Source organism: Nostoc sp. T09, assembly GCF_002154695.1.
Lineage (GTDB): Bacteria > Cyanobacteriota > Cyanobacteriia > Cyanobacteriales > Nostocaceae > Aulosira.
This window is the reverse complement of the sequence record NZ_MTAV01000018.1, coordinates 1-57,671: the sequence shown is the minus strand read 5'-3', so window position 1 is coordinate 57,671 and position 57,671 is coordinate 1. Positions and strand designations below refer to the sequence as shown.

The window sequence follows — 57,671 nt, the reverse complement described above, 5'->3', positions numbered from 1 at the left end:
AACATGAACGGTGGGACCTTGCCGCCCTAGAGTTATACCTGAACCCAAAGCGATAATGGCGCTGATTAACTTTACAGCTGCCACACGCCAAGATAGAGTCATCGGCACATTAGCCAACGTGGCTTTAACTTGAGGGATACCGCTACCTGACGCCTCCGGAGCAAACCGTTGCACTAGCCAGCCTGCGAGAAACCCAAAACTCATACCAACTAAAGGTAACGCCAGCCATGCTGGTAAAATGCTGGCACTATGGACTCGCCATGTCCCCAACCATCCCGACCCCACTTTGAGAAATACCGCTGATAGGGCAGCAACAAGACCGATCACAGAAGCTTCTGCGATCGCTAAACCTCTTCTTGGCTGCCACAGACTGCGAAAGCGCTGAGTCAGAACAGGAAGCGACATACAAGTTTACATATTAAATTATTGATAAGTAAAATCATATTTTAGATTTGGTAATCTTTCTTACCGATATCTATAAAAGATTTTAATAAGTAGTCATTTGTCATTGGTAATTTGTCATTTGTTATGTTTCAGCCTCTCTCTGTTCCCGTTTCCCCTTATCTGTTACGAATCTGACCTTGCCAATTAATGTTTTGCTTTGCCGAACGTCCTCCTAATGAGCGAGTTGCTACTACTTCTATATCAACTTTTACCCCAGGATTGAGGGCGGTAGGTGGAACTGGTAGCTTGCCTAAAGCGATAATAAAACGGTTATAGTCGCGGGTCACAAGTTCAGCCGGAATATCACCTTCATATACAGTTCGATAATTAGACAAGCCGGAAGAATTATCTTGTGCCCGAAATTTGATGCGAAACTGAGTCTGAATGGCCTGAGATTTTGCTGCCAAATCTACTATTTTTAAGTTGAGATTTTGTTCTGCACCAGCAAATTCTGCCACGGCTAACCGCGTTACATCTTTTTTAGGAATTGCATTATTCACAGTAAAAGTCGTCAAGTTGGCTTCAGTTTTGCTGCCACCTTCAATCCATAAATCTTCAGGAAAAGTAATTTCGACTTCTTTGTTGTCATTAAGATTCAGCTTTGCAACTTGATTACCAAAACTCGTTATAGGTTGCCTCTCCTGCCAAACCAGTTGAAAAGCCCCTTCTAACCGTTGCTCATACTCTCGGTATTCATCTGCGATCGCAGAACCAGGAGCAAGTAAAGAAGCTGCTCCCCTGCGTAGATTCCACTTGTTTTTTGAGAGGTTGAATTGTTTTTCTGTAAGTTCCGAAATAGCTGTTTGTAAAGTTGGAATATCATCCGCCAAGGATTCTTTACCTTGAACAATACTCAATGTTCCTAAGCTACCTCGGCTACCATTACTACCATCAGTGCCATATCGCCCATCACTGCCATCGTGGCATCTATAAGTCTTTTCTGTACATTTATAATCTGGACTACCAGGAGTTCCTGTACAAGTTTTTACTTCCCATCTGCGTCTGCGACAATTACAACCCACTCCACCGTTAGCACCGCGTCCACTACGTCCGGCTTCGCCTCCAATAGCACGAACTGAAATTTTCCGCAAGTCTGCCAAATTACTGTAATAGACGGTGAGGGAACCGCCATTCCCCCCATCTCCCCCTTTACCACCATCACCACCAGCACCACCATCAGGTGCGTGTATGTCGTGGGTTACATTATCTGGTTGATGACCGCAGTCAGGCCGATAACCACGTTGTCCATCTTCACCATCCTCACCATTCTGACCTGACAGATCGAGATTAACTGGCGAACCATCAACAAAAATAGTTTGATTTTCGCCGTTACGACCACTTCTACCGGGTCGCCCATCCGTGCCTTTGCTGCCATCTGTGCCATAATTCCTACCTGTTCTACCGTATTCTTCATGGGCAAATGCAGGACACAGAACTGATCCAGAGGCAGGTAAAAAGCTACTAAATAAGCAGAATGTCAGTACTAGAGGCAGCTTCCTCGAAAAATCCTTGTGCATCTGTGGAGAATTAAATATTTGTAACTATTACTCTCTTTAACGTTGATTTTCAGGATTTTGCTCCCGATTATCAAATGGTGCTACTAATTTCTTTAATCTGTGACGGATGCGATCGCATCCGTAGATAAGTAATTAATATTACAACCTGGTAGTAATTCGGGAATACTTTTATAGAAGTGACCAGGAAGGCGAAAGGATTGAGAATTGCCATAATATTTCAAATTAATTACTGAATAGGTGTGAATCCACGAACAGTAATTTTTTTGCCCGCCAAGCCAATTAATGTGCAATATTCCCCTAGAAATTGAGTGCGCCAGTAATCAAAATATAACCACCGTTGTTCAGGCTTTAATCGAAATTCAAGTTGATTTGGATATCCATATTTAGCATCATAAATTGCATCTATACGTACTGGTCCATCGCAGGCGCATCCATTGGGGCCGCATTCTTCGCGATTGCTCGCAGATTCTATTTGAGTGAACAAGTCTGTCACAGTTTGCGGAGGTATTGTTGAGCAAGTATTTTGTTTAACTGCAATTACCTTTTGCTCTTTAATTTCCACCTCTTGCTGGCAATTATGCTGGGAATAATTAAGAGTTAAACGATAATGTGTAACATTCTGTGCTTCCCATTTTTTCTTGGCTGCTGTTAATTGTTTTATGGATGTATTGCTGAATAATGTATAGTTAGTAAAAATTGCAATTCCACTAGTTAAAAGTATGGTAATAATAAGTGCCCATCGCAGCGCGGGTTTATTCATAACAGCCATATTTTTTATATATAGTGAACTCTGGAATATTTTCGGATATTTTAAAACACAAGATTTTCCGCTCACATTCCGGAGGTGAATTGGAAAATCTAGTTATAAGTGCGATGTCTTCGACAACCCCTACCCTTCGGGAACGACTTCGTCGAACGGGGAACGCCACCTCAGGAAATCGCAGTGCATTATCAGAAGATAGCGACTGACACACGCAGCGCAACAAAAAAGTGGCTCTGCGATCACACAGAACCACTAAAAATTAAGTAAAACCGTTATCAATTAACGAGCCATACCTTGAGCAGAAGCAGCATCAATCGGTTTCATTAGGTATAGTCGTAGCATCTGCCAACCAATGGAGGTCAAAATTGGTAACTTCTGGAAGAATTGCAAGAATTTAGGTGTTTTCGAGTTAGCGATCGCGTTCAATTTTGCCATCTTTTCCACACAATCATCTAACCGCTGATAAAACTCTGGATTCTCTACATCCAGCATTAACGGGAAAACTCTTCCTGCGGTTTCATTAGTCTTTTTGATCACATAGATGTCGTATTCTCGTGCATCCAAACCAATGGACGCGTAAAAGTCTTTGCGCTGGATGTCATTGAGATACATTGTCACAAATACTGACAACAGGAAGAACCGACTCCATAGCCTTGCCTTCCAATCATTCAACATTTGCGGTTGGGATTTCATTATTGCATCGAAGAAATCACCATGACGGTTTTCATCCTGACACCAGTTCTCAAAGAACCGGAAAATCGGATAAATCCGGTTTTCAGGATGTGCTTCCAAATGACGATAAATGGTGATATACCGCCAGTAACCAATTTTTTCTGAAAGGTAAGTGGCGTAAAAGATAAATTTCGGCTTAAAGAAGGTATAGTCCCGACTCTTTGTCAAAAACCCTAAATCTAGGGAGAGATTAAAGTCTGACATCGCTTTATTCAAAAAGCCTGCATGACGTGCTTCATCCCGTGACATCAAGTTGAAGCATTCTGCCAAAACCGGACTTTTGTCCTTCAAGCGGCGTCCGAGTTCTTTATATAGCAAAAACCCAGAAAACTCGGCTGTACAAGAACGTTCTAGAAATTCAACGAACAAACGGCGAGTTTCCCCATCAATATGATCCCAGGATTTTTCAAACTCGGCATCCCGAACAAAATGATGGCGGTTATAGTCTGCACGAAACTCTTCGAGAATGGCTCTTAACTCGTCTTCGTTGACGGATATATCCATCCGCGCCATTTCATCAAAATCGGTGGTGTAAAACCGGGGTGTTAACAGTGTTTCTTTGGCCGGGATCTTGATCCCTGGACGCAATTCTTCAAAGCCTGGTTTTTTTAGGGAATCTACCATGTCTTAATTGCTCTTTTGTCTTTATTATCTTGAGTACACCAGAAAGCCAAGTCAGTCTTTCACAAGGCGCAACTAGATGACAATAAACCATTTGTATAAAATTCAGTCTACCAAGGTGCTGGATCAAAACAGGTAGAAGAAACGTTAAGAGTTGCAACAATACTTCAATGTTGGTGGAACCCAGAATCGGCGATCGCTAGTCTATTGATGGGAAACCCCAGATCGGCCCCTCGTGCATTTGCACAAGCCAACACTGTCGAAATTGTAAAATTTTTGTAAAACAACCATAGTAGCAAAGCTATCAATGAGTAATTATTCGGATAAGGTGCGCATAGGCTGGGAGCGACTCCAAAAAGCTGGCAACGACCCGGAATTACTGGGTTATGCTTTGGTTAGTTTTCACGGTGCTTTAGAAGACTATTTTCGGGACTGGCTGGCGGCAAATGATGCTCTTGAGGCGGAAACGCGTTACAAAGTCCTAGACCGACAAGCAACCCACTGGCAAGAGTTAATCGATTTGATGCAACAGTATGGCAATCTAAACTACGAGGCGTTTAGCCGTATCCTCAACAGCAACAGGTTGTGTCAGGAGGTTGCTCACGGTGATCGATTTCAAGGAACACGCACCGATGTAGAAGACTACGGCAAATTTGTTCAAAAACTGATTGCCAATCCTTACGCAACAGCTCCTACTTCACCAAATAGGAACGCTACCAGCTATCAGCCTACGAATGCATTACAGGTAAATAATTTATCTGAGGTATTGAGAAACGAAATTAGTCGTAGCAACAACAATCCAGTTATTACTTCTTATTTATTGTGTGCAGTTGGTTTTGTAGGTATAGGAGGACTGCACCGTTTATACAATGGCAAAATATTAACGGGTTTTTTATGGCTGTTTAGCGGTGGTTTATTTGGCGTAGGACAGTTCGTAGATTTGTTCCTCATTCCTCATATGGTAGAAGAATACGAGCAAAACCTCAGAGCAAAAGCAGGAGTATCTCCCTTTGGTGTGCCGCTACACCAGCCAGTAGTTGCGACCTCGACTTACCGACCTACTGGTAACCAACTCATTGTTCAACTGATCGAAGCAGCAGAACGCAATGGTGGGACTCTCACTGTTACCCAAGGTGTAAAAGCAACTGGGGTCAGTTTTGCTGAAGTAGAAAAGAGCCTTAAGGAAATGTTCAAATCAGGTTATGTAAGAATAGATAACGACCCCATTACTGGAGCCGTCACCTACCATTTCCACGAACTTTAATTGTCCTTGACTCAAATCATTGACTCTTGACTCTTGACTAATTTCTACCTAGCCACTTTTGACCATTCAAGCGCTGCACTAAACCAAATACCAGCAAGTCAAGAGAGACTTTACGTTCATCAATTAAAAATGACTCAAGAGTGCTAGGTTTTTTACCTTCATTACAAGAAAATCCTTTTTTCCCCTGAATATCTTCCTCAGGAAAATAAAGGTTAAACTGGCGCAAACCATTTTGCCAACTTCCTATAAGTTGCCACCATTCCTCAGATGATTCAAAGCCAGTGATGGGAACCTTCTGTTTCGCAAAAGACAGCTGTAAATCTGACACACCTTGCTGAGCAATTGCCTTTTGCACAGCTGGCAAGTAATCTTGCTGCATGAACTCTACAAATGGCTTATCTTCTAACGCTGGGGCTTTTTCCTTTTTTGCTGCTGCTTTAGCGGCTGGTTTATCTTCTGCATCAGCTTTAGCTGCGGGTTTTGCTCCTGGTGCTTTAGCGGCTGCGGGTTTATCTCGCTTGGGGGGTGCAGTGGTGGTTTGAGCAGCATTCGGGTTAGTTTCTGGGTTTGCTGCGTTGGGATCTGGCGCATTAGCAGTAGGAAGATCTGTCGCTACTGGTTCATCAGTGCTAGGAGCGTGTTCTTCAGCGATACTGGGGGCCTGTTTGTCAACAGTGCTGGGAGCTACCTCTCCCGCTTCATTATGATTGGTTGGGTCTGCCATAACTCAGGTCAATCCTTTATCTAGCTTTCAGAGCGATCGCTCACCTTAAAAGTATTAGTTACTTTCATTTTGGCATAGGAGAGCTTGGCTATAGCTAGCAAACACAAATTCCTCGCTATATATAGCCAGTATTCATTCTCCAACAGCAATTAATCTTCTAAAAAGGAACTACAGATGACGATCTTGTGTGCATCTGTGATTCTATCCTGGCACTGAATTTTTACTATAAAATTTTTCGATACTCACTATAGCAATCCTATCTGAGCCAGAAAAATTATTTTTTAACTCGCTGCCAAGTGCGCTAAGTTACGCCAAAGGGGAGTGGGAAGACAGGGAGACATAGCTGTGGGAGGGTTTTTCAACCCAAGCGACTGCGAACTTTAAGGGAGAATAACGAGTAATCAATGACCAATAACAAAAATAATTTTTATCGCTCTACACATTTGAGCGAAATATTACTTAAATTGCATTTTTTATATCATTGACCAATTCATCGATTCTCGATTGGGTTGTGTTCCAAGAAGACATAAAACGGACTCCTCCCACACCAATAAATGTATAAAACTGCCAGCCTTTTTCTTTTAAAATTTGAATGGCATGTTCAGGTAGTTTGGCAAAAACAGCGTTGGCTTCTCTAGGAAACATCATTTCAACGCCATCTATGCTTAATAATTTATTCTCTAGATATTCAGCACATTGATTGGCATGTCGCGCATTTTTCAGCCACGCGCCAGTTTCTAATAAACCCAACCAAGGAGCAGAAATAAATCGCATTTTTGAAGCTAATTGCCCTGCTTGTTTGCAGCGATAGTCAAAATCTTCGGCTAAATCTTTGTTAAAGAAAATTATAGCTTCACCTAACGCCATTCCATTTTTCGTACCACAAAAACACAGCACATCTACACCACTCTTCCAAGAGATTTCAGCAGGAGTTTTATTCATGGCGGCGATTGCATTCGCAAAGCGCGCACCATCCATATGAATTTTTAAGTTATACTTGCGAGCAATTTCTTTAATACTTAAAAGTTCGTCAATCGAATACAAAGTTCCTACTTCAGTAGATTGGGTAATGCTAATAACTTTTGGTTTGGGATAATGAATATCAATGCGTTTAGTTACTAGTGATTCTATAGCTTCTGCTGTTAACTTGCCATTTTCGCCTTGAGCTAGTAGTAATTTAGAACCATTAGAAGCAAACTCCGGTGCGCCACATTCATCCGTTTCAATGTGAGATGTTTCATGGCAAATTACGCTGTGATATGACTGACAAAGTGCAGCTAAAGATAGCGAATTTGCTGCTGTACCATTAAAGGCAAAAAATACTTCGCAATCAATTTCAAAGAGTTCACGAAAATAATCGGTTGCTTTTTGCGTCCATTCATCATTACCATAAGCAGGAGCACTACCTTGATTAGCTTTAAGCATGTATTCTAGTGCTTCAGGACAAATCCCAGAGTTATTATCGCTAGCAAATTGTTCTAATTGATTATTCATATATTTTGTTCTAAATTTAATCTATTCGCTAGATCCACTGCTAGCGCTTTTGAATTGGTAAAACTTGATTGGCTGGTTTAGCTATAATTTCATTCCAACCTCAAGTCTTGGTAAATTCTTACAAGATTTTGCTTATTCGCAGTTTACTCACTTAATTCTCCAAACAACTCTGCCAAAACTACATTAGAAAATAAAAACCCTTGGGGATCACTTAATCGCAACCTGTCTCCAAAAATTTCTACCCAACCTTTCGCTAAATACGGCTGTAAAAACTTGTGAATTTCCTCTACCTTCTTCTGTCCAAACTGCACCGCCAACGTTGGTAAACTCACACCTTCAGCCAGACGCAATCCCAACATTAAGGTTTCTAGCAAAATCTCATTTGACGGTGTGGCTTCACAATCAATTACAGCCCCAGCTTTCACCCATTGGTAATACTCTTTAGTCTTACGCGGACGAGTGAACCGCTTTCCCTCAACATAACTAGCCGCACCCATGCCAAAACCATAATAAGGGCGATTTTCCCAATAAACCCGATTATGCTGACATTGATGGCCAGGCTGGGCATAATTAGAAATTTCATAATGCTCATAGCCTGCACCAGTCAAAACTTGCTGTGCCATCTGGTACATTTTGACAGTGGTTTCATCTGTAGGTAAAGGGCGATCGCCTGGTTGGTAATAACGATTAAAAGCTGTACCTGGCTCAATAGTAAGGTCATAGATAGAGATGTGCGTTGGAGATATTGCCACCGCTTTTGCTAGTGAATCCCGCCACCACTCTAAAGACTGATGTGGTAAACCAGAAATCAAGTCTATGCTAAATTTGGGAATCTCGACTTTGCGGACTAATTCCACTGCTGCAAAAATATCTGCAATCGAGTGCGATCGCCCAGCAACTTTTAGTAACTCTGCTTGAAAAGCCTGTACACCCAAACTTACGCGATTCACCCCTAGACTACGGTAACCTGCTATATGTGCTAAATCAAACGTGCCGGGGTCCATTTCCATTGAAATTTCAGCCCCTGGTACAATACCAAAACGCTTTTCTAACGCTGATAGTATTTGCTGTAACTGGTCTACCGAGAGTAAAGAAGGAGTACCACCGCCAAAAAAAATCGTCTTTAAGGGTTGACCAAATGTCGGTGTAATGCTGATTTCTTGAGATAGCAGTTCCACATATTGGCAGATAGTACCAGATGTTTCACCACGCAAGCGATCGCCCACAACAGATATGGGAAAATCACAATAAAAGCATCTGCGTCTGCAAAATGGAATATGCACATAAGCAGAATTAGGAATGCTATAAAAATTAACTTTTTGATCCATTGTGAGAAAGAATAAAATTAATCATACTGAGAATTACAAACGATAAAAATTAGTAGTTTATTTACAGGATTTATCGTTTTACAACAAAAAGATGAAGAATATTAAGTTAAAACTATTTCGTTATAATATTTGCAGATATTGCCTGCTTAAACCCCTAGAGTTAAGTAAACATTTATCAATCTGTTTTGCCGATGAAATAAAAAATACTTACACTCTCTCGGTTAATACCAGTTGCAGGAAAACAACAAAACCATGCTGGATGCAATTATTATTCTCTCATTTATCCTAGCAGCAGCGGGAATAGGGTTCTATAGCATTGAACTTCTACCCAATGGTTCGCTAGAACGGGTGACAAACTTAGAAGCTTTACGCTTCGTTGTTGCCGTCTTTGCCGCTATTATTGGCGGTGCAGTTGGGCTGAGTTTCCAAACGACATATCGTCGCTTAGAAGCACAAGTCAAAGAAATGCCTCTGGAAATGATCTTAACGCGGGCGATCGGTTTAGTGATTGGACTATTGCTAGCCAACTTGATGCTAGCCCCGCTATTTTTGCTACCTATTCCCCCTGATTTTAGTTTTATTAAGCCATTAGTGGCAGTTGTTGGCAGTATTATACTGGCCGTAACTGGCATGAATTTGGCTGATACCCACGGGCGAGGTTTATTGCGATTCATTAATCCCAACACCGTAGAAACGATGGTAGCGGAAGGGACTCTCAAACCGGCCAATACTAAGGTTTTAGACACTAGCTGTATTATTGATGGTCGCATTGAAACACTTTTAGAAACAGGCTTTCTAGAAGGGCAAATTATCGTGCCGCAATTTGTCTTGCAAGAATTGCAACAAGTAGCCGATGCTAGCAAAGACCAAAAGCGGGTGCGAGGAAGGCGAGGGCTAGAAATTCTCAACCGCATTAAAGAAGCTTATCCCGATCGCATTCTTATTAACCCAGCAGACTACGAAGATATTCCCACCGTAGATGCGAAGTTAGTGCGATTCGCACAAGAAATCAACGGTACGCTGCTAACTAACGACTACAATCTATCGAAAGTTGCTAGCGTGCAGAAAGTACCAGTATTGAATGTCAATGATTTAGTTAACGCTGTGCGTCCCACCTATTTACCTGGTGATAACCTTGATTTGAAGATTCTCAAGGAAGGCAAAGAACCCAGCCAGGGAATTGGTTACCTAGACGATGGGACAATGGTTGTCGTTGAGGAAGGTAGTAGTTATGTAGGTGGAGAACTGCGAGTAGTAGTTACCAGTGCTTTGCAAACTACAGCAGGACGCATGATTTTTGCTAAACCACAGGCTTCAGCATTGGCATAAGACAATAGAATGTTTAATTCAAGTGAATTTAGCGATCGGTGCAGGTTAACTGCACCGATTGTTTATTGTAGTCATGAGATTAAGGTAATCAAAAAAAGTGAAACTTATGGATGTATTTAATCAGACTTTATTGGTTCTCTTTGGGTGCTAATTCTGCTTGTAAATGCTGTAACTGCTCAGCTGATAACCCCGTAACGCTTGCTACTTGCTCTAACGCCATCCCAGTATTTATTAGATTACTTGCCACTTCCAGTAAAGCCTCAGCCTTACCTTCGGCTTTACCTTCAACTTTACCAGCTTCTAGAATATCTTGATAAATCACTGATTCACGCATAATATCTGACCTCAAAACTCGTTTGATGACCTCTTTATCTAATACTAAACCAGCTAAAACTGCTGTAGCAGCAGCAATATTACTTTGAGTTTTTAATTCCGTTATGCTGTTAATTTGCTGTGCCACATCATTAATAACTACCTCTGGTTCAATTGTACTACTTAAGGCTGCAAAAGGTAAAAGTCCAGGCGTTCTCAGAAACACTTCAGTCGGCTGTTCCCAAAGTCTGATAACTGTAAATTCATGGCGCGTCTTAGGAATTGAAAATGTATTTTGTTGCACCAAATCTGAATTCGTCTGTTTCAGGTAAATTACGACTTGATGCATTGCTTTTTTTGGGAAGCGACGATAAACGCGAACTCGATAATCTAGCATCCGAAAAGGAATCTCAGCATCGACTTGGGTTTGAAATTCTAGATGCAAGATATTTTGTGCTGACTGTAGCAAAATCAGCGCATCAGCACGAATGGGTTCAAGAGATAATTCTTGAGGGCTAAGTTCAGTTAAAGTGATAGGTTCTCCTAACAACCAGGTGGCGAAGTCGGAGGAGAAGTTTTCAGCGAGGAATTTGCAAATGTTGTCAAACATCTTGCAATTTTACCAAGTAGTGTATCAATGCTGTATTTGGATAAGTAAAATGCGATTTAAATTGTGCGATCGCTGTAGTCAATCTGCACCAATTTTGTACAGGGTGAAATATGAAGAAAGCGGACAATGGATATTTGTTTGCCCTGACTGTTGGCCTTCAGTAAGTGACAACAACCCATTTTATCTTTACGGAGGAACGTGGAAAGCTCAGAAAAATAGAAAGTAAGAAAAAGATACTTTAATGCTCATAAATCTCTAATGGTAAGTTATCAGGGTCTTTAAAGAAAGTAAATTTCTTGCCTGTAATTTCATCAATTCTAATATCTTCTACTTCTATACCTTGCGATTGTAGTTCAATAACGGTTTGCTCAATATTATCAACTGCAAATGCCAAATGCCTTAAACCACAAGCTTCCGGTGTACTAGGTCTTTGGGGAGGATTGGGAAAAGAAAATAGCTCAATTTGGGTATTTTCGCCAACTCGTAAATCTAATTTGTAAGAATTTCTGCGATCGCGAAAAGTTTCTTGGATAATCGGAAAGCCCAAAACTTCTACATAAAATTTTTTTGAGCGTTCGTAGTCAGAACAAATGATGGCTATGTGATGAATACCATTGATTTTCATAAATTACGAATTATGAGGGCAGGCGATCGCCCACCCCACCCTATAAATTACTCTTGTAAAATCGTCTTTGATACAATCCTAGTTTTTTTGCGGTCTGCTTCCGACAGTTCTTCACCAGCTTGCAGGCGGGTGGCAGAAGTTTGCAATACTGTGGCTGCACCTGTATCTCCTATTTGTAGGGCGGTTTTAGCGGCTGTTTGCAGCATGGTTGCTGCACCGATGAGATCGCCCTGTTGCAATTTCGCTTCTGCTAACTGAGTTTGGCGATACTTGGCTAATGTCAAAATCGACTGTTGTACTTGGGGATTGGCATTTGGTTGATACAGGCGAACCACATCTGCATACACAGGTGCGATCGCAGAAAGTAAGCCTTGTTTATCTACCGCCGGATCGTCGTAGCGGATTTGGATATGGCCGATCTCTTGTCTGCCTTCTGGTAAATTGCCTAGATAAATATTGGCTAAAACTACCCGTTCGACATCTTGCATCAAGTCTCCCAAGCGCACAACAAAGCGTCCATCGGCTTCTTGTTGCACTGGTAACTCAATAGTATCTGGGGCAACTTGGGCAATCGGTTTGAGTTCGGCTAGCCGGACATTTGGCATCAAGGACAATAACAAGTAAGCATTAGTCAGCCCTACAGACTGAATGCGTCTAAATAAACGGCTAAATTCATCTACTGCTTGTTCAGGATGCTCAATATAAGCTAGAGTTCCACCACCAGCATCGGCAATTTTTTCTAGTAAATCCTGATTCCAATTAGTCCCAAACCCCAAGGTATTGAGAGTTAAATTGAATTTAGTTGCTTTATTAGCAAGTTCCAGACAACGTTTGTTGTCATCCGGGCCTAACTCCCACTTCCAAATTCGCAAGCTGCTTTCACCATGTCCATCTGTCAGTAAGAAGGCCTGAGAAACAGATCCTTTTGTACCTTTCATTAGTTCTGTAATTCCCAGTGCCAAACCCTCGGCAATTACCGTACCACCGCTAGCGTTAAGTTTATTTTTAATTTGTGATTTAATGTTTGCCAGGTCTTGAACTACTTGGTTGGGGACAATAACTTCAGCAGAACCAGCAAAAGCTACAATCGAAATTCGATCGCCCGGTTTTAACTGATCTAATAATCCCTCAACTGCTTGAATGACAGTATTGATTGGTTGCCCATGCATGGAACCACTCTTATCGAGAATCAAGCATAAGTTGAGGGGCAAATTGCTGTCAAATTCTCCAGCGATCGCAGAAATCGAAATTCCGATTTGACGCTGACTATTCGCTTGCCCTACATCAACATTACTATCATTCAGCACCGACAGTAATTTAACTTTCATTGGCGAGGAGTGTCCTGCAAAACTGTTTTTGAGACAATTCTAGTTTTCTTGCGATCGCTTTCAGATAACTCTTCACCAGCTTGTAGGCGCGTGGCGGAAGTTTGCAACACTGTCGCTGCGCCTGTATCACCCATTTGCAAGGCAGTTTTAGCAGCAGTTTGTAGCATTGTCGCCGCCCCAGCGCGATCGCCTTGTTGCAATTTCGCCTCTGCTAACTGGGTTTGGCGATACTTCGCTAATGCCAGGATAGAATGTTGCACTTCTGGATTAGCAGAGGGTTGGTAAACTCTAGCCACATTTACATAAACTGGGATGTTAGGAGTGAATAACCCTGTCTTGTTGTTAGCGGGGTCATCGTAGCGGACTTGCAGATTCGCGATCGCTTGTTTACCTTCGGGCAACTGTCCCAAATAAATATTAGCTAAAATCACTCGTTCCACATCTTTCATTAAGTCTCCCAACCGCACCGCAAACCGTCCATCGCCTTCTGGTTGTACTGGTAACTCAATCGTATCTGGAGAAACTTGGGCAATCGGTTTAAGTTCCGCTAGTCGGACATTTGGCATTAGGGAGAATAACAGATAAGCATTAGTTAAGCCAATTGTTTGAATTCGGTTAAACAGGCGGCTAAATTCCTCTACTACCTGATCGGGCTTTTGAATGTAAGACAGCGTACCTAGTCCAGCATCAGCAATTTTTTCTAAAATATCCTGATTCCAGTTGTCACCAAATCCTAAGGTGTTTAAAGTCAAGTTATAGTTAGCAGCCAAGTGGGCAAATTTTAAACAGCGATCGTTATCACCATGTTCATTTTCGCCATCAGTTAATAAAAAGGCTTGAGAAACAGTGTCTTTTTTCCCCTTTGCCAACTCCTCAATGCCTAAACGCAAACCTTCATCAATTGCCGTCCCACCATCAGCACTCAAGCGGTTAATTTGCTTTTTGATGTGTTCTCGGTCTTCGATAACTTGATTGGGTACTAAAACTTTGGCACGGTGATCGAAAACCACAACACTCAAGCGATCCCCAGGATTGAGTTTGTCAACCAAACGAACTGCCGCTTGCTTGACAGTTTCTAGGGGCCGCCCATTCATCGAACCACTATGATCGAGAATTAGACATAAATTAACTGGGACATTGCGATCCAAAATTTCGCCGATCGCAGAAATCGAAAGGGATAACTGACGCTGACTGCTCGGTTGATTTGCGTCTAAATTACTATCATTCAGGACAGGCTGCAAGTTAACTTTCATAACGCAAAGTTCCTATTGAGGATATACATTTTTATAAATAACTTCAAAGCGCAACATCAAAACTACGGAAAATAAATACATTAATAAGCTGTAAGTCTTGAAACGTCAAAAGCCCAGAATCCAGAGAAACTCTGAACCCTTGGCAGAGATGCTATTAATCGCGTCTCTACTGTTGAGGGTCCATCATAGGCGATCGCCCACAACTAAGCATCAAAAAGGAATATTCCCTACACCCCTGTACTTCTACACCCTTACACCCTTTTTCAAGACAGCCTTAACGAAAAAATATGCAACTTAAAATCGCAGTAGCTTATATTCAAGAATATCTTAGAAGCTAAGGATTGGCAGATGTTCAGCCCCCTGACTCATTAGCCAGAAATCCGCACCTTTAAGATAGCTAGCATCGCGCTAGTATGTATTACAGTTAACGGCATAATTTCAGGCGCTCAGTTGCTATGGACATTTCCCCCATCAAGGCTGTTCAAGCCCCCTATTACGGCGATAACTCTTACCGGACACCGCCGCCAGATTTACCCTCCCTGTTGTTGAAGGAGCGAATTGTCTATCTTGGGATGCCTCTGGTGCCTGCTGTCACGGAGTTGATCGTCGCTCAACTACTGTATTTACAGTCCGACGACCCCGAGAAGCCGATTAAAATCTATATCAACTCAACCGGCACATCCGGTTATAGTGGCGATCCGATTGGTTTTGAAACCGAAGCTTTCGCTATCTATGACACAATGAAATACATCAAGCCACCCATCCATACTATCTGCATTGGTTCAGCAATGGGTATGGCAGCGATGCTACTTGGTGCCGGTACTAAAGGTTGCCGCGCTAGTTTACCCAACGCCAATATTATCCTGCATCAGCCTAAGAGCTACGCCCAAGGTCAAGCAACGGATATTCAAATTCGCGCGCGAGAAGTTCTGGTAAACAAGGCATCAATGGTTGATATCCTAGCTCACACCACTGGGCAAGCTCCAGAAAAAATTTCCAAAGACATGGATCGCCTCTTCTACATGACTCCTTATCAAGCTAGGGACTACGGTTTGATTGATAGAGTGTTTGAAAAAGAAGAACTTGCCAATCCACCTTTACCTGCTAGCATCCTTTGATTTCTCATTTGTTATTTGTCCTTTCTATGAGGCAAATGACTAATGACTATTGACTAGTGACTAATTACAAACGGAGTAGCGAAAATGCCTATAGGTGTTCCTAAAGTTCCTTACCGGATGCCCGGGGGGCAATTTACAGATTGGATTAGCATTTACGATCGCCTCTACCGAGAAAGAATTATTTTCTTGGGGCGAGATATTGATGACGAAATTGCCAATCAAATTATCGCTGTTATGCTATACCTGGACTCGGAAGATCCAGGCAAGGACATTTATTTGTACATTAATTCTCCTGGTGGTATGGTTACCTCAGGCTTGGCAATTTTTGACACCATGCAACACATCAAATCAGATGTGGTAACAATATGTGTGGGTTTAGCTGCCTCAATGGGGTCTTTCCTGTTGGCTGCTGGCACTAAAGGCAAACGTATGGCATTGCCTCACTCACGGATTATGATTCACCAACCTTCTGGTGGCACCCGTGGACAAGCAACTGATATCGAAATTGAAGCTAGAGAGATTCTGCGGATTCGTAACCAGCTCAATCAGATTTATGCCAACAACACTAATCAGACCATAGCCAAAATTGAAAAAGACATGGATCGTGACTTTTTCATGTCGGCCCAGGAAGCTAAAGAGTACGGTTTAATTGACCGTGTAATTGAAGAACGCCCGTAATCGCAGCAGGGGAGATGGGGGAGTGTGGGGAGAGAGGGGAGAAACGAACCACACTTTCTTTCTTAGCTCTCCCACACTTCCTACACTCCTTGTTTGCCCCATACCCAAAATAAATTGTCAATACTGAACTTTCAATTAGAATATAACTCTTTATTATTAATTACTTCAGACTTTAAGTTAAAAGCTTGAAGCTGAATATTGGATAGCCGATAGCTCAAGATGGATCTTGGAGATTGCTACCGTGTATTAGGTTTAAGATCGGGGGCCTCTTTTGCTGACATCAAAGCGTCTTACAGACGATTGGCGCAGCAATATCATCCCGATATCAACCCGGATGACCACAAAGCTAAAGATAAATTTATTGCCTTGACAGAGGCTTACAAGCTGCTGTTGACGGTAGTCATACCAGAGGATACGGTTGGCACACAGTCGAGTCAATCGCCAGTAGCTGCGCGTGAGGAAACAAAGGCAACACCTCAGGAGGAAGCACCAGCAGCTTCGGTAAAAACCCAACAGGCGACGACACCAAAACCACCAAGTGTCACAGCAATAGAACAGCGTCTCAAGTGGAAGACTTACGAGCAGTTGCAACGGTTTTTAAAAGAAAAACGTTTTCCCCAAGCGATCGCCCTAGTAGAAGCTTTGGCAGATCGCTTACCAGATGATGCAGAAGTTCGTCAGTGGCAAGCTATTGCTTATCAAGTTTGGGGACGGGTGCTAATTAATAGCCATCAGGTGCTCAAAGCCCGAATTTATCTCAAAAAAGCCCTTAAGACTGACCCCAACAATAAAGCTCTGTGGAATGAAGTGCAAAGGGATTTCCAACGCTTGGATCAAATTTTTTAAGATATTACATAAAATTTATTAGAGTTTATCTTTGGGCGTGCACATAGTCTACAAAGTAAAATTTAGGACTAAGCCAGAATTTTAGCCAAGTGTAAACGCTTAGGCTAAGTAGTGCTGTAATTACCAGAGGTAAACCCAGCTTAATTCGCAATGCATCAGGAAGAATGGCAACTCCTGAGACTACTGTGACAAAGTATGCCAAAAATAACACTTGTAAAAGCTGGATATTTTTCAGCGCACCACGACAGCTACTACAGTGTTGGGTATGTTGTTTGTAGCGATCGAGCATAACCGAGCGATCGCTGTTAATAGTTGGGCTTTCTGGAACTTTAATTCCAACTTCGCTCCAAGGTAGTTGTCCGTGGCAATACTTATCAAACCAATTCCGAAATTCAATTACCAAGCGATCGGCGTTCGTAGGTAGTTTGTAAGCAGTTTTCCAACCTTCAAATGCTGTTCTTTGTTGAAGAAAGTACTCTTGTTGTTGCAAAAGTACCATATCGCCATCAAGAACCGAATTTCGAGTTTTGATATGAGTCCACCAACGAGGTATTAAACGATGAGCTGTTGTGGCAAAATTGCGGGGAAATTGCGCTACAATTCTTGATTTACCTGGAGACACAGGAATGCAGTAGGTAACAAGTCCCAACTGTTTGCCAGAGTTACCAACACCAATGGCATACTCCAAGTGACAAGGTGGTTCAAAAGTGATTGTTGTTTTGTAGTTTCTGTCGATATATACTTCAATCAAATTTGGTGTTGATTGTGCAACTTTTAGAGGAATGGGTCTTCCTTGTTGGCGATCGCCTTGAACTCCATGATGGGCAAAAGGAACATGGCTAGGATCTGCTACATTTTCTACAAGGGTTTGCCAATCGTATTCTAAGTCACGTACAAAAGAATCCCAAACAAAACCTTTACTAGCATCTACTAAAGGTGATAAAGGTAACGGTGTGGTAGCAGCATTTTCAGTTGATTTAGCATCCGGCCAGACCCAAAGTAAATCATTTTCCTGGCGGACTGGCAGTGAAACTGCGCACAAATTTTGTTGATTCTTGGTAATAAGTTGTGGATCTTCGGCTTGGGGAATATCGGTACAGATTCCTTGCGAATCAAATTGCCAGCCGTGATAGCTACACATTAAATTGCCTGTTTGCTCGTCAACACGTCCCTCACTCAAGGGAGCTAACCGATGGGGACATTGATCTAGAAATACACGGTAAGTTTCAGATGATTTAGGTTTCCAAATAACTAACTGAAGCCCCAAAAGAGTTACGGGTGTTGGTTGCTTGGGATCGAGATCTTCAATTGGTGAGAGAGGATACCAGTGCTGAAAAAAGTTGAATTCAGATTGCATTTTGCTTTTAATACCTTTAATAATTCAATTAATTAGATTTGAGAACAAACGCATCTAAAACATCATTTAATGGCATATTTCATCACTATTTATCATGTTGTCAAAGTAATACTGATGTGACATCTGTGATTGCAGATGCCTTATTTAAGTTTACTAACTAGTTTTTGGCATTTTCTCTATTAGAAGGCTTAATCATTGTATATAATAGAAAATCTCTATGATTCCACTTTTAATTATTTTGGTGAAGCAACTATTTGACTCTCTTAAAAATGGGATAATGAAAAAAATGTAACTTGACGATCTCGAAAGTAGTATTATAAGTCCTAGAGAATTAAATGTTTCAAAATTAAGTCTAAAGCATAAGAATATTACCTTGTATAGGTGAAAACCTATCAGAGACACTGCAATCTGGAAACTAAAAATCCCCGGATTTACGACCGGGGAATACTAAAGTTTATGTCTAATTCTACAATTACTATAACCGTCAAGTTATTTGCTGCTTACCAAGAAGCCTATAAGGCCTCAGAACTGGTACTAGAATTTTCCAATGGTACGCCAGTTAGAGCCGTATGCGATCGCTTGATTGCCGAACATCCAGAACTTAGCAAATTGCGAGATATTACCCGTTTTGGAATTAATCTAATATTTGTTGAACCAGATACTCCTCTGCAAGATGGGGATGAAGTGGTGTTAATTCCCCCAGTCAGTGGTGGTTAATTAAGATAAGCGATCGCTCGTAATGAAATCTGATGACTAAACCAATAGTTTGGGTACATGGAGACTGTCTCAGTCCCCACAATCCCGCACTCCAAAAATATCCCGATGTCCCAGCCATCTGGGTTTGGGATGATGCTTTGATAGCAGAATGGCAACTGAGTCTAAAACGCCTCACGTTTATTTACGAATGCTTACTAGAATTACCAGTTGTCATCCGTCGTGGTAATGTAGCACAAGAAATTTTAGCCTTTGCCCAAGAGCATCATGCCGACTTAGTTGTGACTACCGCAAGTCCTAGCCCTCGCTTTGCTAATATCTCCAAGGAAATGGAATCTTCTCTAGCTGTAGAAGTGCTACCCGTGGAACCGTTTTTTGATTACGACGGGTATATCGACCTGAAGCGGTTCTCGCGCTATTGGAAAGTTGCCCAGAAGTATGTTTGGGAATAGGCGATTAAATTCTTTAGACTAGTAATTGAGTAGCAGATATTGCTCGAATATTTGCACAATAAATTGCAGTTTGTCATGGTTACTACCTAGAAATGCCCACTAAACTAGCTGATACACAAAATTTGCTTTCTGATTTAATCGCCCGCTACTCATCTCATGTAGATTATTTGATGATTCGCCTCGAAGAAGCAGAAGGTACTGATATCTTGTTGCGTGGTGACAAGGTAGAAACCCTGAGCGAAGGTATCTCAATGGGTGGACATATTCGCGCTTGTTATAAAGGCGGTTGGGGTCTAAGCTGCTTTAATCGGCTTTCGACAATTACAGAACGGATCGAAGAAGCGATCGCAGCTGCACGCATGGTTGGTGATGAAGAGACTGTACTGGCCCCGATTGACCCAGTGCAAGCAGTATGTCAGTTACCCCTCACAGGAACCGATCCGCGCAAAATTTCTTTGAGTCAGAAAAAAGAATTATGCGATCGCTATTCTGATTTACTCAAAAACGTTGATCCTCGAATTACCACGACTTCAGTCCGCTACGGTGATAGTGCCCAAAAAATTATTCTCGCCACCTCAGATGGTACATTAATTGAGCAATCTTGGGTGGACATGGAAATGCGCTTCGCCGCTACTGCTAGAAACGGCGAAACTGTCCAAACCGGGAGAGAAACTACCGGTTCTCGCAAAGCCTACGAAGATTTAACAAATTTAGATCAACAAGTTAAGAGTGCTGCGCAAAGAGCGATCGCAGCTTTATCTCTACCATCAGTCAAAGGTAATACTTATACCGTAGTTATTGACCCCATACTCACTGGTTTATTTGTTCACGAAGCCTTTGGACATCTGTCTGAGGCTGATATGGCTTACGAAAACCCTGATATTTTGGAAGTCATGACCATTGGACGGCGATTTGGCCCAGAAGAACTGCAAATTTTTGATGGTGCTGCGCCCGAAGGACATCGCGGTAGTTATTTTTACGATGACGAGGGCACACCTGCCACGACAACCCAACTAATTAAAGATGGAATTTTGGTAGGACGTTTGCATTCCCGTGAAACCGCAGGCAAATTAGATGAAGCACCCACAGGAAATGCCCGTTGTCTTAATTATCACTTTACTCCCATTGTTCGGATGACAAATACCTGGATTGAAAGGGGTAAAACACCAGTTGCAGACTTATTTAGCCACATCAATGAAGGAGTATATGCCCGTAATTGGCTGGGTGGGATGACCAATGGGGAAATGTTTACCTTTAGCGCCGGGGAAGCATGGATGATTAGAAACGGTAAAATCGCTGAACCTGTAAGGGATGTGACACTTTCTGGCAACGTTTTCCAAACTCTTGCAGATATTGAAGCAATTGGTGATGACTTTTACTGGGATGAATCTGGTGGTTGTGGTAAAGGTGGACAAAATGGCTTACCTGTAGGTTGTGGTGGTCCCAGCCTGCGAATTCGAGATGTAGTAGTTGGTGGTGAAACTTAAAAAATTCAAAATTAACTTAACCACCCAAATCTGTTGCATATTTACTTCCTATCCCATGAAAGAAATACTTTAATTGCTGATTTTTTGGTGGAGCTAGAATCAATATAGCAAACCTAAATCATTCGTAATAAATAATATCCCTGTCTTCTTTTAGAAGACGGGGATATGTAGCTTTCGTGCGCATTTTATAATGGCTACTTAGTCAAATACTACTGGCTTAAGTAAAGCTATCCACATATCTGACGGATCTGCATAGTAATCAATTTCCTCAACTTTATACCGATAATTTTGATAGCCATATTGCAAAATAATATAATCATTGGGTTTAATACCTTTTCCTGTTCCGGTCATGTAACCGCCCAAACCTCCTTGTAGGGTTTCAAATATGTAATCTTTTCCCCGAATTAATTGGCTGTAATCGTGTATTTTCTGCTTTTGTTTAGATTCGTTTAATATAACTAGCATTGGTAAGAACCCACTAAATAAACTAAAGCTAAAATTCCTACCTGTCTTAAAAATAGACATAGTGAGTTCTCCAAAATATTATGTTTACAAAAAGGGTTTTAACTAGGTAAATATTAGGTTATAAGAGCAACTAAGCTAGAAAAGAAGTTGTGTGAAATCTAATTAGAAGATAACTTTGAAAAACTCTAATCTAGATAAGAGTCTATCTAATTACAAATAAGCAACTGCGCCTATATGTGCCAAAAATTTAACTAATACAGTTCAGTTAGCCCTACTTATTCTTCAGATAACCCTTAACCCCTATTAAAGTTAAGGAATATAAAACCCAAGTCTTATCTGCACCCTATTGCAACATAAATTCAAAAATTATTAGCAGTTCTTTGAGAACATGCTTAAAAAGAATTCCAGAATTGGTATTTATAATTTGGAATTATTTTTTAACTTAAATTTGGAATTTTTTTTAACCCATTACTAGATAAAATTTCTATGGTTGCTCATGCACCATAAATAATGGAAAATGGAAGTAGCAAACTTGTTACTAGCTAATTATATTCCCTCAAGTTAAAATATAAGCTTAATAAATAGTCTACAGTAATAGTGACCTTACAGTCTACTGTAAAATTACTAAACTATTCTGTGCAGTAGATTCATATATAGCCTCATATTGGATTCGTGAAATTACTCGTAGAGGCAGACAAGATGAAGGAAGAGAAACAATAGAGATAGATGAGTAGGTCGTTTATTTTTAATTCAAATAGGATTCCTCTATGCTTCTATCCTTAAAATTGACATATTAATTAATGTATCAATATCTAATGTGTTTGAAATATTACTAAGATGTATTTTAAATAACAAAAATACTTTATTTTGGGCTGACTTTTTCCAGGGCAGTATCTACTTGCTTCAGTAAATTTTCTAGAGTAGACGAATTATCTAACACAACATTTGCACGAGCCGCTTTTTCTGCAATAGACATTTGGCTCTTAATCCGAGCTTCTGCTTGCTCTTGACTTAAATGATTACGCTGTATTAATCTTTGCATCTGCTGCGACTCAGAACAACGCACTACCCAAATTTCTGTAACTAAATTATTCATCTCGACTTCAAACAGCAGAGGTATGACTAATACTAATGTTGGCGCAGAGGATTCAGCAATTGCTTTCAAAAAGCGATCGCCTACATAAGGATGAATTAAATTCTCTATCCAATTGCGTTCATCTGGACGAGCAAAAATAATTTCGCCAAGCTTTTGGCGGTTCAAGTTGCCATCTGCAAGTAAAATTTGTGCGCCGTAACGTTGTGCGATCGCACTCAGAATAGGGGAACCTACAGACACTGCATCTCTAGCATAAATATCTGCATCCAAAATCGGCAGATTGTAAGCGCTAGCTAAATAATTAGCGACAGTGCTTTTACCTGTAGCAATACCTCCAGTTAAACCGATAATACGTTTGCTCATTTGTCATTTTTATTTGTCATTTTTTCAATTTAATTTGTCATTTTTCGCCCATGTAATCAATGCTTGGGTTAACCCATCTAAAGTATATTCTTCTGCCTCTACATCTACTCTGCCGATTAAATCATGACAAGTTTTCGAGGTTTGAGGGCCAATTGAGGCGATTCCGACTCCTGCTAAGACATCTGAGTTATGGCTGAATCTACTGTTAATCAATTGACAGAAAAATTGCACAGTTTTAGAACTAGCAAAGGTAATTATATCTACCGCTTGATTTTGCAGCGCAAATTCTGCGGTTTGAGGGATACTGCTGGGACAACAAGATTGATATGCTGCAACTTCTATCACCTCTGCTCCCTTAGCAGTTAATTCTTTAACTAAAACTTCTCTTCCACCGCTTTCAACTCTAGGAAATAAAAGCTTTTTCCCAGATAGTGCTTCTGGGAAGTTTTCTACTAAAGAATCTGCGACAAAATTAGGAGGAATAAAATCTGGTTGCAACCCGCGTTTTTTGAGACTTTGGGCTGTTTTTTCTCCAACCACAGCAATTTTGACATTAGCTAAGATCCGCGCATCTTTACCCTGTACGGTCAATCTGTCAAAGAAGTAGTCTACACCATTAGTAGAGGTAAGGATTAACCAGTCGAAGTCAGCTAAATTAGCGATCGCTTCATCTAAAGCTTTCCAACTCGAAGGCGGGCCAATTTCTAGGGTTGGCATTTCAATAACAGTTGCGCCTGCTGCTGTGAGGCGATCGCAAAATTGGCTTGACTGTCCAACAGCACGTGTGACTAAGATTGTTTTACCACTAAGAGGAAGCTGAGGGTTGCCTGACATAGTTGGAGGGCTGGAAGTTTTAGCTGTAGTTAAGTTCTCTGAGGATATTTTCTCAGGTTGTAAGTAAGTTCGTAGTCCGACAACCTCACCAATAATAATCACTACTGGCGAAAGAGATAAGCCAGCTGTTTGTTCTAATATATTTTCCAGTTGGGCTGTCCAAATTTCTTGATTGGAAGTTCCTGCCCAGCGGATGATGGCAATAGGTGTGAGGCGCGATCGCCCTTGCCGGATCAATCGATGTACAATCTCTGCTAAATGTTGCCCACCCATCAAAATTACCAAAGTTTCTAGGCGTGACAGCGCTTCCCAATCTAAAGCATCTGGTTCATGAGCTGTCAGCACTGCAAAACAGCGGCTCAAAACTGGATCTGTGAGAGGAATTCCTGCTAGTAACGGTGCTGCTAGGGCGGAAGAGATTCCTGGTACAACTTCAAATGCACAGCCAGATGCTTTCAATGCTTCAATTTCAGCAGTACAGCGCCCAAAGATAAACGGATCGCCTGACTTGAGTCTGATAACTTGTTTGCCTTGCTGGCAGTACTCTACTAATAACTGATTAATCTCAGCTTGTGGTGTACTGGGTTTACCACCACGTTTACCGACATCTAGCTTTAGACAATCAGGTCGTACACATTGCAACAATTGTTCATCTACTAGGGCATCGTATACCAATACCTGAGCTTGCTTCAAGAGATTCTCAGCTTTTACCGTTAGGTATGCCACATCTCCTGGCCCTGCACCTACGAGGTAAACTTTGCCCATTGCTTCATTCATGGCTATTTGTGGTTTGCCTTGAGCATCGAGTTTTAGGATTGATTTGATTTAGCGTTCATTTTATCTAGCAGCTGAGTAATTTTCTCAGCCTTTTCTGGTTGACGTTGTTTTCGCAATAACTCTTTAGCTTGTTGCAGATTAGTTTTAGCCGCTTCTGGCTGTTCTTGCTGCATCAGCACATTTGCTAAACGCAAATAAGCTTGAGGATTTTTAGGGCTGCGACGAATTACATCTTCAAACCATTCTTTTGCTTCCTCAACTTTACCTTGCTCTTTTAAAACATCTCCTAACAGCAAGCGAACCATATCATTAGTAGAGTTGAGAGAAATCACTTGCCGAAAAGCAGCTTCTGCACCTTGATAATCTTGCTGTTGATAAAGATTGACACCTTTTTGGAAAAAATTTGAGGTGATCAAGGTTTTCCCAGCAAAATAAATGAGTAAAGCAATACTGGAAACTACGACAACAATGGCAAAGATATCATTTGTTTGAAAGGTTTCGAGCATTTTTTTAAGCCAAAAGACAGGCAATTGGGAAAATCAAATATTCAATGAAAAAAAGTTTCCAAATAAATTGGTAGAACTGAGCGATCGCACTTTTTTCTTGCAAGTCTACTGCCAAACTCCGCACCCACATCAAACACAGCACTACCAGATGAGTAATCACTAAAAACAGTGAATTAACTGAGGCTAGATGCACCACCCCCACGAGAATCATCCCCAAATAGCAAAGAGTTAGCACCCAAAGCGCGAGATTAAAGACTGCTCGTGGTCCAAGTTGGATCGTCAAAGTATTGATATTGTATAAGCGATCGCCTTCCATATCGGGGACATCTTTAAAGATAGCGATCGCAAATGTAAAGACCAAAATAAACACCGTCAGCACCCAAACTGGCGGTGGAATTGATGGGTTGAGTTGCGCTAGCCAACTAAAGTGCAAAAATAGCCCTAAATTAACAATCGTCCCCCGCACTGAAAAGATACAGAAAGCTGCCCAAAAAGGAAAACGCTTCAAGCGAATTGGTGGTAAAGAATATGCAGTGCCAATTGCTAGACTAATAGCCACCATCCCCAATAAAAAAGGGCCATTAAGCCAAGCTACAAGCAGTGCCAAAACACCAGTAATAGCAACAATTAATTGCCCTTGGAACTTAGAAAATTCCCCTGATGCCAGGGGTAGATGAGGCTTATTAATCTTGTCAATCTCAATATCTTCCAGTTGATTCAGCCCCACAATGTAAACATTGCCACACAAACAGGCAATCCAAGCTCCTAACACAGGGAACACAGAGAAATTACGATTGCCTACAGCAACAGCAATTAAATACAAAGCCAACACACTTAAACTGGTGCCAATAATTGTGTGTGGACGGGAAAACTGCCAAAAAGCATAAAACCAGCGACCCCGCACACCAGAAGACTTTTGTCTAGAAAACTGATTCATGCTCTACTTATTCCCGCACAATAACCCAAACCGAATCAACCCGCGTTCATAACCCCGACGCATCAAACCTAGTGATAGCGCGCCAACAATCGTCGTCCAACCGGAAGTTAGTAACCCCCAAATGGCTTTGGGAGTAAATGCTGAATCAATCACAAAATCCCAAAATGGAGCTACAGCAGTTGACCAATCAGCAGTGCGAATATTTTGTAAAGGAAGTTGCGTGGCGATCGCGCTATACTCTGGCAACGAAATCACATAAGGTAAACAATACACCTGGTATATTTCCTGCAAGTGTTTTTGTTCATCGTTTGTCAGTGGTGCGTTATCAATCGGACGATGACACCAAGTCACCATAATCAACTTGCCACCAGGTTTAAGCACTCGATAGCACTCTTGCATAAACTTGGTTTTATCTGGCATATGTTCACCACTTTCTAAAGACCAAACCAAGTCAAAAGTGTTGTCCTCAAAAGGCATTGCTTGAGCATCTGCCACCAAGAATTGACTTCTAGCACTTAAATTAAGCTCTTGGGCGCGTTCTGTGGCTCTAGCCGCTTGCACTGGACTCAGAGTAATCCCCGTGGCCCTAGCATGAAACTTTTCTGCTAGGTACAGAGAACTACCTCCAATACCACAGCCTACATCCAAGATATTCTCTGCTGTTTCTACCCCTGCCCAATCAAGCAGTTCTTCGATTAAATCAATTTGAGCTTGACGGCGGTCTTTTTTTTGCGTGCCATCTGGCCCGTAGTAACCGTGATGCATATGTTCGCCCCAAATGTCTTCCCAAAGACCAGAGGAGGCATCGTAAAACTGTTGAATTTGTTGGTAAAGTGTTGCACTCATGAAGAAAGCAGTGTTTAAGACAAAGCAGAATTTAAATAAACATATTCGTAGGCTACCATGTGTGTTTTTAATTAAATAAGGGTGTTTTTGATTTCAGGGAAAGTCAACCCCCTACATACCTCTTTAGCAAAATTTATGGATCTTACCTTGGTATGACTGTTTCCCGCACAATTTGTTTAGGATTTTTAGCTGTTATCACTGTGGGAACTATCCTACTGATGCTGCCTTTTTCAACTAGTAGTGGTAATTGGAATGACCCAATTGTGGCGTTATTTACATCCACATCCGCAGTTTGTGTTACTGGTTTATCGGTAGTTGATCCTGGCACTTATTTTTCCTTTTGGGGTCAGTTTTTTATGGCGCTGTTGGTTCAGATTGGTGGTTTGGGCTACATGACAACAACCACCTTTTTGATTTTGCTAATTGGGCGCAAGTTTGATTTGCGAGACAAAATAGCGATTCAACAAGCTCTAGATCGACCAGGAATGAGTGGTAGTGCTCAAGTTATTCGCTCGATTATTGCCACCACATTAATTTTTGAAATTACTGGCGTGTTTTTACTATTGCCAGCTTTTGTGCCTGAGTATGGTTGGAATCAAGGACTGTGGTTAGCAATTTTTCATAGTATTAATGGTTGGAATAATGCAGGTTTTAGCCTTTTCAAAGATAATTTGATTGGTTATCAGTCATCTTTTCTCGTCGTTTTCACAATCACAACACTAATTATTTTTGGGGGCATTGGTTATCAAGTAATTTTAGAAATGTACCTCTGGTTACGCGACCGCATACTAAAAAAAATAACTTATCAAGTATTTTCTTTAGATTTTAAAGTGGCAACTAGTACCACTTTATTGCTTTTGTTTATTGGAACAATTGCTTTTTTATCTATCGAATTAAGAAACCCAGAAACATTTGGAGCCATGAGTTGGCGTGACCAATTATTATTAGCTTGGTTTCAATCAGTTACGCCTAGAACGGCTGGTTTTAACACCATTGATATTGGTAAGATGACAACCGCTGGTTTATTTATTACTATTGCACTGATGTTTATTGGTGCTAGTCCAGGCGGTACAGGTGGAGGCATGAAAACCACAACGCTAAGAGTTCTTGCTAGTTGCACTCAATCAATTCTCCAAGGGAAAGAAGAAGTTTTATTATATGAACGTAAGATAGCAATAAATTTGATTTTGAAAGCTGTAGGTGTGTTAGTCGGTTCTATCGCTACTGTGATTTTGTCCACAATTTTGATTGCTCTTACAGATCCAGAATTGGATTTTATTCAAATTTTATTTGAAGTGGTATCAGCATTTGCCACAGTAGGCCTTTCAACTGGGATTACAGGAACTGTCTCCATCGCTGCCAAGCTCATATTAATTATCACAATGTATATTGGACGAGTTGGCGTTCTACTTCTAATGTCCGCTATACTAGGCGATCCGCGCCCAACCCGAATTCGTTACCCCGAAGAAAATTTATTAGTGGGATAATCACAATCAATATATAGCAATCCGATTTGATTCGGAGAAATTACTTGCGTAGGGAGGGAACAGGGAACAGGGAATAGGGAACAGGAAACAAGGGATGTAGAGGTGTAATGAATTTTTTCAAAAATCAAATACGAGTCTTATATTAATACCGAGATGATAATAAGATGAAACTAATAATCTGATAAAATTTACACTATTAGGCAAAGTAGATTTTTGAATCAACTTAGTATAACTTTTTTGCCCTAGACCTAGGGAGCGCTATAAGGATAATACTTGTGAATCTGTCAGCATTAAGTTTTTTTCACAGCTTACGTAAAGATAACCATCAATTTGCCGTGATTGGTTTAGGTCGATTTGGTCGATCTGTATGTGCGACAATGCATCAATTAGGTTACGAAGTACTAGCAACAGATATTGATGAAAAGCGAGTATCTGAAGCATTGACAGAACAGATAGTTGCTCATGCTTTACAGTTAGACTCGACAGAACCTGCTGCACTAAAAGAAGCAGGAATTTTTGAATTTGATACGGTTATCGTGGCAATTGGCAACTATGTTCAAGAAAGTATCATCACTACTTTAAATGTGAAAGAGGGGGGTGTACCCCATGTAGTTGCCAAAGCTTCTAGCGAAGTTCACCGCAAGCTGTTGAAACGAGTGGGAGCAGATCATGTTGTTTTTCCAGAATACGAAGCAGGTTGCGCCCTTGCACGCACACTTACCAAACCATCCATACTAGAAAGATTTGACCTCGATCCAGATAACAGTATTGTAGAGTTGATTGTCCCTGACGAATTTCACGGTAAAACTATCACCGAACTTCAACTGCGTAACCGCTATGGATTGAATTTGCTGGCGGTGAGTCAGGATGGTAAATTTTTGATTAATCCCAATCCCACCAAGCGTCTAGAGCGTGGTTCAGCAATGGTTGTTATTGGCCACAACAAAGATATTAATCGCTTGCCAATTTAATCTAGAATATCAACTCTTGCCACTGGCTATACTCTTACACGGTCCCTGATGATTGGCGATCGCGTCTAGAATCTCTTGTCCGTTAATAAACATATCTTGTCTCGATTGTCAAGATACAAATTCCATAATCAAAAATTTTAGCCAATTTTCAGATCCTCAGATTTTCCTCATTTTTTGGTTTTAACTTTAGAGCATACAGTGAAATACCAAGTAAACCCTATGCTTTATGCTCTTGCAATTGAATACATACCTATCTAGCAAAAAAAATACATATTAGACATAAATGCAGACATATTCTTTAACTTGAGTTAATGAGAATTTGCATTTTGTAATTAATGTAATTTGCTGCCAGTTTTTTAGTCACGGTTATTAGATTTAACCAATTCATTTTCTATTTTACTGAAAACTTATAAAAAGTCTTGATTTTAACCTATTCAAATAGATATTTAACTTAAAAAAATAAGATATGTTGGCTATAAGAATATAGCTATTATCAACATTGAAAACTTTGTCTATAGCGACAAAGTTTTTTATTTTCCGAAAGCTGTAATCTTTATCCTGTAATGTTTGCAGGTATATTTATGCATTGCTTTTACTTTATATATATTTTTATAATTAAAGACCACTAACAAGCTTTTATAAACCTACTGAACTATTCAAATAATTCATTATTTATACTGAAGTTATTTGAGTTCAAACCAAATATATTCTATTTACATAAGCAATTAAGCAAAACAGACAAATCAATTCCTGGCTTCATGAGTATCAGCCTTGGTTATCCAGACTAAAAATCCATCAAGTTACGGGAAATATATTTGTACATCTGCTTAAAGACTTTTTGAGGTCAATTAATCATTGAAATCCTCAAATATGCATTCCTAAAACTTTGAAGTTTTGGGTTATTTAAAGTTGACAAGTTTCACATAAATGGTGAAAAAAAATCCTGCATATTGCAGCAGGATTAATTTCGATTGAATATATACACTCCCATGATGCCAAAAAACAACAGATTTATCAAACAGCGATCGCAGTTCTACCGTTCTTTGGTAGCAACAGCGTTATTAGCCAATGGCGTTTTCCAGTTTGTTGCACCTGTATTAGCTGACGGAACGGCTGGAGGACAATCCATAAGTAACACGGCGACTGCAACTTACCAAGATCCTAACGACCCAACTACCACAATAAATGCGACTTCTAACACAGTTACCGTTACAGTAGCAGAGGTTGCTGGTGTAACTGTAACTGCTACTGGTTCTGCATTTAAGGCGGATGTTAACAGTGATGGTGACTATAATACGGGTGATAGCATCTACTTCAACTTCACTGTTAAAAACACAGGTAACGACCCCACCAAGTTCCACATTCCTGAAACGCCATTAATCACAGACAACAATTCTGGGGTCGCTTTAGCCCAGCTTGATGGGAACGTAGAAATTAATTATGGCGCTGGTTGGGTACCTCTTCCTGCTGGTGGAATAACTAACTCCGTTGCAGCTGAGGGAACTGTTCAGGTTCGTGTACCTGTGAAAGTTCTGAACAATGGAGATCCTACAAATGGAGATCAAATCTCGGTTCAGTTAGGTGATACGACCGGAGGAAACCAGCAGAACATTGCACGGGAAACACCAGCAGTTGCTACTGATTTGTACACACAAGATAATACTGATGGTACAGCAACCGGAGAAGTAAATGGTACACCAGTTAACGGTTTTCGTGAAGCCAGTGCTACCTCAAACTTGACCCTAACACTTAAAGCCCTTTTGAATGGGCCTCAGGGTGCTGCTGGAGCAGATTTTAATGGTGATAATAATAAGGACTTTACCAACAAGTCTTCAGCCGTGACTGCTGGTTTAGCGCCTGGTAGCCTCATCGATCCAAATGTTGTCACCTTTACCAACACAATTCAGAATACTGGTACAGGTACTAACAATATTTCTCTATTACCTACAAAACCAGATAATACAACAGATTTACCTAACAATACTCAAGTCACCATCAGCAACACAGCTGGTACTGTCACAGCTACCTATACATATAACAACGGCACATTTACTTTCGCTTCAGGAACAGGTGGTACTAGTGCAACAGTTCCTGTGCGGATCACTAACGTAGCAGCAAACGGTACAGCCGATTACACTGTGAAGGTAGATTTGCCTACAGGTACTCAACTTTCTACTGATATTGGTAAAGGCTTCCCAGTTCCCGTTACTGCTTTCGTAGATCTTGATAGTGACGGAGTAATTGATACCAATGAACCAAGAAATATCAGTATCGACAGAGTATACACTGGTTTCTTGAAGTTGGTGAAGAAATCTCGAATTATCCAAGGTACGGGACCATCTGTAATTGGAAATCAAGGTGATTTCGAGTCCACACCAGCTTTTGATCCCGACGGTACAGGGCCTTTGCCAGCTATCGACCCTAATCCAGGTGTTGCTGACGAAGCCAGAACTCCTGCGCCTGGAAACATTATTGAGTACCAGATTACCTCTCAGAATATTTCTGAGGCGCAATCAGGTATAGGCAGCAAGATTTTAGACGCTGCAAATGTGAATATCGTAGAAGATGGCACGACTGGTGGTAACAACTGGGCACTAGACAACAATAGCAATAGTGAAATCGATACTAGTCACGTTTCTGCGAATGCAGGTAGTGAAACTATCGAATACTACAACAATATTCCACCAACTATAGGTACAGCACAGTCTGGCACAACTCCAACTACCAACGTTACCAAGTATGTGGTAAAAGTAACATCCGGCAACGTTGGGCCTCAAAGCACAACAACATTTACCTTCCAAAGGAAGATTAGCGGTACTACAGCTACTCCATAAAGCACTAATAAGGGGCATCTTGAGCGAAAGATGTCCCGTACATACTTCATTATTCATTGCAGACATCAAAGTTTTTGTAGCAGGTAATTGAGATGAAACGTTTTTCTATTATTGGTATAGGCGCGATCGCACTTATTGCAGGTATATCCTTTGCAGGTCAAATCCCAGTTGTTAGTAATATATTTCATAATGACGCTGCGATCGCTCAAAATGCCAAAAAAGGGCCAGTGCAGTTGCGCCTAGATGCAGAAAAGAAAGTAGTGCAAGATAACCAAGGTAAACAAACAGTTACTTGGCAAGCTTTGCAAGGTCAAGTCGTTGTCCAACCTGGAGATGTGTTGCGTTATACAGTAACGGGTGGCAATAATGGCGATAAAGCAGTGAAAAACCTCAGCATCAATCAAGCAATTCCTCAGGGAATGATGTATGTAATAAAATCTGCTACCGTCAACGATAAACAAGGCGCAAAAATTACCTACAGCATTGATGGCGGACGTAGCTTTGTTGAAAATCCCACAATCAAAGTCACCCTTCCCAATGGCAAAGAAGAGATTCGCCCAGCGCCAGCAAATGCTTATACTCATATCCGCTGGAATTTTGGCTCATCTGTTTCTGCCAAGGAGACAGTTAAGGGTACTTATCAAGCTCAGGTGCGCTAAGCCGATTTTAATTTTTGCTGTTAGAGACGTTGTGCTGCAACGTCTCTAAATCTATCGTCAAAAATTTCCACAGATCTGGGTGCAGGCTCGAACCCAGTTACCGTCAAGTTTAACAGGAGAAAATTCAGTGCGCCGTCAAAGTTGGCGACATCAGATTTCTGATGGTGGCTGGTTTCAGCGTTTCGCAGCAACCATTTTAGTGGGAAGTTTTTTCCAGAGTCCAATACCTGTTTTTGCTCAAACTAATAACGGGATTGCGTCTACAGCAATCACTAACCAAGCTACATATACTTATACAGATCCAACTACTCAATATACCTTTCAAGGCAGCTCTAGTTTAATCAACGCTCGTTCTAAACCCTTAATTGACCCTTTGGGACGGATTCTCGGTTGTGGTGGGCAAGTTTTACCTGATTATCAAGGTTTTTCTGTTGCTTTATACGAACCATATCCCAACGATCCGACGGGTACGGAACTAGGAAAATTGGTTTCCCTCACACGGACAGAGGCTCCGGATCTTCCTAATAATAATATTCCTAAAGGAGTTAAGCCAAATTCGGAAAACAGTAACCCATTTTTTCTCACAAATGCAGGTGAAGGTTACTACAACTTCTTATTCGACCAGAAAAAAGGGCAAACTGCTCAGGGTAAAACTTATATTTTGGTAGTCAATCCGCCTGCTGACTCCATCTATAAGCAAAGACGCATCAAGTTAGCAATTGTAGACAGCAGTGGTGAGGGTGAAAACCTCATCGTTCAATATACTGCAACTTCTTTGGATGGTCAGCCAATCAGCATTCAAGGTAAAACCCAGCTGACTAACACTGTTTTAGTATCTGATGCTGAACGGCTGGGACTAGAGTTATTACCCTTGCAATTGGATTTAGGGTTATGTCAAACACAACAGATACAAATTATCAAAACAGGCGATCGCGCAACTGCTGAACCAGGAGATACAGTTATCTATCGCCTGTCACTCAGAAATATTGCTGATACTGCTTTGCACAATTTAGTAGTCGATGATACTTTACCTGTTGGCTTTAAATTTCTGCCTAAATCTGTGCGGGGTGAGGCTGATGCTCAGCTAGTTAACGTCACAGCAGAAACTAGTGGTTCACAAGTCCTATTTCGGACTACAACCGCTCTCCCACCTGGGAATGTACTCAATATTGCCTACGCCGCGCAACTGACTCCTGATGCTGTGCGTGGTTCTGGTCGCAATTCGGCAATTGTCAATGCCCAACGGAGTGACAATGATTTCCCTATCAAAGATGGGCCTGCAACTCATCAGTTAAAAATTCGAGCCGGAATAGTATCTGACTGCGGCACTATTATCGGCCGCGTGTTTGTAGACAAAAACTTTGATGGCGAGCAACAGCCTGGTGAACCTGGGATGCCCAATGCAGTGATTTTCATGGAAGACGGTAACCGCATCACCACAGATCCAAATGGTTTGTTCTCCATAGCCAATGTCTTACCAGGGAATCACACAGGTGTTCTCGACCTGAGTATGCTTCCCGGTTATACCCTCGCGCCCAATCAACGCTTCCGCGAACGCAATAGTCAATCTCGTTTGGTGCGTTTGGAACCTGGGGGATTGGTACGCATGAACTTTGCAGTCACTCCCACCTTCAAATCAGAGGTGAAGAAATGAAAACCAGACTGCGCCACATCATTATTGTCAATTTGAAATTAATCGGGGCTGTAGCTGGGGCTGTGATTTTGGTTTTGTATCCTGTCATAGCTAAGGCAGAAAATTCTGCGGTTGCACAGCAACAGAACTTTACTGACGAAAACTCTCGTCAACTAAAAGAACTTCCCACCCCATCTTTACCAACAGAGAAGGGAGTAGAAATAACAAATAAGTTAGATGTTGGATTTACAAATCAACCATCCACTACATCTGAGTCAGAATCGGTTGATGTACAACAATTTCAACCAACATCTAATACTCAATTGCCCAGAGGCTTACAAAAAATAGTATCTGGCAAACAATTAGCTACTGGTGCTATACAGTCCTTTCAAGCAACATCTAAGATCAAGTTGCCTAGAGGTTTACAAAAAATCGCTAATGGTACAGATGATGTAGGAAAGGATACACAAACACCAACACCAGCCATTGTCACTGGGGTCAAAATCCTCTCTCCCACACCCGATGCCATAGTTGATGTGGCAGCAACTACAGTAATTTTAGAATTTCCTGAAGGTGCCAGTGTGGAGTTGCGGGTGAATGGCAACTTGGCAGACACTTCACTGATTGGACGAACAGCAACTGATGCGACTACCAAGTTAGTTACGCAGACATGGTATGGCGTTTCCTTAAAAGAAGGAGAAAATACCATTACTGCCCAAATAGTAGGCTCTACTGCACCTCCTGTAAGTACGCGGGTGGTAGTCAGAGGCGCTCCCACGCAGATGAAATTAGAAACTGTGGAGGCACGGATTCCAGCAGATGGCCATTCCACAGCCACAGTCAAAGGACAGTTGCTAGATGCTAATAACAATCGTTCCAAGTGGAATGCTGTTGTAACTTTGGCAGCCACGGCTGGGGAGTTTGTCGGCACAGATTTTAAACCCGATCAACCAGGATTTCAGGTGGAAGTTAAGGAAGGGGAATTCACAGCCTACCTGAAATCAAGTTTGAATGCCCAAACAGTAACAATCAAAGCCAATGCTAATGAATTAGAAGCTTTTACTCGGCTGCAATTTGAAACAGCGCTGCGTCCTAGTATTGTAACTGGTGTGGTGGATCTGCGTTTGGGGGCTAGAGGCACAGATTATTACGGTAGTTTCCGTGATTTTCTCCGCCCTGACAAAGACAATAGAACGCAATTGGACTTCCACTCAGCGGTATTTGCTACGGGTGCGATCGGGGATTGGTTGTTTACTGGTGCATACAATAGTTCTCGCAACCTCAACGAAGACTGCAACTGTGACAATCGCCTGTTTCGCAGTTACCAGTTCAGCGAGCAAAACTATCCTGTATACGGTGATAGCTCTAGAGTTGATGTTGTCGCTCCTTCCATTGATAGCGTATTTGTGCGTTTAGAGCGTTCAACTGGCATTCCAGGTTCGACTCCCGATTATGCGATGTGGGGTGATTACAACACTGAGGAGTTTGCACGTGCGTCACAGCAATTTACCTCGATTACCCGCCAACTTCACGGTTTTAAAGCCAACTACAACTTAGGAAATTTCCAATTTACAGGTTTCTACGGCAACCACCTAGAAGGTTTTCAACGCGATACCATTGCTCCTGACGGTACTAGCGGCTATTACTTTCTCTCTCGCCGCATATTGGTTCCAGGTAGCGAAAATATTTTTTTAGAGTTAGAAGAACTGAATCGTCCTGGCACTGTACTGGAACGCAAGCAGCTGAACCGAGGTCCAGACTACGAAATCGATTACGATCGCGGGACTTTAATATTCAGAGAACCAATTCTCCGCACAGATGTCGATCAATATGGTCAAGTTTTAGTCCGTCGGATTGTTGTTACCTACCAATACGATAGCAAAGACTCCAATAGCAATATTTATGCAGGTCGGCTGCAATATAACTTTTCCCGCACATTTAATCAAGAAAGTTGGTTAGGCGCAACTTACATTAAAGAAAATCAAGGTGTGCGGGGCTTTGAACTCTACGGTGCTGATGCCATGATTGCTCTGGGTTCTCAGGGTAAGGTGGTAGCAGAATATGCCCATTCCAGCAATGACTCTGATGTGATCGGCAAAGTTAGTGGTGAAGCTTATCGTATAGAAGCTCAAGGGCAGATTTCTCCAGGTATTCAAGGTCGTGCTTATTATCGTTTTGCCGATACGGGTTTTGCCAACAATGCCACTATTAGCTTTGTACCAGGTCAAACCCGCTATGGAGCGCAACTGACAGGTCAAGTTTCCGCAACTACAAATGTACGGCTGCAATACGACCACGAAGATAATTTTGGCATTGCTCCCCAACCATTAGATACCTTTGAAGAACTATTTTCACCTCGTTCTCAAGCCATCCCTGGTAGTAAAGTTGATAATTCCCTGAGTACGATTTCTGCTGGAATTCAACAACGCTTGGGTAGCGCTACTGTTGATGTAGATTGGATTCATCGCAACCGAGAAGACCGGATTCCTACTAATGCTCTCAGTAGTAATTCCGATCAATTGCGATCGCGCTTTACTGTCCCCCTAGCCAATAACCTCACTTTCCAAGCGCAAAATGAAATGACATTATCTTCCACAAAAGATAGTGTCTATCCAGACCGTACCATCCTAGGTTTAAATTGGGCTGTCATTCCTGGTGTCAATGTTAGTCTGGCCCAACAGTTTTACAGTGGCGGTCAACTGGCTGGTAACTCTATCACCAGCCTCAGTGTCAACGGTGAACACAAACTCGGCTCAGACACCACCATCACTGGCCGTTACTCGATTTTGGGTGGTGCTAATGAACTCACAACTCAAGGCGCAATTGGTCTCAATAACCGTTGGTTTATTGCTCCTGGTTTGCGGTTAAATCTGGCTTACGAACACGTATTTGGAAACTTCTTCCAACAGTCTGCGGCAGGTCGGCAATTTGCCCAACCCTTTGCCCCTGGCCAAAGCGCTTCTGCTATTGGGTTTGATGGTGGCGATAGTTACAGTGTTGGCTTAGAATACAGCGATAATCCTGAGTTTCAAGCCAGCGCTCGCTACGAGCATCGGAGTTCCTCTGGTGGCTCTAATACCGTTATTTCAGCGGCTGCTACGGGTAAAATTTCTCCGGCTCTTACAGCTTTGGTACGTTATCACCAAGCAAACTCTGCCAATCAAAAGCTTACAGGACTGGGAGATACGGTGAACTTGAAGGTGGGTTTAGCATACCGCGACCCCAATGATGATCAATTTAACGCTTTGTTGCGTTATGAATATCGTCAAAATCCCGCAATCATCCCTGACACTGTCCTCTTAGGTAGCGGTACAGGTTCAGAAGACCATACCTTTGCTTTGGAAGCTATCTATGCGCCTAACTGGCAATGGGAATTCTATGGCAAGTATGCCCTGCGTCATAGCACCTCTTACCTAGCTAGCGATTTAGTCAGTACAAGTACGGTAAATCTGGCACAACTCCGGGCTACATACCGTTTGGGATACAGCATGGATTTGGTGGGTGAGGCGCGGGTGATTAATCAATCTAATTACACTGAAACAGGCTTTGTTTTAGAAGCAGGCTACTACCTCAGTCCTAACCTGCGCCTTGCGGCTGGATATGTTTTCGGTCAAGTTGATGACCGAGATTTTTCTGGCACACGTTCCGCAGGCGGCCCCTATTTGGGCTTAACACTCAAACTCAACGAATTATTCGATGGCTTTGGACAGCAAAAGCCTGTTCCGCGTCAGCAACAGCAAGTTGATCGAGCTGGAAATGCAGGGAAATTAAAAATATGATGCTATTTATACTTAATTTAATATGTAATATTACCCACTTATTAAATCTAACTGCTGATTCCCAAAACCGGAATCATCAAGCATTGTCTGTTAGTACAAAGATTCCAGAGGAATTCCAGCGATGAAAATTCAAACCTCTGGATTATTCAAGTTTTTGGCTTCAACTGCCCTAGCTACGGCAGGATTAATTTTATGGCCATTTTCTTCTGCGATCGCAGCTCCACAACTGACAATTACCCCCATTACTTGGAACATCCTAGGATTAGATAGCAACAACGTCAGCGTCGGACCAAATGTATATATGGTGGGTGCGCGTGTTTGTAATGTTGGCACTACCACTGCAACTAATGTCAAAGCTACTTTTGTGAAAGACGGCGCTAATAACCCTTACATCAACTTACAGTACTCCAACATCCTCTCGATTGCTTCTCTGCCAGCAGGTTCTACCTCTGCGGCAAATACTCGCCCTCCCACATCCTATAGTTCTATCCCTAATAACTGTAATGATTTTTACTATAACGTTGAGATTACACGTAATTCGGCAGCTTATAACACCACGCAGCAATATCACATTGAAGCAACTGCGGATACAGTTGGAGTTGTCAGCACTCCTACAAATCGGGAGTTGTATGTTGAAAAACTGATTTCCCAAAACCGTAACTCTGTACTCAGTATTACTGGTCCCACTACTGTTGTTGTCGGACAGACTTACCAATATACCGTGACTGGAAAAACTGCTACTGGGGGATACGAACAATTAGTATTTTCCCCCAACTTTCCTAATATCATGTTCCAGGTACTTGGTGTCTCTAGTACCTACACATCACCATCAGGCGCACAGAATAATTCAGTTTATGCAGATGCCTGTGGCTGGACTAATGATTTTACCAGCAGTTTTTATCATAACAACTTAGAATGTAATGAATCATCAATTCCAGACGGTTATTCAGGTGGTAAAGCGGGTAATGATGTCACCACAACTTATACAGTTAAGGTACTCTCAACTGGTACTGCCACAATTAGCAACCTCATCTATGATTACTCAGGTAGTAGCTATCACTACAACAGTGATTTTGGCTTAGGTGTCAATGCATTTACTATCACAGCAGTTAACGCTGGTCCCCCTACTATTGATTTGGATGGCAATAATAGTTCCGGTGCCATAGGCAATGACTATAGAAACGGCTTTAATGCTAGCGGATCTGTTGCGGCGGTTGATACAGACGTGATCATCACTGATGACAAAACCAATATTAACTCGGCAACTATTATCCTCACCAACCATCCTGATGGCAACAAAGAGTCTCTCAGTATTGACGCTACCGCAGGTGGTACGATTTCTGGGGTAACTGCCAGTGCTTATAACTCTACTACTGGACAAATTACCCTAACGGGTACGAGTACTATAGCGAATTATCAAAAAATCATCGCTACTCTGAAATATAACAACATTGCTAATGTTAGTAATATTACGATCGCTAGCCGCATCATCAATGTCCAAGTCACAGATAGTGATGGCTTAAGTAGCAACACTGCTGTGAGTACCATTAGTATGTTTCCCCCTACTATCGATTTGGATGGGAACAACAGTTCTGGTGCTACAGGCAATGATTATAAAAATAATTTTGCGGCTAGTGGTGGATTTGTCACGGCGGCTGATACAGATGCGATCATCACCGACGACAAAACTAATATCAACTCGGCAACGATTACTCTCACCACCCGTCCTGATGGCAATAGTGAAATTCTCAGCATTGACACTACTGCTGGTGGTACGGTTTCGGGAGTAACTGCTAGTACCTATAATTCCAGCACTGGACAAATTACCCTAACTGGCGTGACCAGCAAAGCAAATTATCAGAAAATCATTGCCACCCTAAAATACAACAATACTACTGCTAGTCCCAATACTACTAGCCGGATAATTAATGTTCAGGTCACTGATAGCGACAACTTTACCAGCAACATCGCTGTCAGTACCATTAATATACTGCTGCCTCCCACCATTGACTTAGATGGGAACAATAGTTCTGGTGCCACAGGCAATAACTATAAAAACAGCTTTACTGGTAATGGAGCAGTTGCAGCGGCTGATACAGATGTAACCATCACCGACGACAAAACCAATATCAACTCCGCAACGATTACTCTCACCACTCGTCCCGATGGCAATAGTGAAATTCTCAGCATTGACGCCACTGTTGGTGGTACGGTTTCGGGAGTAACTGCCAGCGCCTATAACTCCAGCACTGGACAAATTACCCTAACTGGCACGGCTACCTTAGCGAATTATCAACAAATTATTGCTACTCTAAAATACAACAACACGGCTGCTAATCCCAATACTACCAGCCGAACGATTAATGTTCAGCTCATCGATAGCGATAATTTAGCTAGTAATATCGCTGTCAGTACCATTACAATAGGCAGTACTCCCAAGCTTTTATTAGTTAAACGCATTACCCGCATCAACAACCAGGACTTCACAACTGTTGTAGATGGCCGCAGTGATATTTCTACTACTGCTAGCAACTATGTCGCAGCACCCCGCGATCTTGATGATAATGATGCCAAATGGCCTAGCGGCTACTTGCGAGGATTGATTAATGGTAGCACTATCAAGCCAGGAGACGATTTAGAATATACTATCTACTTTCTCTCTAAAGGACTGGGTAGTGCAACTAACGTCCAATTCTGTGACCTAGTTCCTGCCAATACTACTTTTATTGCCACTGCCTTTAATGGTCTGACTCCAAATGATGGCGGTTTAGCCGGAGCAGATCAAGGGATTGCCCTAGCAATTGGTTCTACAACCCCTACAGTTTACCTGAGCAATATCCAGGATAGTAGCGAGCGCGGACGTTATTATGTTGCTAACGATCCATCTACGCCATCATTTTGTGGCAATAACATCTATGGGGCTGTAGTAGTAAATATCACACGCAGTCCAGATTTGCCTAACCTACCGCAAGCAACTGGATCTGGTACTCCATCTAATTCCTATGGCTTTGTTCGCTTCCGCGCCAAGGTGAAATAAGCATAAGAGGGAGCAGGGGGAAATTTATTCTTGTCTTCCTTATCCCCCTTCCCCTACCTACCAAGCCTCGATATACGATTAGCGGGGACTCATAGAAGTAGGTTGTGGTTCCAAAACTGGTACATAACCAGGATCGCTTTGAGTTGCTTGCGGAACTTCTGGTTGATTTGGCTGTTGTGGCTCAGTTTGTTTGAATAGGATAGTTCTAGTGGTTGCAGCCGCGGCAGAAGTGGAGGGTTTACTAGCTTGAGCTTGCTGTGATGCTACCTTCTGGGCAATTTGCAGCATTAACTGGTCAATTTTATCGGTTTGCGCGATTTCACCTCGGTCTTGGTACTCTTTACGGGCACGTTTCAAGGCGCTATTGGCTTGTTTAATATGGCCTTGATTGTATAAAGTCACGCCTAAATTGTAGAAAGCCAAAGCATTTTTGGGATTCTGACTAATAGCTTGCTGGTAAACAGCAATAGCCTCAGATGACTGACCTTGAATTGCCATCAGACTTCCCAGATTATTGTAAGTTGCGGCATTTTCAGGATCTCGTTGCAAAGCTTGTTTGTAAGCAGCGATCGCTTCTTGCATTTGACCTTGCTGTTGTAGGGCGATCGCTAGGTTAAAATAAGCATTCCCATTGCTGCCATTGAGATTAATTGCTTGCTGGTAGGCGGCGATCGCTTCTGGGATCTGCCCTTGTTCGTAAAGTGCCAAACCCAGGTTATACTGGGCTGCTGCCATTGTTGGATCGATCACCAGGCTTTGACGATAAGCGGTAATTGCTGCTTCTTTTTGACCTTGTTGGTGCAATGTTAAACCTAAATTATAATAAGCCTCACCGTAATTAGGATTTAACCGAATCGCCTCTGCATACTCTTGTACAGCAACATCCAGACGGTTTTCCTGGAAGAGAATATTACCCAAGTAATTCCTTGCTATTCCTAGGTTGGCGTCTCGCCGCAGCGCTTCGCGGAAGGCATATTCTGCGCCTTGTAAGTCTTGGCGGTTATAACGCATGACTCCCTGTTGGAAAAAGCTAGCTGCTTCCAGATCCTTACTGACAACGTTCTGGGCCAAGAGCTTGCTTCCTGGTAAATTAATCATTGTTGGTGCAGCTAATACCAAAAATGCAACGGAAGTCGAAAGCAACTGCCGATGAGCACTCCGGTGCAGCGCTACTTGAGAAAAACTGCGAAACCACTGGCGAAGTTGATGTTTGTTAAACATGAGTGGCAGGCCTGTACTTATTGTTAGATCCTTATAAGTCAGAGTACCCACCACAACATGAAAAATTAAAAGTGAAATTTAAAGATTTTAAATACCTCACTCAGAACTTGAATTTTTGACTGCTTCTGGCAAAATTAACATTGCATCTCCAAAGGAATAGAAACGATAGCGAGCAGCGATCGCTTCTTGGTATATACTTAACAATTTTTCTCTACCAATCAAAGCACTCACTAACATCAACAAGCTAGAGCGTGGCAGGTGAAAATTAGTAATTAAACCATCTACTACCCGCCATTGGTAACCAGGATAGATAAATAAGTTTGTCTTCCCACAAAATGGTTGTAATGTCCCAGATTGTGCCGCTCCTTCTAAAGCTCTTACTGCTGTTGTACCCACAGCAATAATCCGACCACCTGCTGCTTTAGTAGCCTGGATCTGCTCTATTGTTGAGGCGGGAACTTCAATCCATTCTTCATGCATATGGTGGCTAGTGACATCTTCGACTTCTACGGGGCGAAATGTTCCCACCCCAACATGCAGTGTAATAAAAGCTTGATTAATGCCGCGATCGCGCAACTTTTCTAATAATTCTGGAGTAAAGTGTAGTCCTGCCGTTGGCGCTGCGATCGCTCCTGGATATTTGGCATAAACAGTCTGATACTGTTCGTCACCAGCTTCAGATGCGGTAATGTAAGGCGGTAAAGGTACTTCACCAAATACCTCCAACAATTGCACTAAAGAAACTCCCTCAGGCACTTCAAATTGCAATAGCCGTCCCCCAGTCGCCGGATCTGTTTCTAGTACCGTAGCTGTGAGCAAAGAAGGGGATGAGGCAGAATTTGCTTCCCCACCTCCTCTAGGTTCAAAAATAATTTTTGTTCCTTTTTTGAAGCGTTTTCCTGGTTTAACTAAAGCTAACCAACAGTTATATTGCCGTTCCTCTAGCATTAACACCTCAATTTCCGCACCAGTAGATTTACGGCCATATAGCCGAGCCGGGATAACTTTTGTATTGTTCATTATCAGTAAATCACCCGGCCGTAAAAATTCTGGCAGATCGCGGAAAAGATGGTGTATACTTCGGGAATTTACTACTAGTAACCGCGAGCTATCTCTAGGTATTACTGGATTTTGGGCAATGAGTTCGGGCGGAAGTTCGTAGTCATACCCAGCTAATGAACGGTCTAAGTTCACATTTTCTCCCTCTATGTTTGAGGTATAGTTCAAATTTGCCTGTGTTATTTGTTGCTTCATTTAGATTGAATCTGCCTTCAATAAGCCTATTTGAGCTTTCCCGATTTATGAAACTCTAAGGGATCGCTGCTCGATTTAATGCCTTGATTTTAAGATTGATATTATTACGTACCACGTAAACCCCAATATAAAAATTGGGTAAACCTCCCTATCTAAAAACGGGGGCTTTTACCCTACCGGGATCTGGCATTTATTGACGAATATAGAAATGTAGGATTGGCTTTGATCCCAAGCACCAACATGGAATACTTGTATTACCTGGCAAATGCCAGTCTAACTCTGAGGGTCGTTCAATACCTGCATGGCAGACCCCAGATGCCTGTTTCCTTCGTCACCGTAATTCATCAAATAGATGGCTGGGTGGTGAGGATCAAATTCAAAGGTCAAGTCTCACCCCAGGTTGATGGTGACTTTCGAGCTTTTCTCAATGAATTAGGAATTAGCTACGAGCCACCAATGAGGGTGCAAATGGCACTTTGGAGTTTAGAAGCAGGACAGTGTCCTGTAGACGTGATGCGTCGCTACCAAGTAGCTATCGTTTCTCATGGTAGCCCAGAAAGAGAAGAAATTGAGGCATTCCGGCAACAGTTTGTTCGAGGATTAGGCTACTGTCCCGAAACATTAGCGTGATCACCTTTGGCTTGAAAGCTGTTAAAAAATAATTATGTCATTGGTCATTAGTAACAACAGATTTGTCTATAAATACTAGTGACCAATTACGCGTTATCAACTACAGAGTCAAAAGCGGCGGGAATGTATTCTAGGAGTTGGAACTCATAACCAGCTACTAATGAACTGGCTAGGGCTTTCTGGGTAAATGTTACTTCAGAAAAGTTGTTTGTAATCCTCTGGCAGTGGACAATAGCAACATCAAATCTGCATGGGTAATCTGCCTTTTCCGGGTAATTAGCTAAAAACATCTCAGCGGTACGCCAAAGTTTTGTTTGCTTTTTGGGAGTGATAGCACTTCTTCCCCCTAAATCCCAATTACCTGAACTACGAGTTTTGACTTCCACAAATGCCAAGGTTGAGTGGTGGTAAGACACAGGGTGAATTAACTCCTGTATTTTTCCATCATATTGGGCAATAATATCGATTTCTCCCCAACGGCAAGAAAAGCGACGATGGAGAATTAACCAACCTGTAGATTGCAGCCATTGTGCTACTAGGTCTTCACCTAGGTCACCAATGTCGGGATAATGAGATCCTGGAGGTTTCGCCATTGGCTGAAAATTTTTATGACTAAAAGATTAAGTGTTCGGGTTTGGACAAGTGTACTCAGTGTAGTGCTTTGCGGATTACTTGGCATCACCGCAATTATAGGTTGTGCTCCCACAGCTTTGGCACTCGAATATAACAAGGAAATTTTGGTAGAATCTGATTTCTCTGGACGAGATTTAACAGACTCTAGCTTTACTAAAGCTAATCTCAAAAAGAGCAACTTCAGTAAAGCCAACTTGAGCGGTGTTAGCTTTTTTGCAGCAAATCTGGAATCAGCAAATTTCGAGGGAGCTAATCTTAGCAATGCTACGTTGGATTCCGCTCGCTTCATGAAAGCAAATTTGACCAATGCAGTATTGGAAGGTGCTTTTGCGGCGAATGCTAAGTTTGATGGTGCGATCGTTGATGGAGCAGATTTTACTGATGTACTGCTGCGTCCGGATGAACAAAAAAAATTATGTAAGGTTGCGAAAGGTGTTAATCCCACAACAGGGCGAGATACTCGTGATACCTTGTTTTGCCCTTAGTAGTTTATTTAATTAATGTTGATGGGCTGCGAGATTTCTGACTTCTACCCAGAGGCTAGCCACCTTTCGGGTATCAACAAGAAGTTAGTAATCTGACTTAGGAAATATAAACATAGAAGCGGTCTATCAAGCAATCTCCAAATATGTCAAAAAAGAATGAAACCGCCCTTCTTTTGCTAGCTTTTGTAATTACGATTGGGCTAGTTGGAGGTGGTTTTTGACGGTTTTTAGTACTCTGGTATTGGCACCAGTGTACTAAAAACCAGTAATAATAAATCAGGGACAAGAGTTGCTCGATAAAGCAGGATTTGTCAGACTTCGCTAAAATTGCTGTTCTCAAAATGGCAGCGATCGCCTTTGCGGTTGGATAAAATGCTTAAACCAGGCGAAAGATAAAGGGGTAGCGATACGATACATCGCGATCGCTCAAAATTTTGACAATAGCAATAATGGGCATGATGATACTGATAGCCCACAACCCAATCAACAGCACAATCCCAATCCCCACCAGAATCAGCAATCCAAAAATCAGTCCATAAATGTAAAGGTTGATGTGAAAATTAAGGGATTCTCTGGCATTGTCTTTAACAATGGTGTCGTTGCTGAGCAACAAAATTGCAATTGGTATGCCAATAGATACAATTGTAGAACTAAAAAATATCGCTCCATGACTGAGAGCAGATAACAACTTGCGTTGCGGGAAGTCTTCCATGACACAATCCCTCCAGTTTGGCTAACCCCTCGATTTTACGATCGCAAGTTGCGATCGCCATCATTCTGTCAGAATATATCTTTAACTAAAGCATCTGAAACTATATCAAAGGATTTGATTTTTTCTGCCAAAACCACCCCAATACACCTAAACCCAACAACAAGGGTGTCAACCAATCACCCCACCGCACATATAAAGTTTGGGTTTGCCGTTGATAAATAGTTTCGGCATGGGTTTCGTAGCTATTATATCCAGATATCCACAAAGTTCTACCGTGAGGGTCGATAAACGCTGAGTACCCTGTATTAGTCGCCCGCACTGACCATCTATCGGTTTCAATTGCTCGCATCATATCCTGTGCATGGTGCTGAAATGGCATTGCGGCAGTATAATGAGCATCATTAGAGGAACTGAGGATAAATTGCCCCCCCGCAGCCGCTTGACGGCGAAATTGTGCCGAAAAAGCTGAGTCGTAACAAATACCAGTGATCGCCCGACCAAAAGGAGTATCAAAGAGTTGATTGGGTGAACCCGGAACTTGGTGTTCATCCAGTGGTGACAAGCGCTGAATAATTTGGCCTAAAATCGCTTCAAAGGGGATATATTCGCCCAATGGTACTAACTTGGTTTTGTCGTAGCGGCTAAAAACTTCCCCGTTACCAGTATAAGTAAACAAGCTATTTGTATAGCTGCGTCCTTGTTCTCCAAAAGCACCAATCCAAGCAACCACACCTTTTTCCTGTATTGCTGAAACAATCGGAGTTGTGCTCAATTTACGCTGGAAAAAAGGTAAGGCTCCTTCTGGGGTGAGGACTGCATCTACACCTTGATCTACTAAAGTTAAATAGCCATCGGTGTAACCTGCGATCGCTCGACGCAAACCTTCTGGTCGCAGTTTAATAATGTTAGGAATATTACCTTGAACAATCCCTACTTTTAAAGCTTTTTCTGGGGATTTGCTGAGGGGAATGCTGTATAAACTAAAACCGATGAGGTGTAAGGTAATGAATAATCCAACGGCGATCGCTAAATATTTATGAGAGTAACTCTTCGCTTGTTGGCGGTGAAGCCACGCCTCTGCAATCAAGCCATTCACAGCAACAATTGCGGCTGTAACAGCACTTGGTCCAGTCAGTTGACCCAGATGTAAAATTACTAGATTATGTGGGCTTTGTGTGTAAGAAAGAGAACTCCACCATAAAGCACCAGCACTCCAAAGTCCTTCTAATCCGCACCAGATAGCTGTGCCAATCAGCACTCGCAAAAGTGGTTGCGAATCAGCTAAACGCACCATCAAAGCCGCCCAAACTGTGACTATTGCTGCCCCCCAAAGGGTAACGAATGTCCAACAGAAAACGGTAATTGCCAAACTCGCCAGCCAAGGAACACCCAACCAATTCATCGGATGGATGCCTGTAATCCAAAATAAAGCTAACCCGTGATAACCAATACCCCACAATAAAGGTAAAAGGAAGAACTTTCGCCTTTTACCTTCTAATTGCCTACTTTGTTGAACAACTAAAACCCAAAGGGGGGCAAGGGCAATCCAAGCTAGGAACCAAGCACCCACAGGGGCTACAGTCAGCCCCATCAATACCCCAGCGATCAAGGATAAAGCGTAAAGGCTAAAGGATAAAAATAGTTTTCTTGCTTGATACTTCATAAGATTTCTTGCAAAAATCCGAATAAGAATAAAAAACCACAGATAAACACCGATATTTATCTGTGTTCATCTGTGTTCATCTGTGGTTCGATATCCAAAAAATCGACTTATGCAAAAGGTCTATACTTCATTCTGCCTCTTCTAATTCACCAGTATCGCCGGTATCAGGAGGAACTATGGCTACTCCGGTGATCGCATCATCTTCGTCTAGACGCTGTACTCTCACGCCTGTTGCCGATCGCGATTGTATGGAAATCGCATTCACTGCCTGGCGAATAATAATACCGCGATTTGTGACCATCATGATTTCATCATCGCTGTTGACAATCTGCAAGGTAGCTAATTTGTCTTTGGTTTTGCGGTTTTTGAATTTGGTTGCCATTAAACCTTGACCAGCTCGATTTTGCAAGCGGAATTGGGCAACTGGTACGCGCTTTCCATATCCACCCATCGTAATTACCAAAACCCAAGGGCCAGTACTAGCGTTAGCTGGTACTTCTGTGGATTCTTCAATTTCGATTTCTTCGATTTCGATGATTTCTTCGATGTCGCCTTCTGTTTCTGTAACTGTACTCAAGGTATCGAGAATTTCTGCTGGGAGGATATCCATACCCACCAATTCATCCCCAGCTTTCAGTTTCATGGATTTTACACCACGAGTCGCCCTACCTAGAGGACGCAGTTGTTCATGGTTACAGCGAAAGTGAATTGCCATCCCATGACGAGAACCCACAATTACACTGTCTTCTACCTTAGCGCGTCGTACCCAGCGTAGTTGGTCGCCTTCTTCTAAGGAAATCGCAATTAAGCCGTTGGCCCGGATATTACTAAATGCTTCCAATACGGTTTTCTTGATATTGCCACCTTTGGTTAGCATCACCAAGAATTCTTCGCTGCTAAATTCGTCAACTGGGACAATGGAAGTAATTTTTTCTTCCTTGGGAATGGGCAACATTTGGACAATTGGCGTACCACGACTAGTCCGAGAACCCACGGGAATTTGATAAGCTTTCAGGCAGTAGACAACTCCGCGATCGCTAAAGAATAAAACACTGTCGTGATCGCAGCAAGTGAGGAAATGTTCAATGGTATCATCATCTTTGACCTTCGCCCCGGCTTTGCCTCTAGTAGCACGGCTTTGGGCTTCAAAGGTGTTGACTGGCATCCGTTTGATGTAACCTTGCTCTGTTAGCAAAATGATCGCTTTTTCATTTGCTATCAGGTCAAGATCGTCTAATTCTCCTTCCGCATGGGTAATTACTGTGCGTCGGGGTGTGGCGAAGCTAGTTTTGATTTGCGAAACTTCGTCTTCAATGATTGTCAGTACTCTTTCCCGCCGTGCCAAAATATCTTGCAGGTCGGCAATTTGGGTTTGTAAATCTTCGTGTTCTTGGCGTATTTTATCTGCTTCTAAGGCTGTTAACCGCCGTAGTTGCATCTGCAAAATCGCATCGGCTTGGACTTCGGAAAGCCCATAGGTTGTAATCAGTTCACCTTTGGCTGTGGGTGCATCGGAAGCATGACGAATCAGGTTAATGATTGCGTCTAAATGCGCCAATGCAATTAACAAGCCTTGTAGGATATGGTCGCGTTCTTCAGCTTTCCGCAGTTCGTAGCGTGTGCGTCGATTAATCGATTCGATCCGGAAATCTAGAAAGACTTCTAAGAACTGCTTGATGGTGAGAGTCTGAGGTTCACCATTCACCAACGCCAGCATATTGGCCCCAAAGTTGGCTTGCAGTGGGGTTTGCTTGTAGAGGTTGTTGAGGACAACTCGCGGATAGGCATCGCGCTTGAGTTCGATGACGATTCGCATTCCATCGCGATCGCTTTCATCCCGAATATCTGCAATTCCCTCGATCCGTTTGTCATTCACCAACTCGGCAATTTTTTCAATTAATGCTGCTTTGTTGGTTTGATAAGGCAATTCGGTGACGATAATTGCTTCTCTTTCCGGACGACCTCTTTGTTCAATCGTTTCGATGTTAGCCACGCCACGCATGGTAATCGAACCGCGCCCGGTGGTGTAAGCTTCTTTAATCGCCGCCGTCCCCAAAACCTGCGCCCCAGTGGGAAAGTCTGGGCCGTGGATATACTGCATTAACTGGAGATTGGTGATTTCTGGATTGTGAATCAATGCCACTAATCCATCAATCAGTTCACCCAAATTGTGCGGCGGGATATTAGTCGCCATCCCCACGGCAATCCCAGAAGAACCATTCAGCAATAGCTGCGGAATCCGTGCTGGTAAAACTGTTGGTTCTTGTTGGGAACCGTCGAAGTTATCGATAAAATCTACGGTTTCCGATTCGATGTCGTGAAGTAAGGCTGTGCCAGTTAAGGCTTGCAAGCGACATTCTGTGTACCGCATTGCCGCCGGCGGATCGTTATCTACGGAACCAAAATTACCATGCCCGTTGATTAAAGGCGATCGCATGGAAAAATCCTGTGCCATCCGCACCAACGCATCATACACCGCCGTGTCACCGTGGGGGTGATATTTACCCAACACTTCCCCAACCACACGGGCGCATTTACGAAACGGGCGATCGTGAGTTAAACCTAGCTCGTGCATTGCGTAGAGGATGCGACGATGCACAGGTTTCAGACCATCCCTGGCATCTGGCAGCGCCCGACCCACAATCACACTCATGGCGTATTCCAGATAAGACCGGGACATTTCGTTCCGCAGATCTGTCGGGATAATCCTCTCCTGTGAGGTTGTCATAACCTAAAAAACTCCAAAAATCGCAGATTTTAGCCCTTCTAGTTGACAAAATGCAAAATTATTCCAATTTACTCTTGAATAATTGCCATATTTTGGTACAATTCTAGCACATTTTGCTTTTTCTTGCCGGGAGAGCTAACTCTCAGGGCTTCAAAAACACCTTACTAGAGAATGGTAAATGACTGTACCTGAGGGGCTTTTGCCTGAGGGTTAAGTGTATCTAACTAAAAAGCCTGCCAAATATAAGCAATTCAAAATTTAAAATTCAGAAATAAAATAACCATTACACAGTAGGTATTATAGCGACTGAGTGTACGCCAATTAAATGTTTGATAAAGGATTCTAATTGAATTAACTATAGACATCACGAAGCAAATATAAGATAACAGTGTAGATTATTTCCATCAGTTTCTACTTCGTAACCGTTATTTTGTATATCAGCTGAGAATCCAATGACTTTTCAACAATTACGAATTGGCGATTACTTTCGGATACCTGGTATAAGTTTTGGTTGCGTCTACAGAAAGGCTAGTAATTCATCTTGTAGCCTGAATGCTCTATTACAGCCTATTCGTCCCGGAACAACAGTTATACCTTTAAATCAAGCACAAATTGCTAAATATATAGCAGCGAAGCAAGATTTTTGGAAAAGCTTACAAGAATACTAGGTTTAGTGGCTCAAGAGTCGTAAAAGAGGAATTTATTCTGGGTACTGGGTAATTAGAAAAATTTTAATTATGGAATGAAACTTGTTAGCAAAACATCGTTACATCTTCACCACACTCATCTGCTAAATAGCTTAAAGCTTTGAAACGTAGCTCAACTAACTGTTCGTAGAAAGGATTGAGCTTACATATAGGCGGAATGTGAACAATAGTGCGATCGCAGAGTTTAATTTCTCGTTCAAAAGGACAACTGGCCGGAATAATCTTGCAGAGTAATCGCGCTAATCGGTAATTTTCTATTTTGCAGGATTCAAGGCGTTGACGGACTGGTTGTAGTAGAACCTTGGGAAATTGAATTGAAGCGAATTTAGTGGTAAACATCATTTTGTTAGTGAATGAACTTGTTTGGGAGTTAGTAAGACTTTTTCAATTAAGAGTCTATCTGAATCGGAAGTATCTGCCGTGATTACTGTTTTAGTATTTTCATGCATTAAAATCTTACCTTGAGCGTCAAAACTAAAGTCTTTACTAGGAATAAATCCTTTTTCAATGAGTTTTTTGAGGACAAATCTAGTAACTGCTGCTAGTAATTGAGCGTAGGGTTTCCAGCCATGCAAGTTATCTAAAACCCAGTGAAATGTCTCAGTATCAGTTATAGACAATTCAAGTACTGCTGCTGTTAAAAAAGATTCTGTGTATTGAAAACCCATGCTACTGTGAAGCTGGGTTACCCAACATTCTGCTAATTTTTTATCTTGAAAGTTTAAAATGTAGATTGCTCTTTCAAGATGAAAGTGGAATAGCTCTAAATCTTCCATATTGCACCAATGAGTTACTGCAAAGAAACATAACCAACTCGTGAAAGTAGAAGAATTAGGGTGGAGGTGAATTTGTACTCCACCCTGAGTTAAAGTGTTATCAAGTTGGTGGTTTTCTAGTTGCTTTTAACTTTAAAACTCAAAAATGCAGAAATTGTGGAGATGAAAAGAATTTAGAAAAAATTTTTCGAGTCTACCAGTTGAGAGCCGCTGCAATTTGAGCAGGCAATTTCATGGCTTTGAAAGGCTTGGTGATAATTGCTCGGACTGCTAGTTCAGCAAATCGCCGTTTTTCGGTAGCTTGTGCTTTCGCTGTCAGCAAAATAACAGGAATTGACTTAGTGGCAGGATTCGCTTGTAACGCTTGAAAGGTAGCGATTCCATCCATATCAGGCATCATCACATCCAAAAGGATCGCATCTGGCTGTTCGGCAACTGCCTTAGCAACTCCCTCACTACCAGAAGCAGCCGTCGAAACTTGCCAAGCACCTACTGCTTTCAAGGCGAGTTCAGCTACTGCTCGGATATCATATTCATCATCAATGATGAGAATGCGTTTCGTGGTCATAACAAATCTAACTATACATTAGGTCAAAGAAGAAGCAGGGAAACACAGGCGAAACTCCATACATTCGTCCTAGCTTCCTTCGCTATTGTCGCGAATCATCCGGTTAAGCAAGTTAATAACTCGCTGTTCAAATTCTTGGGGTGTAATGCGTCCTTTGGTGAGGAATAAGGTTTGCCCTAACTTTAACCGTTCGCGATCGCTCTCATCTAAATCTCGCGCTGTGTATACAACTAACGGCACTTGGCACAGGCGCTGATGTTGTCGTAGCCAATCGACAACAGCAAAACCATCGTTTTCTGGCAATCCTAAATCCAGTACCAACAAATCAGGCATAATGTTCTGGCTTACCTGTATGGCTTCCCGTCCTGTTTGGGCATAAAAAGTGACAATGCCATGACGATTAAACAGGGCAATGAGTACCTGTGCCAAATCTAGATCATCTTCTATGATTAATACTTTGATAGATTGATTTTGCGTGACCGTAGCTTTTTCTAGAGCTTGACACAACAGTTTGGGATTGGGAGGTTTGACAATCCAATCGCTAACACTGTGGGGCAAAATTTTATTGGCATTGGGTAATAAACCACTGAGAATGATTACAGGAATGTTTTGGGTGTGTGGTTGCTGTTTGAGAATTGCCAGGGTTTCCCAACCATCCATACCCGGCATCATCAAGTTGAGAATAATTGCATCAGGATGGTACAACTTTGCCTGCTCTACAGCTTCTTGTCCCGATGCAGCTGCCATAACACGGTAACCTTGTCGTTCTAGCATGGTTTGCACTACAACCCGAACGGAGGGATCGTCGTCACACTCTAGTATTAGAGGCGAAACTGTGGAAGCAGTGCCTAGAAGCAGCAAAGACGGGGAGAGATTTTCTTGATTCTCCCTGTCCCTTTGCCCGATTGCCCCGGTGTCCTCTTGTGAAAGAATTGGCAGCGTAAAGAAGAAACTGCTGCCTTCTTTGAAGGTACTTTCAACCCAGATTTGCCCGTCATGATGGTGCAAAATACTCCGACAAATAGCTAAACCTAAACCTGTTCCTCCCTTTTGGCGGGAGTCGGAAGCATCCACTTGTCCAAAGCGCTCAAAGATAGATTCGAGTTTCTCAGCCGGGATACCCCGACCTTGGTCTTTGACTTGGAAGCGGATTTGTTTGGCTGCTGGAATTTCGGCACTCAACCAAATTGTTGAACCCGGAGGCGAAAATTTAATCGCATTGCTGAGTAAGTTGGTAAAAACTTGAATTATCCGGTCGGGATCGGCCCAAATTGGCACTGATAGGGGAGAAACTGATAATGTCACCCCTGCTTGCTCTGCCATTTCTTCTACAATCTCTAATGATTGAGTCATTAACTCGCCTGCATCACAGAGTTCCTGAGTCATCTGTACCTTGCCCGACTCGATGCGTTCGATATCCAAGATGTCATTAATTAGACGCACCAACCGATCTGTATTACTAGCAGCAATATCTAACATCCGTTGCGCTTCTTCAGGCTCGGCTTGCAGAACTCCACCTGCTAATAAATCCAAGGCACCAGAAATAGAAGTGAGGGGCGTGCGCAATTCATGACTAACTACTGAAACAAATTCATCTTTGAGGCGTTCGATTTCGCGGCGATCGCTAATATCTTTCATAAAACAATAATGCCCAATGAATTGCTGCTGTCGGTCATAGGCTTTGACCATCACCACTTGTTTATCAAAAACTGACTTATCTTTTCGCACACCTCTAGCTTCTTGTTCCACCTTGCCGTTGGCCAGCATTAATTGATAAGCTGCATTCAATTTTTCTAGATCTTCTGGGTGTACGGTTAAATGCCATTCCATACCAATCAATTCCTCTGGTTGGTAACCAACTGCGCTGGCATAAGCTGGATTTATCTTGAGATAACGTCCCTGAGTATCTAACTGTGATATGCCTTCGACTGCGCTTTCTAATGCTTGACTCAGGTGACGAAGTTCATCTTCGGTTTGTTTACGCTCGGTAATATCGTTATTAATCTCAAGAGTTCTTTCAACTTTACCTTGCTCGTCGCGCTGCAATGCCCAACGGCTGGCGACGACAACAGAGGTACCATCACGTTTAGTGTGTACGAGTTCACCTTCCCAACGCCCTGTTTGCAAAAGTTCAGCTTCAATTTCTGCTATCGGCTGGGGAAATTTAGTTTGCAAGAATTCATGAGAAATTTGTCCAATTGCTTCTGCTTTAGCCCAGCCGTACATCTCCTCTGCACCACGGTTCCAAAAGGTAATCCTAGCGTTTGAATCGCGGACTATGATTGTGTCGTGAGTTAGGTCGAGAAGAAATGCTTGTTTCTGTAGTTCCTCTTGTGATTGCTTACGTAAGCGAAGCTCGTCGTAGACATCGCTAATATCTTCAACTACATAACAAAATCGCGCACGGCTACTGCGATCGCTATTAATTGCCGAAACTGTTGCTGACAGCCATCTCTTACCTGTGGGCGTCTCGTGAGTATATTCAAAGCGAACCGGAGAATGGCTGCGCTCGGCTTCGCGATAATTCTCAATCCATTGGTGTATATAATTTTGTGGCGTGCCCAATTCGCTGGCTAGCCGATTCTGCATTATTGTTGGTGTCAGTCCATAAAATTTCGCGGCCGTGGCATTATCAGAAATATGTAGAATGTCATCCTCCATCACCTCAACAATTCCCATCAGCATCGGTGCGCTGTCAAAGAAACTGCGGAGGGTGGCTTCACTTTGGCTCAGTGCTTCCTCTGCTATTGTGCGATCGCGCAGCGCAGCTTGCTGTTCGCTAATATCTGTGATTGTGCCAATAAAGCCAGTAACTTCTCCTCCCGTTCCCATCTCCGCTACTGCCTGAGCTAACACCCAAGTGGTTTTGCCCTTGTAATTACGAAAACGATGCTCAGATTTAAAAGGTAATTTTTGTTGTATAGTTTGATGCCATTGCCTAATCACACGCTGGCGATCTTCAAGATGCAAAAATTTTATCCAGCCTTCTCCAAGTAACTCTTCTGGAATAGCTCCAATAATCTCACAGGCTTGCTTGTTCATGAAGTTGCAGTATCCAGAAGCATCAGTACGGAAAATTCCGACTGGTGCAGCTTTTGCTAAGGTGGCATACCGATGTTCGCTTTGGCGTAAAGCCTCCTCAGCCGCTTTGCGTAAGCGAAGCTCTTCGTAGACATCGCTGATGTCGCTGCCAATGCCGAGAAAGCCTGTAATATTGTTTTCTGCGTCACGCAAAGCTGTTACTGACAGCAGCACCGGAAAGCGCGAACCGTCTTTGCGGATGTAAGTCCATTCGCGCTCGTCTATCTGCCCACGTCGCGCCTTAGCAACAAATACCTCAAATCCAGGCTCAATATTTACACCCAGTTCTTGAGACAGTTCTTGCGCCACTTTCACAATTTCATCCCAGTCATGGATGATTGCTGGAGTTGTTTTCTTAACTACCTCATGGGCAGTATATCCCAGCCATCGTTCCGCCGCTGCATTAAAAGTTTGAATGATACCTTCTGGTGTGGTGGAAATAATTGTGTAGTTAGCACTATTTAAAATCGCGCGTTGCAGTGTTGTTGTATTCCTTAGCTGTGATTCTATGCGTTGACGTTCAGTAATTTCAGTCTGTAAAGCTTCATTAGCTTCCAATAACTCTGTAGTTCGTTCTTGAACTCGAATTTCTAACTCATCATGCGCTTTACGTAATGCTGCCTCTGCTTGTTTGCGTAAGTGCAGCTCATAGTAGACAGCGCTAATATCACGGCCTTCAGCGATGAGTATGACTACTTGCCCAGCTTCATCAAACACAGGTTTGAGGGAAAAATCAACCCTTGCTTGTGTATCTTCTGCACCCCTGACATCAACTTGATAACGGACAAATTGACCAGATGCTGCCTGAGCGATCGCAGCTTGTAAGCGATTTTGAGTTTCCTGTGAAATTGTCCACCATCGCGTCTGCCAAAGCGGGCGATTGATGACATCAGCATGAGTCAGCCCGCCAAAGTTGAGGGCGGTTCGGTTGACTTCTAAAAGTGTGCCATCTGGTTGCAGCAACCCCATAAATTGGAAAGTCTGGTCAAAGATAGCCCGGAATCGCCTTTCGCTATCGCTTAGTGCGGCTTCTGCCCTTTGACGTTCAATGATTTGCTGTTGCAGTTCTTGGTTAGTTGCTTCTAACTGTTCTGTACTGGGCATTTCTAGCACTTTGGGTACTAGTTCTACTAGCACGAGCGCCGTGTAAACCGAAACTATTGCCGTCATGGCTTTGACAACACCAGATACCCAATAATTTGGATACCAAAGTGTCCAAATTGACATAACATGAGTTGTGCCACAAGCAACTATAAAAGCACTAAATAACAGAAATATACCCTTGAAGGCAAAGCTTTTGCGCTTGTAGACGAAATAGAGCAATGTTAACGGAATCGAATAATATGCTAGGGCAATTAAAGAATCAGATAGCACATGTAAAAATACCAACCCTGGATTCCAGAGATAGCAATGCCCGTGGGGGATAAAGGGGCTTGAGGTAAAAAAGGTGTTTATTGATTGCAACATATATGGGGTGTGGGGGGTGTGGGGAGTGTGGGAGGTGTGGGAAGATTGAGAACAGAGCGGTCGAAATTAAAGAAGATGGAAGAAAAAAGGAAAAAGTATTTTAGAACTCATGAGGATTTAGCTATTTATCAATTGGCATTTGAAACAGCGATGCAAATTTTTGAATATTCTAAAAAGTTCCCATCTGAAGAAAAATATTCATTAACCGATCAAATTCGGCGCTCTTCTCGCTCAGTCTGTGCTAATCTGGCAGAAGCTTGGAGAAAACGGAGATATAAAGCTGCTTTTGTTGCTAAATTGAATGATTGTGTTCGCGTAGCGTGTCGTAGACAAGCGGAGGCAGCAGAAACTCAAGTGTGGTTAAAGTTTGCCGTAAAATGCCAGTATCTCACGGTCGAACAAGGAAGAAAACTCTACGGAAATTACAATCAAATCCTTAGCGGGTTAGTCAAAATGATTACCCATCCAGATGATTGGTTACTCGACTAATCCCCCACACTCCCCACACTCCCCACACCTCCCACAC

The 57,671-nt window shown here is 42.3% G+C and carries 48 protein-coding genes (1 of these 48 running past the window's edge); 19 read left to right on the top strand and 29 right to left on the bottom strand.

Annotated features, from left to right (window positions below):
- From BV372_RS06030 to acsF, 5 genes are all read right to left on the bottom strand, one after another.
- Window positions 1-405: the 5' end (the start) of a chloride channel protein gene (locus BV372_RS06030; protein ID WP_086684648.1), read on the bottom strand. Its footprint begins 2,238 nt before the window's first position; 405 of the gene's 2,643 nt are visible here — the first part of the coding sequence; the start codon lies at window positions 403-405; its stop codon lies beyond the left edge, outside the window.
- A gap of 155 nt (window positions 406-560) precedes the next feature.
- Window positions 561-1,961 carry a hypothetical protein gene (locus BV372_RS06025; RefSeq protein WP_086684645.1) on the bottom strand — a complete coding sequence of 467 codons (1,401 nt, stop codon included), beginning with the start codon at window positions 1,959-1,961 and terminating at the stop codon, window positions 561-563.
- Window positions 1,962-2,053: 92 nt separating this feature from the next.
- Entirely contained in the window at window positions 2,054-2,182 is a 129-nt protein-coding gene (locus BV372_RS37410; protein ID WP_256973096.1) for a hypothetical protein, read from the bottom strand.
- Between the two features lie 5 nt (window positions 2,183-2,187).
- Window positions 2,188-2,796 carry a DUF6174 domain-containing protein gene (locus tag BV372_RS06020; protein WP_256973095.1) on the bottom strand — a complete coding sequence of 203 codons (609 nt, stop codon included), beginning with the start codon at window positions 2,794-2,796 and terminating at the stop codon, window positions 2,188-2,190.
- A 207-nt stretch (window positions 2,797-3,003) separates the two neighbouring features.
- Window positions 3,004-4,080, bottom strand: a complete 1,077-nt coding sequence (acsF, locus tag BV372_RS06015; RefSeq protein WP_086684638.1) for a magnesium-protoporphyrin IX monomethyl ester (oxidative) cyclase — start codon at window positions 4,078-4,080, stop codon at window positions 3,004-3,006.
- Window positions 4,081-4,855: 775 nt separating this feature from the next.
- Between acsF and BV372_RS06010 the strand changes: the two genes are divergently transcribed.
- Window positions 4,856-5,341, top strand: coding sequence for a TM2 domain-containing protein (locus tag BV372_RS06010; RefSeq protein WP_373270746.1), 486 nt, complete (start codon window positions 4,856-4,858; stop codon window positions 5,339-5,341).
- 37 nt (window positions 5,342-5,378) lie between these two features.
- On the opposite strand, the gene BV372_RS06005 is transcribed toward BV372_RS06010, so the two are convergent.
- From BV372_RS06005 to hemW, 3 genes are all read right to left on the bottom strand, one after another.
- A complete protein-coding gene (locus tag BV372_RS06005) occupies window positions 5,379-6,065 on the bottom strand; it encodes a DUF2996 domain-containing protein (protein WP_086684635.1) in 687 nt (228 codons plus the stop codon).
- A gap of 459 nt (window positions 6,066-6,524) precedes the next feature.
- Window positions 6,525-7,559, bottom strand: a complete 1,035-nt coding sequence (locus BV372_RS06000) for a low specificity L-threonine aldolase (RefSeq protein ID WP_086684632.1) — start codon at window positions 7,557-7,559, stop codon at window positions 6,525-6,527.
- Window positions 7,560-7,702: 143 nt separating this feature from the next.
- Window positions 7,703-8,887, bottom strand: a complete 1,185-nt coding sequence (hemW, locus tag BV372_RS05995) for a radical SAM family heme chaperone HemW (RefSeq protein WP_086684629.1) — start codon at window positions 8,885-8,887, stop codon at window positions 7,703-7,705.
- A gap of 252 nt (window positions 8,888-9,139) precedes the next feature.
- On the opposite strand from hemW, the gene BV372_RS05990 reads away from it, so the two are divergent.
- Window positions 9,140-10,216 carry a PIN/TRAM domain-containing protein gene (locus BV372_RS05990; RefSeq protein WP_086684626.1) on the top strand — a complete coding sequence of 359 codons (1,077 nt, stop codon included), beginning with the start codon at window positions 9,140-9,142 and terminating at the stop codon, window positions 10,214-10,216.
- A gap of 127 nt (window positions 10,217-10,343) precedes the next feature.
- Here the strand turns inward: BV372_RS05990 and BV372_RS05985 are convergent, their stop codons facing one another.
- The 4 genes from BV372_RS05985 to BV372_RS05970 all read right to left on the bottom strand — a co-directional run bounded on the left by BV372_RS05985 (window position 10,344) and on the right by BV372_RS05970 (window position 14,344).
- Window positions 10,344-11,138, bottom strand: coding sequence for an Rpn family recombination-promoting nuclease/putative transposase (locus BV372_RS05985; protein ID WP_086684623.1), 795 nt, complete (start codon window positions 11,136-11,138; stop codon window positions 10,344-10,346).
- A gap of 238 nt (window positions 11,139-11,376) precedes the next feature.
- Window positions 11,377-11,763 (bottom strand): VOC family protein, encoded by a 387-nt coding sequence (locus tag BV372_RS05980; protein ID WP_086684620.1) that lies wholly within the window; start codon window positions 11,761-11,763, stop codon window positions 11,377-11,379.
- 47 nt (window positions 11,764-11,810) lie between these two features.
- Window positions 11,811-13,091: a VWA domain-containing protein gene (locus BV372_RS05975; protein ID WP_086684617.1), complete on the bottom strand. Its 1,281-nt coding sequence runs from the start codon at window positions 13,089-13,091 to the stop codon at window positions 11,811-11,813.
- The gene (locus BV372_RS05970) at window positions 13,088-14,344 is read right to left on the bottom strand and encodes a VWA domain-containing protein (RefSeq protein ID WP_086684614.1); all 1,257 of its coding nucleotides are present in this window, start codon (window positions 14,342-14,344) and stop codon (window positions 13,088-13,090) included. Before BV372_RS05970 ends, BV372_RS05975 begins: the two co-directional genes overlap by 4 nt.
- A 455-nt stretch (window positions 14,345-14,799) precedes the next feature.
- On the opposite strand from BV372_RS05970, the gene BV372_RS05965 reads away from it, so the two are divergent.
- The 3 genes from BV372_RS05965 to BV372_RS05955 all read left to right on the top strand — a co-directional run bounded on the left by BV372_RS05965 (window position 14,800) and on the right by BV372_RS05955 (window position 16,986).
- On the top strand, window positions 14,800-15,462 hold the full coding sequence (locus tag BV372_RS05965) for an ATP-dependent Clp protease proteolytic subunit (RefSeq protein ID WP_086684611.1): 663 nt from the start codon (window positions 14,800-14,802) through the stop codon (window positions 15,460-15,462).
- Window positions 15,463-15,546: 84 nt separating this feature from the next.
- Window positions 15,547-16,140 (top strand): ATP-dependent Clp protease proteolytic subunit, encoded by a 594-nt coding sequence (locus BV372_RS05960; RefSeq protein ID WP_086684608.1) that lies wholly within the window; start codon window positions 15,547-15,549, stop codon window positions 16,138-16,140.
- 219 nt (window positions 16,141-16,359) lie between these two features.
- Complete coding sequence (locus tag BV372_RS05955) at window positions 16,360-16,986, top strand: J domain-containing protein (protein ID WP_086684605.1); 627 nt, start codon at window positions 16,360-16,362, stop codon at window positions 16,984-16,986.
- A 25-nt stretch (window positions 16,987-17,011) separates the two neighbouring features.
- On the opposite strand, the gene BV372_RS05950 is transcribed toward BV372_RS05955, so the two are convergent.
- Complete coding sequence (locus tag BV372_RS05950) at window positions 17,012-18,343, bottom strand: Rieske 2Fe-2S domain-containing protein (protein WP_086684602.1); 1,332 nt, start codon at window positions 18,341-18,343, stop codon at window positions 17,012-17,014.
- 456 nt (window positions 18,344-18,799) lie between these two features.
- On the opposite strand from BV372_RS05950, the gene BV372_RS05945 reads away from it, so the two are divergent.
- The 3 genes from BV372_RS05945 (at window position 18,800) to BV372_RS05935 (ending at window position 20,996) form a co-directional block, all read left to right on the top strand.
- Entirely contained in the window at window positions 18,800-19,060 is a 261-nt protein-coding gene (locus BV372_RS05945) for a MoaD/ThiS family protein (protein ID WP_086684600.1), read from the top strand.
- A 32-nt stretch (window positions 19,061-19,092) separates the two neighbouring features.
- Complete coding sequence (locus BV372_RS05940; protein WP_086684598.1) at window positions 19,093-19,509, top strand: universal stress protein; 417 nt, start codon at window positions 19,093-19,095, stop codon at window positions 19,507-19,509.
- Window positions 19,510-19,601: 92 nt separating this feature from the next.
- The gene (locus tag BV372_RS05935; RefSeq protein ID WP_086684596.1) at window positions 19,602-20,996 is read left to right on the top strand and encodes a TldD/PmbA family protein; all 1,395 of its coding nucleotides are present in this window, start codon (window positions 19,602-19,604) and stop codon (window positions 20,994-20,996) included.
- Between the two features lie 198 nt (window positions 20,997-21,194).
- Here the strand turns inward: BV372_RS05935 and BV372_RS05930 are convergent, their stop codons facing one another.
- The 6 genes from BV372_RS05930 to BV372_RS05905 all read right to left on the bottom strand — a co-directional run bounded on the left by BV372_RS05930 (window position 21,195) and on the right by BV372_RS05905 (window position 26,820).
- The gene (locus BV372_RS05930) at window positions 21,195-21,521 is read right to left on the bottom strand and encodes a hypothetical protein (protein WP_086684593.1); all 327 of its coding nucleotides are present in this window, start codon (window positions 21,519-21,521) and stop codon (window positions 21,195-21,197) included.
- A gap of 802 nt (window positions 21,522-22,323) precedes the next feature.
- Window positions 22,324-22,920 (bottom strand): dephospho-CoA kinase, encoded by a 597-nt coding sequence (coaE, locus tag BV372_RS05925; RefSeq protein ID WP_086684591.1) that lies wholly within the window; start codon window positions 22,918-22,920, stop codon window positions 22,324-22,326.
- A 24-nt stretch (window positions 22,921-22,944) separates the two neighbouring features.
- Window positions 22,945-24,531 (bottom strand): uroporphyrinogen-III C-methyltransferase, encoded by a 1,587-nt coding sequence (gene cobA, locus BV372_RS05920; protein ID WP_086684589.1) that lies wholly within the window; start codon window positions 24,529-24,531, stop codon window positions 22,945-22,947.
- A 32-nt stretch (window positions 24,532-24,563) separates the two neighbouring features.
- The gene (locus BV372_RS05915) at window positions 24,564-25,037 is read right to left on the bottom strand and encodes a tetratricopeptide repeat protein (RefSeq protein WP_086684588.1); all 474 of its coding nucleotides are present in this window, start codon (window positions 25,035-25,037) and stop codon (window positions 24,564-24,566) included.
- 4 nt (window positions 25,038-25,041) lie between these two features.
- Window positions 25,042-25,974 (bottom strand): homogentisate phytyltransferase, encoded by a 933-nt coding sequence (locus tag BV372_RS05910; RefSeq protein ID WP_086684586.1) that lies wholly within the window; start codon window positions 25,972-25,974, stop codon window positions 25,042-25,044.
- 3 nt (window positions 25,975-25,977) lie between these two features.
- Window positions 25,978-26,820 carry a methyltransferase domain-containing protein gene (locus BV372_RS05905; protein WP_086684584.1) on the bottom strand — a complete coding sequence of 281 codons (843 nt, stop codon included), beginning with the start codon at window positions 26,818-26,820 and terminating at the stop codon, window positions 25,978-25,980.
- 152 nt (window positions 26,821-26,972) lie between these two features.
- Between BV372_RS05905 and BV372_RS05900 the strand changes: the two genes are divergently transcribed.
- The 7 genes from BV372_RS05900 (at window position 26,973) to BV372_RS05870 (ending at window position 41,220) form a co-directional block, all read left to right on the top strand.
- Window positions 26,973-28,307, top strand: coding sequence for a TrkH family potassium uptake protein (locus tag BV372_RS05900; protein ID WP_086684582.1), 1,335 nt, complete (start codon window positions 26,973-26,975; stop codon window positions 28,305-28,307).
- Window positions 28,308-28,582: 275 nt separating this feature from the next.
- Window positions 28,583-29,278, top strand: coding sequence for a TrkA family potassium uptake protein (locus tag BV372_RS05895; RefSeq protein ID WP_086684581.1), 696 nt, complete (start codon window positions 28,583-28,585; stop codon window positions 29,276-29,278).
- Between the two features lie 989 nt (window positions 29,279-30,267).
- Window positions 30,268-32,112: a hypothetical protein gene (locus BV372_RS05890; RefSeq protein WP_306298952.1), complete on the top strand. Its 1,845-nt coding sequence runs from the start codon at window positions 30,268-30,270 to the stop codon at window positions 32,110-32,112.
- Window positions 32,113-32,204: 92 nt separating this feature from the next.
- Window positions 32,205-32,771 carry a DUF11 domain-containing protein gene (locus BV372_RS05885; RefSeq protein WP_086684574.1) on the top strand — a complete coding sequence of 189 codons (567 nt, stop codon included), beginning with the start codon at window positions 32,205-32,207 and terminating at the stop codon, window positions 32,769-32,771.
- A gap of 127 nt (window positions 32,772-32,898) precedes the next feature.
- Window positions 32,899-34,425, top strand: a complete 1,527-nt coding sequence (locus tag BV372_RS05880) for a DUF11 domain-containing protein (protein WP_086684660.1) — start codon at window positions 32,899-32,901, stop codon at window positions 34,423-34,425.
- Complete coding sequence (locus BV372_RS05875) at window positions 34,422-38,183, top strand: Ig-like domain-containing protein (RefSeq protein ID WP_086684571.1); 3,762 nt, start codon at window positions 34,422-34,424, stop codon at window positions 38,181-38,183. The genes BV372_RS05880 and BV372_RS05875 overlap by 4 nt, the downstream gene beginning before the upstream one ends.
- A gap of 121 nt (window positions 38,184-38,304) precedes the next feature.
- Window positions 38,305-41,220 (top strand): hypothetical protein, encoded by a 2,916-nt coding sequence (locus tag BV372_RS05870; protein ID WP_086684567.1) that lies wholly within the window; start codon window positions 38,305-38,307, stop codon window positions 41,218-41,220.
- A 78-nt stretch (window positions 41,221-41,298) separates the two neighbouring features.
- Here BV372_RS05870 and BV372_RS05865 read toward each other — a convergent pair whose 3' ends face one another.
- Together BV372_RS05865 and queA are read right to left on the bottom strand one after the other, a co-directional pair.
- Window positions 41,299-42,441 carry a tetratricopeptide repeat protein gene (locus BV372_RS05865; RefSeq protein WP_086684564.1) on the bottom strand — a complete coding sequence of 381 codons (1,143 nt, stop codon included), beginning with the start codon at window positions 42,439-42,441 and terminating at the stop codon, window positions 41,299-41,301.
- A 96-nt stretch (window positions 42,442-42,537) separates the two neighbouring features.
- Window positions 42,538-43,695, bottom strand: a complete 1,158-nt coding sequence (gene queA, locus BV372_RS05860; protein ID WP_086684561.1) for a tRNA preQ1(34) S-adenosylmethionine ribosyltransferase-isomerase QueA — start codon at window positions 43,693-43,695, stop codon at window positions 42,538-42,540.
- Between the two features lie 240 nt (window positions 43,696-43,935).
- On the opposite strand from queA, the gene BV372_RS05855 reads away from it, so the two are divergent.
- Window positions 43,936-44,325 carry a hypothetical protein gene (locus tag BV372_RS05855; RefSeq protein WP_086684558.1) on the top strand — a complete coding sequence of 130 codons (390 nt, stop codon included), beginning with the start codon at window positions 43,936-43,938 and terminating at the stop codon, window positions 44,323-44,325.
- A gap of 86 nt (window positions 44,326-44,411) precedes the next feature.
- On the opposite strand, the gene BV372_RS05850 is transcribed toward BV372_RS05855, so the two are convergent.
- The gene (locus BV372_RS05850) at window positions 44,412-44,918 is read right to left on the bottom strand and encodes a YraN family protein (RefSeq protein ID WP_086684556.1); all 507 of its coding nucleotides are present in this window, start codon (window positions 44,916-44,918) and stop codon (window positions 44,412-44,414) included.
- A gap of 15 nt (window positions 44,919-44,933) precedes the next feature.
- On the opposite strand from BV372_RS05850, the gene BV372_RS05845 reads away from it, so the two are divergent.
- Window positions 44,934-45,443, top strand: coding sequence for a pentapeptide repeat-containing protein (locus tag BV372_RS05845; RefSeq protein ID WP_086684553.1), 510 nt, complete (start codon window positions 44,934-44,936; stop codon window positions 45,441-45,443).
- 376 nt (window positions 45,444-45,819) lie between these two features.
- On the opposite strand, the gene BV372_RS05840 is transcribed toward BV372_RS05845, so the two are convergent.
- The 3 genes from BV372_RS05840 to gyrA all read right to left on the bottom strand — a co-directional run bounded on the left by BV372_RS05840 (window position 45,820) and on the right by gyrA (window position 50,546).
- The gene (locus BV372_RS05840) at window positions 45,820-46,155 is read right to left on the bottom strand and encodes a DUF4870 domain-containing protein (protein WP_086684550.1); all 336 of its coding nucleotides are present in this window, start codon (window positions 46,153-46,155) and stop codon (window positions 45,820-45,822) included.
- A gap of 100 nt (window positions 46,156-46,255) precedes the next feature.
- Entirely contained in the window at window positions 46,256-47,818 is a 1,563-nt protein-coding gene (gene lnt, locus BV372_RS05835) for an apolipoprotein N-acyltransferase (RefSeq protein ID WP_086684548.1), read from the bottom strand.
- 127 nt (window positions 47,819-47,945) lie between these two features.
- On the bottom strand, window positions 47,946-50,546 hold the full coding sequence (gyrA, locus tag BV372_RS05830) for a DNA topoisomerase (ATP-hydrolyzing) subunit A (RefSeq protein ID WP_086684545.1): 2,601 nt from the start codon (window positions 50,544-50,546) through the stop codon (window positions 47,946-47,948).
- A 452-nt stretch (window positions 50,547-50,998) separates the two neighbouring features.
- On the opposite strand from gyrA, the gene BV372_RS05825 reads away from it, so the two are divergent.
- On the top strand, window positions 50,999-51,214 hold the full coding sequence (locus BV372_RS05825; RefSeq protein WP_086684542.1) for a hypothetical protein: 216 nt from the start codon (window positions 50,999-51,001) through the stop codon (window positions 51,212-51,214).
- 84 nt (window positions 51,215-51,298) lie between these two features.
- On the opposite strand, the gene BV372_RS05820 is transcribed toward BV372_RS05825, so the two are convergent.
- The 4 genes from BV372_RS05820 to BV372_RS05805 all read right to left on the bottom strand — a co-directional run bounded on the left by BV372_RS05820 (window position 51,299) and on the right by BV372_RS05805 (window position 56,905).
- On the bottom strand, window positions 51,299-51,592 hold the full coding sequence (locus BV372_RS05820; RefSeq protein WP_086684539.1) for a Mo-dependent nitrogenase C-terminal domain-containing protein: 294 nt from the start codon (window positions 51,590-51,592) through the stop codon (window positions 51,299-51,301).
- Window positions 51,592-52,029, bottom strand: a complete 438-nt coding sequence (locus tag BV372_RS05815) for a hypothetical protein (RefSeq protein WP_086684536.1) — start codon at window positions 52,027-52,029, stop codon at window positions 51,592-51,594. The genes BV372_RS05820 and BV372_RS05815 overlap by 1 nt, the downstream gene beginning before the upstream one ends.
- Window positions 52,030-52,222: 193 nt before the next feature.
- On the bottom strand, window positions 52,223-52,597 hold the full coding sequence (locus tag BV372_RS05810) for a response regulator (protein ID WP_086684533.1): 375 nt from the start codon (window positions 52,595-52,597) through the stop codon (window positions 52,223-52,225).
- Window positions 52,598-52,666: 69 nt separating this feature from the next.
- Window positions 52,667-56,905: a PAS domain S-box protein gene (locus BV372_RS05805; protein WP_086684657.1), complete on the bottom strand. Its 4,239-nt coding sequence runs from the start codon at window positions 56,903-56,905 to the stop codon at window positions 52,667-52,669.
- 315 nt (window positions 56,906-57,220) lie between these two features.
- On the opposite strand from BV372_RS05805, the gene BV372_RS05800 reads away from it, so the two are divergent.
- On the top strand, window positions 57,221-57,634 hold the full coding sequence (locus BV372_RS05800) for a four helix bundle protein (protein ID WP_086684530.1): 414 nt from the start codon (window positions 57,221-57,223) through the stop codon (window positions 57,632-57,634).
- Window positions 57,635-57,671: the final 37 nt, after the last annotated feature.

What these genes read in the sequence shown, in the direction of transcription:
- queA (WP_086684561.1), bottom strand. Translation starts at nt 43,695, where the DNA reads ATGAAGCAACAAATAACACAGGCAAATTTGAACTATACCTCAAACATA.
- BV372_RS05840 (WP_086684550.1), bottom strand. Translation starts at nt 46,155, where the DNA reads ATGGAAGACTTCCCGCAACGCAAGTTGTTATCTGCTCTCAGTCATGGA.
- BV372_RS05945 (WP_086684600.1), top strand. Translation starts at nt 18,800, where the DNA reads ATGTCTAATTCTACAATTACTATAACCGTCAAGTTATTTGCTGCTTAC.
- BV372_RS05870 (WP_086684567.1), top strand. Translation starts at nt 38,305, where the DNA reads ATGAAAATTCAAACCTCTGGATTATTCAAGTTTTTGGCTTCAACTGCC.
- BV372_RS05865 (WP_086684564.1), bottom strand. Translation starts at nt 42,441, where the DNA reads ATGTTTAACAAACATCAACTTCGCCAGTGGTTTCGCAGTTTTTCTCAA.
- BV372_RS05845 (WP_086684553.1), top strand. Translation starts at nt 44,934, where the DNA reads ATGACTAAAAGATTAAGTGTTCGGGTTTGGACAAGTGTACTCAGTGTA.
- lnt (WP_086684548.1), bottom strand. Translation starts at nt 47,818, where the DNA reads ATGAAGTATCAAGCAAGAAAACTATTTTTATCCTTTAGCCTTTACGCT.
- BV372_RS05990 (WP_086684626.1), top strand. Translation starts at nt 9,140, where the DNA reads ATGCTGGATGCAATTATTATTCTCTCATTTATCCTAGCAGCAGCGGGA.
- BV372_RS05885 (WP_086684574.1), top strand. Translation starts at nt 32,205, where the DNA reads ATGAAACGTTTTTCTATTATTGGTATAGGCGCGATCGCACTTATTGCA.
- coaE (WP_086684591.1), bottom strand. Translation starts at nt 22,920, where the DNA reads ATGAGCAAACGTATTATCGGTTTAACTGGAGGTATTGCTACAGGTAAA.
- BV372_RS05820 (WP_086684539.1), bottom strand. Translation starts at nt 51,592, where the DNA reads ATGTTTACCACTAAATTCGCTTCAATTCAATTTCCCAAGGTTCTACTA.
- BV372_RS05985 (WP_086684623.1), bottom strand. Translation starts at nt 11,138, where the DNA reads ATGTTTGACAACATTTGCAAATTCCTCGCTGAAAACTTCTCCTCCGAC.
- BV372_RS05875 (WP_086684571.1), top strand. Translation starts at nt 34,422, where the DNA reads ATGAAAACCAGACTGCGCCACATCATTATTGTCAATTTGAAATTAATC.
- BV372_RS05980 (WP_086684620.1), bottom strand. Translation starts at nt 11,763, where the DNA reads ATGAAAATCAATGGTATTCATCACATAGCCATCATTTGTTCTGACTAC.
- BV372_RS05970 (WP_086684614.1), bottom strand. Translation starts at nt 14,344, where the DNA reads ATGAAAGTTAACTTGCAGCCTGTCCTGAATGATAGTAATTTAGACGCA.
- BV372_RS05855 (WP_086684558.1), top strand. Translation starts at nt 43,936, where the DNA reads ATGGAATACTTGTATTACCTGGCAAATGCCAGTCTAACTCTGAGGGTC.
- BV372_RS05815 (WP_086684536.1), bottom strand. Translation starts at nt 52,029, where the DNA reads ATGGAAGATTTAGAGCTATTCCACTTTCATCTTGAAAGAGCAATCTAC.
- BV372_RS05935 (WP_086684596.1), top strand. Translation starts at nt 19,602, where the DNA reads ATGCCCACTAAACTAGCTGATACACAAAATTTGCTTTCTGATTTAATC.
- BV372_RS05955 (WP_086684605.1), top strand. Translation starts at nt 16,360, where the DNA reads ATGGATCTTGGAGATTGCTACCGTGTATTAGGTTTAAGATCGGGGGCC.
- BV372_RS05930 (WP_086684593.1), bottom strand. Translation starts at nt 21,521, where the DNA reads ATGTCTATTTTTAAGACAGGTAGGAATTTTAGCTTTAGTTTATTTAGT.
- BV372_RS05890 (WP_306298952.1), top strand. Translation starts at nt 30,268, where the DNA reads ATGATGCCAAAAAACAACAGATTTATCAAACAGCGATCGCAGTTCTAC.
- BV372_RS05950 (WP_086684602.1), bottom strand. Translation starts at nt 18,343, where the DNA reads ATGCAATCTGAATTCAACTTTTTTCAGCACTGGTATCCTCTCTCACCA.
- BV372_RS05910 (WP_086684586.1), bottom strand. Translation starts at nt 25,974, where the DNA reads ATGAATCAGTTTTCTAGACAAAAGTCTTCTGGTGTGCGGGGTCGCTGG.
- BV372_RS06000 (WP_086684632.1), bottom strand. Translation starts at nt 7,559, where the DNA reads ATGAATAATCAATTAGAACAATTTGCTAGCGATAATAACTCTGGGATT.
- BV372_RS05975 (WP_086684617.1), bottom strand. Translation starts at nt 13,091, where the DNA reads ATGAAAGTTAAATTACTGTCGGTGCTGAATGATAGTAATGTTGATGTA.
- BV372_RS06005 (WP_086684635.1), bottom strand. Translation starts at nt 6,065, where the DNA reads ATGGCAGACCCAACCAATCATAATGAAGCGGGAGAGGTAGCTCCCAGC.
- BV372_RS05850 (WP_086684556.1), bottom strand. Translation starts at nt 44,918, where the DNA reads ATGGCGAAACCTCCAGGATCTCATTATCCCGACATTGGTGACCTAGGT.
- cobA (WP_086684589.1), bottom strand. Translation starts at nt 24,531, where the DNA reads ATGAATGAAGCAATGGGCAAAGTTTACCTCGTAGGTGCAGGGCCAGGA.
- BV372_RS05825 (WP_086684542.1), top strand. Translation starts at nt 50,999, where the DNA reads ATGACTTTTCAACAATTACGAATTGGCGATTACTTTCGGATACCTGGT.
- hemW (WP_086684629.1), bottom strand. Translation starts at nt 8,887, where the DNA reads ATGGATCAAAAAGTTAATTTTTATAGCATTCCTAATTCTGCTTATGTG.
- BV372_RS05900 (WP_086684582.1), top strand. Translation starts at nt 26,973, where the DNA reads ATGACTGTTTCCCGCACAATTTGTTTAGGATTTTTAGCTGTTATCACT.
- BV372_RS05810 (WP_086684533.1), bottom strand. Translation starts at nt 52,597, where the DNA reads ATGACCACGAAACGCATTCTCATCATTGATGATGAATATGATATCCGA.
- BV372_RS05915 (WP_086684588.1), bottom strand. Translation starts at nt 25,037, where the DNA reads ATGCTCGAAACCTTTCAAACAAATGATATCTTTGCCATTGTTGTCGTA.
- BV372_RS05965 (WP_086684611.1), top strand. Translation starts at nt 14,800, where the DNA reads ATGGACATTTCCCCCATCAAGGCTGTTCAAGCCCCCTATTACGGCGAT.
- acsF (WP_086684638.1), bottom strand. Translation starts at nt 4,080, where the DNA reads ATGGTAGATTCCCTAAAAAAACCAGGCTTTGAAGAATTGCGTCCAGGG.
- BV372_RS05905 (WP_086684584.1), bottom strand. Translation starts at nt 26,820, where the DNA reads ATGAGTGCAACACTTTACCAACAAATTCAACAGTTTTACGATGCCTCC.
- BV372_RS05940 (WP_086684598.1), top strand. Translation starts at nt 19,093, where the DNA reads ATGACTAAACCAATAGTTTGGGTACATGGAGACTGTCTCAGTCCCCAC.
- BV372_RS06025 (WP_086684645.1), bottom strand. Translation starts at nt 1,961, where the DNA reads ATGCACAAGGATTTTTCGAGGAAGCTGCCTCTAGTACTGACATTCTGC.
- BV372_RS05800 (WP_086684530.1), top strand. Translation starts at nt 57,221, where the DNA reads ATGGAAGAAAAAAGGAAAAAGTATTTTAGAACTCATGAGGATTTAGCT.
- BV372_RS05960 (WP_086684608.1), top strand. Translation starts at nt 15,547, where the DNA reads ATGCCTATAGGTGTTCCTAAAGTTCCTTACCGGATGCCCGGGGGGCAA.
- BV372_RS05805 (WP_086684657.1), bottom strand. Translation starts at nt 56,905, where the DNA reads ATGTCAATTTGGACACTTTGGTATCCAAATTATTGGGTATCTGGTGTT.
- gyrA (WP_086684545.1), bottom strand. Translation starts at nt 50,546, where the DNA reads ATGACAACCTCACAGGAGAGGATTATCCCGACAGATCTGCGGAACGAA.